Source organism: Anabaena sp. WFMT (genome assembly GCF_051781005.1).
Taxonomy (GTDB): Bacteria; Cyanobacteriota; Cyanobacteriia; order Cyanobacteriales; family Nostocaceae; genus Anabaena.
In genome coordinates, this window is sequence record NZ_JBPWOA010000024.1 from 57,672 (window position 1) to 115,342 (window position 57,671).

Annotated in this window: 31 protein-coding genes and 1 pseudogene (1 of these 32 only partly in view); 26 read left to right on the forward strand and 6 right to left on the reverse strand. The window is 40.7% G+C overall.

What is annotated here, in order from left to right; genetic code table 11:
- The 24 genes from ACSQ6I_RS15970 to ACSQ6I_RS16085 form a co-directional block, all read left to right on the forward strand.
- Window positions 1–449 carry the 3' portion of an AlbA family DNA-binding domain-containing protein gene (locus tag ACSQ6I_RS15970; protein ID WP_438891285.1) on the forward strand. It extends 364 nt beyond the left edge of the window, so only the last 449 of its 813 coding nucleotides appear in the window; the start codon falls outside the window, past its left edge; the stop codon is at window positions 447–449.
- Window positions 450–538: 89 nt separating this feature from the next.
- A complete protein-coding gene (locus ACSQ6I_RS15975) occupies window positions 539–2,008 on the forward strand; it encodes an AAA family ATPase (RefSeq protein ID WP_438891286.1) in 1,470 nt (489 codons plus the stop codon).
- Window positions 1,992–2,882, forward strand: coding sequence for a hypothetical protein (locus tag ACSQ6I_RS15980; protein WP_438891287.1), 891 nt, complete (start codon window positions 1,992–1,994; stop codon window positions 2,880–2,882). Before ACSQ6I_RS15975 ends, ACSQ6I_RS15980 begins: the two co-directional genes overlap by 17 nt.
- Window positions 2,872–3,054 carry a hypothetical protein gene (locus tag ACSQ6I_RS15985; RefSeq protein ID WP_438891288.1) on the forward strand — a complete coding sequence of 61 codons (183 nt, stop codon included), beginning with the start codon at window positions 2,872–2,874 and terminating at the stop codon, window positions 3,052–3,054. Before ACSQ6I_RS15980 ends, ACSQ6I_RS15985 begins: the two co-directional genes overlap by 11 nt.
- A 1,219-nt stretch (window positions 3,055–4,273) precedes the next feature.
- Complete coding sequence (locus ACSQ6I_RS15990; RefSeq protein WP_438891289.1) at window positions 4,274–6,307, forward strand: ShlB/FhaC/HecB family hemolysin secretion/activation protein; 2,034 nt, start codon at window positions 4,274–4,276, stop codon at window positions 6,305–6,307.
- Window positions 6,308–6,555: 248 nt separating this feature from the next.
- A complete protein-coding gene (locus tag ACSQ6I_RS15995; protein ID WP_438891290.1) occupies window positions 6,556–9,081 on the forward strand; it encodes a two-partner secretion domain-containing protein in 2,526 nt (841 codons plus the stop codon).
- 422 nt (window positions 9,082–9,503) lie between these two features.
- Window positions 9,504–10,313 (forward strand): hypothetical protein, encoded by an 810-nt coding sequence (locus ACSQ6I_RS16000; RefSeq protein WP_438891291.1) that lies wholly within the window; start codon window positions 9,504–9,506, stop codon window positions 10,311–10,313.
- A 447-nt stretch (window positions 10,314–10,760) separates the two neighbouring features.
- Window positions 10,761–13,262: a two-partner secretion domain-containing protein gene (locus ACSQ6I_RS16005; RefSeq protein ID WP_438891292.1), complete on the forward strand. Its 2,502-nt coding sequence runs from the start codon at window positions 10,761–10,763 to the stop codon at window positions 13,260–13,262.
- Between the two features lie 66 nt (window positions 13,263–13,328).
- The gene (locus tag ACSQ6I_RS16010; protein ID WP_438891293.1) at window positions 13,329–16,076 is read left to right on the forward strand and encodes a two-partner secretion domain-containing protein; all 2,748 of its coding nucleotides are present in this window, start codon (window positions 13,329–13,331) and stop codon (window positions 16,074–16,076) included.
- Window positions 16,077–16,137: 61 nt separating this feature from the next.
- The gene (locus ACSQ6I_RS16015; RefSeq protein WP_438891294.1) at window positions 16,138–18,681 is read left to right on the forward strand and encodes a filamentous hemagglutinin N-terminal domain-containing protein; all 2,544 of its coding nucleotides are present in this window, start codon (window positions 16,138–16,140) and stop codon (window positions 18,679–18,681) included.
- Between the two features lie 262 nt (window positions 18,682–18,943).
- Complete coding sequence (locus ACSQ6I_RS16020) at window positions 18,944–21,724, forward strand: two-partner secretion domain-containing protein (RefSeq protein WP_438891295.1); 2,781 nt, start codon at window positions 18,944–18,946, stop codon at window positions 21,722–21,724.
- Window positions 21,725–21,790: 66 nt separating this feature from the next.
- Complete coding sequence (locus tag ACSQ6I_RS16025) at window positions 21,791–24,751, forward strand: two-partner secretion domain-containing protein (RefSeq protein ID WP_438891296.1); 2,961 nt, start codon at window positions 21,791–21,793, stop codon at window positions 24,749–24,751.
- A gap of 66 nt (window positions 24,752–24,817) precedes the next feature.
- On the forward strand, window positions 24,818–27,343 hold the full coding sequence (locus tag ACSQ6I_RS16030) for a two-partner secretion domain-containing protein (protein WP_438891297.1): 2,526 nt from the start codon (window positions 24,818–24,820) through the stop codon (window positions 27,341–27,343).
- Window positions 27,344–27,422: 79 nt separating this feature from the next.
- Window positions 27,423–29,909: a two-partner secretion domain-containing protein gene (locus ACSQ6I_RS16035; protein ID WP_438891298.1), complete on the forward strand. Its 2,487-nt coding sequence runs from the start codon at window positions 27,423–27,425 to the stop codon at window positions 29,907–29,909.
- 65 nt (window positions 29,910–29,974) lie between these two features.
- Entirely contained in the window at window positions 29,975–32,497 is a 2,523-nt protein-coding gene (locus ACSQ6I_RS16040) for a two-partner secretion domain-containing protein (protein WP_438891299.1), read from the forward strand.
- Window positions 32,498–32,541: 44 nt separating this feature from the next.
- Window positions 32,542–35,037, forward strand: a complete 2,496-nt coding sequence (locus tag ACSQ6I_RS16045) for a two-partner secretion domain-containing protein (protein ID WP_438891300.1) — start codon at window positions 32,542–32,544, stop codon at window positions 35,035–35,037.
- A gap of 243 nt (window positions 35,038–35,280) precedes the next feature.
- Window positions 35,281–37,827 carry a CHAT domain-containing protein gene (locus ACSQ6I_RS16050; protein ID WP_438891301.1) on the forward strand — a complete coding sequence of 849 codons (2,547 nt, stop codon included), beginning with the start codon at window positions 35,281–35,283 and terminating at the stop codon, window positions 37,825–37,827.
- A 111-nt stretch (window positions 37,828–37,938) separates the two neighbouring features.
- The gene (locus ACSQ6I_RS16055; RefSeq protein ID WP_438891302.1) at window positions 37,939–38,922 is read left to right on the forward strand and encodes a DUF928 domain-containing protein; all 984 of its coding nucleotides are present in this window, start codon (window positions 37,939–37,941) and stop codon (window positions 38,920–38,922) included.
- 248 nt (window positions 38,923–39,170) lie between these two features.
- Entirely contained in the window at window positions 39,171–41,951 is a 2,781-nt protein-coding gene (locus ACSQ6I_RS16060) for a CHASE2 domain-containing protein (protein WP_438891303.1), read from the forward strand.
- A complete protein-coding gene (locus ACSQ6I_RS16065; protein ID WP_438891304.1) occupies window positions 41,948–43,243 on the forward strand; it encodes a hybrid sensor histidine kinase/response regulator in 1,296 nt (431 codons plus the stop codon). Before ACSQ6I_RS16060 ends, ACSQ6I_RS16065 begins: the two co-directional genes overlap by 4 nt.
- 582 nt (window positions 43,244–43,825) lie before the next feature.
- Window positions 43,826–46,843, forward strand: a complete 3,018-nt coding sequence (locus ACSQ6I_RS16070) for a valine--tRNA ligase (RefSeq protein ID WP_438891305.1) — start codon at window positions 43,826–43,828, stop codon at window positions 46,841–46,843.
- Window positions 46,844–47,000: 157 nt separating this feature from the next.
- Window positions 47,001–47,432: a hypothetical protein gene (locus tag ACSQ6I_RS16075; protein ID WP_438891306.1), complete on the forward strand. Its 432-nt coding sequence runs from the start codon at window positions 47,001–47,003 to the stop codon at window positions 47,430–47,432.
- A 198-nt stretch (window positions 47,433–47,630) separates the two neighbouring features.
- A complete protein-coding gene (locus ACSQ6I_RS16080) occupies window positions 47,631–47,918 on the forward strand; it encodes a type II toxin-antitoxin system ParD family antitoxin (protein ID WP_438891307.1) in 288 nt (95 codons plus the stop codon).
- Window positions 47,915–48,211, forward strand: a complete 297-nt coding sequence (locus tag ACSQ6I_RS16085; protein ID WP_438891308.1) for a type II toxin-antitoxin system RelE/ParE family toxin — start codon at window positions 47,915–47,917, stop codon at window positions 48,209–48,211. The genes ACSQ6I_RS16080 and ACSQ6I_RS16085 overlap by 4 nt, the downstream gene beginning before the upstream one ends.
- A gap of 150 nt (window positions 48,212–48,361) precedes the next feature.
- On the opposite strand, the gene ACSQ6I_RS16090 is transcribed toward ACSQ6I_RS16085, so the two are convergent.
- A complete protein-coding gene (locus tag ACSQ6I_RS16090; protein ID WP_438891326.1) occupies window positions 48,362–50,347 on the reverse strand; it encodes an ABC1 kinase family protein in 1,986 nt (661 codons plus the stop codon).
- A 604-nt stretch (window positions 50,348–50,951) separates the two neighbouring features.
- Window positions 50,952–51,386, reverse strand: a complete 435-nt coding sequence (locus ACSQ6I_RS16095; RefSeq protein ID WP_438891309.1) for a BON domain-containing protein — start codon at window positions 51,384–51,386, stop codon at window positions 50,952–50,954.
- Window positions 51,387–51,979: 593 nt separating this feature from the next.
- Between ACSQ6I_RS16095 and ACSQ6I_RS16100 the strand changes: the two genes are divergently transcribed.
- A complete protein-coding gene (locus ACSQ6I_RS16100; RefSeq protein ID WP_438891310.1) occupies window positions 51,980–53,476 on the forward strand; it encodes a sensor histidine kinase in 1,497 nt (498 codons plus the stop codon).
- A gap of 23 nt (window positions 53,477–53,499) precedes the next feature.
- On the opposite strand, the gene ACSQ6I_RS16105 is transcribed toward ACSQ6I_RS16100, so the two are convergent.
- From ACSQ6I_RS16105 to ACSQ6I_RS16115, 3 genes are all read right to left on the reverse strand, one after another.
- The gene (locus ACSQ6I_RS16105; protein WP_438891311.1) at window positions 53,500–53,724 is read right to left on the reverse strand and encodes a DUF167 domain-containing protein; all 225 of its coding nucleotides are present in this window, start codon (window positions 53,722–53,724) and stop codon (window positions 53,500–53,502) included.
- 142 nt (window positions 53,725–53,866) lie between these two features.
- Entirely contained in the window at window positions 53,867–54,844 is a 978-nt protein-coding gene (gene hemB / locus ACSQ6I_RS16110) for a porphobilinogen synthase (protein WP_015212787.1), read from the reverse strand.
- 270 nt (window positions 54,845–55,114) lie between these two features.
- Complete coding sequence (locus tag ACSQ6I_RS16115) at window positions 55,115–55,474, reverse strand: DUF4870 domain-containing protein (RefSeq protein WP_438891312.1); 360 nt, start codon at window positions 55,472–55,474, stop codon at window positions 55,115–55,117.
- A gap of 255 nt (window positions 55,475–55,729) precedes the next feature.
- Between ACSQ6I_RS16115 and ACSQ6I_RS16120 the strand changes: the two are divergent.
- Window positions 55,730–57,005, forward strand: a pseudogene (locus ACSQ6I_RS16120) (IS701 family transposase).
- A gap of 28 nt (window positions 57,006–57,033) precedes the next feature.
- On the opposite strand, the gene ACSQ6I_RS16125 reads toward ACSQ6I_RS16120, so the two are convergent.
- Complete coding sequence (locus tag ACSQ6I_RS16125) at window positions 57,034–57,321, reverse strand: hypothetical protein (RefSeq protein WP_438891313.1); 288 nt, start codon at window positions 57,319–57,321, stop codon at window positions 57,034–57,036.
- Window positions 57,322–57,671: the final 350 nt, after the last annotated feature.

A 57,671-nucleotide genomic window follows, 5' to 3' on the forward strand; every position in this document is an offset into this window, starting at 1 on the left:
TAATAGGTAAATCATTTCGAGTAGTTATTGTTGAATATACACCAGAGTATATTCCTTTCCTGTCTAAAAAAGATGGGGAAGGTATCAAGAAAAATTTGATCTATATTCGTAAAAATTCAAGTTCGGAAACGGCTGACTATAACGATTTGCAAGATATTTTTAATCGTAGGTTAGAAACAAGTTTTTCATCTGCTAGAGAAATATCATTAACAGAGCATTTTAAAGAGCTAAAAGAGATTTATTCTTTATTGAGTAAAAACATTATTACAACAAAGGATATATATTCTTTTATGGATACGATGCGTATACTTAGTATGTCTGGTATAACTGAGTCAAAACCTAATCCTAAATATCCCGAAGAAGATTATGATGATTTTGTGGTGAGAATGTTGACTTTGAAAAAATCAGTAATCGAATCAATAATAAAATCTGATAAATTTTTTAGATAACACACATAGCACCTCATTTTATACAGGAGATACTGTATTAACGGACTTGATGCTAAAATAATATTTTATATTGGGAATATAGGCAAAAAATGAAAATCAAATTTTCAAACTTAGGATGTATTCAAGAAACAGAGTTAGATTTGCGTCCTCTAACAGTAATTATTGGACCTAATAACTCAGGTAAAACTTATATTGCTTATTCTACATATGGTTTGTGGCAGCGTGTGACACGAACTTTGAATATTTATAAAGGTCAATTAGACTTCAAAGAGGAAGATCATGGTGGTTGGTCACTGCAAATAGATAATAATCTACTTGATTTTTTTATCAGAGATGCTGAAGAAATGGCAAAAAGTTTCCAAGGAAGTTCTTTAGAATCATTCTTTCAGGATTCAAGTCATAAACTTTTCTCTAAAACATTATTTTCAATTATAATTTCTCGTCAAGAAGTAGAAGATGCGATAAATATATTAACTCAGCAAGAATCTTTCCACTTGGAAATTTTGTATTTGGAATACGGAATTCCTATAAAACTAAAACTTAGTCGTCAAAATAATAAGTTATTCTTCAGGCTTCAATCTAATAATGGGGAAAATAATATAAATCAAACTAGGATGCTAATAGAGTATTTCCAGGATTATCATCAAACAAATACGCCAGAAATATATTTTATTGATGTTATTAAACAGATAATTTTCTCTGCTAAAATTTTTCCTTTTCCTGCCGAACGGAATGCTTTTATAAATACCTATAAGATATTAGCAAATAGGCGTTATAGACTTCTTAAGGAAACTCAAAGAGAATTATTGATTAATAGTAGTTCAGACAAACAAATTGAACTACTAAAAGAACAAGGTGATATTCGTTATCCAAAACCAGTAGAAGATTTTTTTGATTTTCTAACTGAAATAGAACTTCAAGAAGAAGTGAAAATTAATTCAAACGAACAGAATGAATTTCAAAAGTTAGCCGATGAAATTGAAAAACAGCTACAGAACAAAAATAAAACTAATTTAAAACCTACTAAGCTGCGTGGAAAAGAAATAAAAGTTTTAGTCAAAAAAGGTTTAGAGATTGACTTATATAATGCGTCATCTTCTATAAAACAACTTGCACCATTACTGTTATATTTAAGATATCGTGCAAGTAAAGGTGATTTTCTGGTAATAGATGAACCAGAAATGAACTTACACCCAGAATCACAAGCAAAGCTGCTGGAAGCATTATCTATTCTTGTTAATCTTGGTGTGAGAATTTTACTCACTACCCATAGTCCATATATTATGGCACATCTGAATAATTTAGTTAATGGTAATCATGAACATCCTGAAATATTAAAACGTCAATCTTCATCTCTATATCTTCAAGATGAAAGAGCATTTTTACCTATGGATAAAGTTAGTGCGTATGAAATGAAAGACAATAAACTAGTTTCATTAAATGATCCAGATTATGGTATAAGATGGGATACTTTAAGTGATGTTTCTGTAGATATTCAACAAAAGTTTTTTCAAATTTATGAAGCAGGACAAGAAAAAGCAGATGAAACAGAAGAATAGTCCTGCTCAAATTCTCAAAGACAAAAAAGATAAACTCGACTGGCAAAATTTTAACTTTCTAGAAAATCTCCTAGTGTTCTGTACCGTACCAGGAAGAAGTGTTCCTAAAGAAAGTGGAGTACATTTTCGGATAACATTAGATTCTCAAAATCAAGCTATATGTATTTTATTTGAAATAGATAGAAGAAATGATCCTCTGATTAGAAATCAAACATTAAAGCGTCCAGATTATATGTCTCTTTATATTGATTCTAAATCTTGCATTTGCACGATTATTGAAATGAAAGGTAAGAATCACAACTCTTTAGAAAATGGAATTGAACAAATTTTAAGACTCAAAGAAATTTTACAAACTGAGATATCTAATCATTTACCAACTAAACTCAAAGTTAAATGTCAAGGAATTTTATTAACTCCATATAATTCACAAATTCCCTCTAAAAAAATAGTAGAAGTAGCTTCAAAAGGTTTTATTATTTTACCAATTCAATATGATAATAAAGCCGAGTTATATCCTTATGTTTCAAAGCCAAATAAGATAACAGATAAATATAATCATCAAGAAATTACTGAATCAACAGCTTTGCTTATTGAAGAAATTTTAACGAAAAAAGCATTATCAAAACGTATATCTGATGACTACTATTCTAGCAATTTTCTAGTTGGGAATGATAGAGAAGGGATTTATATCAACTATTTATTACCAAATGACACCGATTATATAACTTTATTAGCGAATACAAAATTCACTGAAATTAATATAGAGGACAATGAAGATCAGGAAAAAATAAAAAATGAATTAGAGGTACTCAATCTGATAAATAGATTAGCAATCAAGTTTTCAAATAACCAAATATCAAATTATGACAACTAATACAGCTAGTAATCAAAACTTTAAAACACTGTTACAAGGTTTAATAAAAACCTCCAAAAGTCAAATTAAATCAGTTCTATCTGAACGTGAAGTAGTACAACCAGAAACAGAATTAACTCCTGAAATTATTACTTCTCTTCAACAGAAAATAGGTAATACTGTTTCTTTGTGAAACCGTGTATATCTTACTTAATATTTATTCTCTTTTTAACTTTTACGAACTTCTAAAATGCTACTAATGTCTTCTGGATACAGAGTTTTGGTGTTTCAAATCTGTCAAATCTGCTACTTAACCTTAACCTTTTGTTCTTGGTAGGCTTTACAAGTATATAGCTCTTATTCTATTACCGCTAGAGACAAAGTGAGCGAATCAGGGAAAAATGTGTTATTGTGCGGCTAATAACTGTGTATATAAAAGCATATTTATCAAAAGAAAATTTAATTTTTATCACACAAGAAATAGTTGCAGAAAATAAAGAAAGAAATTAAATTTATATATTCTCATTTTTGGTTCATTATTTCTAAATATCAAAAGTCTTATATCTGGGGAAATGATAATATAGATGAATTACTCGATCATATCTATTTTGCTTTTGAAACAAAATTATGAGCATGAATATTTTTTGGGTTTTCTTGTTTTGAAAAAACAGACAAGAATAATATTTCATATTGCAAATGCTATTTTAACAATGCAAAAATTCTTTTCAGAGAAAGAATAGAGAATAGAGTGAAATAGAAAATTTTGGAGTTGATTTTAGATTAAGTCGAGCATATATATGTTTAAACGGCAAAACAAATCCATAGGTATTTATAATTGAGTACTTACGTGCTACAACTCGCATTTTAAGTGTAAACACTTACCTGATTTTCCACTCTCCTGCAATCAGATTTCCCACACAGTAGACAAAACTTATACTTCAATGACACCACCAAATTACCACTTTGGTATAAAATCTGTTATTATTGTGGTCATGCTTTATATTTCATGAAATGCTCTCTACATATACAATTTCGCAATTTTCAACTCCTTATTTTTATCTCTTTGTGAGAAATCTAGGTTTGAGAATAGTACGAAAGAGCAGTATACTAGCAAGTTATTGTTCTTTGATATGCTAGTCAAAAAGGCTACTTTATCATCGGACAGCCTCAAAGTATAACTTGGCAAGCGCAAGGACAATTTTCTTTTAGTTACATTAAAGCGATAGGGGTATACTGTTTGATTAAAACATTATGTTAAGTGTAGGTGATAGACATCTGTTGAAAACGTGCTGCGTCAAGGTAAGCTTAGAGCAACCTAATCGTGATGATTGCTCAACCAAAAAAGACTTACCTCAAGAACAAATCTCATGTCTCCACTGTTAAAATTCTAGCCCAAAGAATACAGAAGATTAATGCACCCTGAAAGGGTTAGTTCTGGTGTTTACCACTACCGATTTACCAATATGTTTAGTATTCCCGGATATCAGATCACTGAAAAACTCTACAATGGTTCCAGAACACTGGTTTGTCGAGGGTATCGAGAAACTGATCGAAAACCTGTAGTCATCGAATCTTTTGTGTTACGAAAGCGAGATATTAGCGTAGGTGTAGCCCGTCCTAGGCATCACTTGACTATTCCCGAAAAATTATATGTTCGGGAAAAGGAAGTCAAAGAACGACTAGAAGCATTTGAGAGAGTATCTGGTTTTTTTACAAAAATATTTAATATTAATTTAAGTATTATCCCTGAGAGAAAACTTTTCGCTTGCAGCTTTGTTGTTGCAACTTTGCTGTGTAACTATCAACAAGCGATTGCTCAAACTCCCAATCCCACTTCACTACCATCAGAGATCAATCCCTTACCATCGGATGTGCTACCACAGCCGTCAGAAACTGAACAACTACTTCCTCCCTTGGAACTACCGGATCAATCAATACCGGGACAGGATGACTCTAATGCCAAATTTCAAGTCGATCGCATCGAAGTTGTTGGGAGTACAGTTTTCACACCAGAGCAGTTTGCCGCAATTACAGAGCCTTTCGTGGGCAAGGAATTAACATTTGTAGAGTTGTTACAAATCAAAGATGTCATCACCAAGCTCTACACTGACAAAGGTTATGTCACCACAGGGGCGTTAATTACACCGCAGACACTAGAAGCTGGGACAGTCAAAATTCAAGTAATCGAAGGTAGTCTGCAAGAAATCAAAATCACTGGTAATCGGCGATTACAGACTGGATACATTCGCGATCGCATTCAAATAGGGGCAGGAAAACCCCTGAATGTGCCGCGCTTAATGGAAAAATTACAACTACTCCGCCTCGATCCGCGCATTCAAAACCTCTCAGCTGAGTTACAGATGGGTGTAAGTCCGGGAACCAATATCTTGCAAGTCGAAGTGCAAGAAGCCGACACCTTTTCCCTCACCACAACTATAGATAATGGGCGATCGCCTAGTGTGGGCAGTTTTCGTCGCGGAGTGGATCTCCAAGAAGCCAATTTACTCGGTTTAGGTGATACCCTCAGCGTGGGATACGCCAATAGCGATGGTAGTAATGCCATCAATGTAAATTACAGACTGCCGATTAATGCCCACAATGGCACTCTATCTTTTGGTTTTAACCAGGGTTGGAACCGCGTAATTGAAGAACCATTCAGCGTCCTGGATATTCAATCAAATACCACATCTTACGAATTGGGTTATCGGCAACCACTGATACAAAAGCCAACTCAGGAACTAGCAATGGGGCTATCATTCTCCCGCCAAGAAAGCCAAACTGAATTAGGTCTGGATAATATTGGTGGGTTTCCTTTATCACCCGGTGCAGATGCCGACGGTAAAACTAACATATCTGCCCTACGCTTTTTTCAAGATTATACCCAGCGCAGCACCAGCCAAGTCTTTGCAGCGCGATCGCAATTTAGCCTTGGTGTAGATTGGTTCGGAGCCAACGTCAGTGACAATGCTCCAGATAGCCGCTTTTTCGCCTGGCGAGGACAGGCACAGTGGGTACGAAAGTTGGCATCTGACACCTTGTTTTTAGTCAGAGGCGATTTGCAATTAGCAGCAGATTCCCTAGTACCATTAGAGCAATTTGGTCTTGGTGGACAGATTAGTGTGCGGGGCTATCGCCAAGACACATTACTTACAGATAATGGATTGTTGTTTTCAGCAGAATTTCGGTTGCCGATAGTGCGTGCCGCTAAAATTGGTGGAGTACTGCAACTAACACCTTTTATTGATGTGGGTCAAGGTTGGAACACCAAAGGTGATAATCCATCAACAAGTACCTTGGTGGGTACCGGCTTAGGCCTGCTGTGGAAACAGGGTAATAACTTCTCAGCCCGCCTAGATTGGGGTATTCCACTGGTTTCCGTAGAGGGTGAAAAGAGCAGTCTCCAAGAAAATGGTTTGTACTTTTCAGTGAGCTATTCACCATTTTAAAAGAGGCAATCAACAAGCAATCTGACCACCCCAACCATGAACATTTCAGATAGCAGAAACGGTCTTTGTTTCTAAGAGGATGCAAGGTGATGAGGGAAAGGGGAAGGGGGAAGAAAAACCTTTAACCTTTTCCCAAATTAATAAAATCCAACTCAGGAAATCAGGAGCGATTCTACGATGGACTACATCTGCTCACTGGGTCTGATAGTGATATTTCTACATTAATCAAGTCAAGGAAATTATTATTCATGAGAGTTGTACCCTTTTTATTTATGTTAACAACGGGGTTATTAACTCCAGGGATCATGCTAACAGCGATAAGCGGTGCGATGGCGAAGCCGACCATAAGTATCGCTCAAGTCACATCTGATGGAACAACTCACACCATTGTGAACCCAAATGGCAATAATTTTAATATTCTTAATGGTATTGAAAAAGGTAATAATTTATTTCATAGTTTCAGCAACTTCTCTGTGCCAACAGGTAGTTCTGCTAACTTTGATTTAACCAATACGCCCAACATTACAACTATATTTAGTCGAGTTACAGGTGGAAATATTTCTCATATTGATGGCTTGATTCAAACTCTCAACAGTAATCATCCAGTCAGTTTATTTTTAATGAATCCAGCGGGAATTGTATTTGGTGAAAATGCCTCGTTGAATATTGGCGGCTCCTTTGTGGGGACAACAGCAAATAGTATTAAGTTTAGCGATGGTGTAGATTTTAGTGCTGAGAATGCTTCAGGTAGCCCCTTACTGACTATGAGTATACCTGTGGGTTTGCAGATGGGAAGTAATCCCGGTGCAATTACCGTTCAGAACACCGGACATCGTTTGACATTCCTGATTCACCCTTTGATATCTTCTCCAGATCGCAGCAATAATCCGCTGGGGTTAAGCGTTAACTCTGACAATACCCTAGCATTAGTAGGGGGAGAAATCGCTTTAGATGGTGGCGTGTTAAATGCACCTTCTGGACATATTGAACTTGGTAGCGCCAGTAATGGCACAGTTAATCTCAACACCTCAGTTCCTATTTGGAGTTTTGATTATGGCAATCTCCAGCAATTTGGTAATATTCAGCTTTCCCATCAATCCCTTACTGATGCCAGTGGGACTCCTGCGGGTTCTATTCACTTCCAAGGTCGAAATATTAGCTTGAATGATGCTTCTGCGGCCTTATTAGTTAATCAAGGAAGTGGCAATTCCGGCGATATCAGCATTAATGCGAGTGAGTCGTTAACACTGTGGGGATTTGGCACCAATGGATTTCCGCAAAGTATGTTGCGTGCTGATAACTTCAGCGATGGTGGAGGGGGTAATATCCTGGTTTCTGCCTCACAAGTATTCCTCAAAAATGGGGGCGCACTTCATGGAATCAATTTTGGTCAAGGTGCAGGAAGTAATATCTCTGTCGAAATCGGGGATTTACTTCAGATTGTGGGACTATCACCGATTAGCGGATTTGCCAGTTCACTTAACACAATTACCAGAGGTTCTGGGAAAAGTGGTGATATTCGAGTAGTTACCAACAAATTACAGATTTTAGATGGTGCTGTAATTGGCAATTCTCCCTGGGGAAATGGCGTAGGAGGCAATACCACGATTAATGCTTCTGACTTCATCGAAGTGATCGGAGAAAACCCACAAAACTTGGCTGCAAGTGTAATAGTAGCAGGCACGTTTAGCCAAGCAAATGCGGGTCAATTAACTATTAACACCCCTAGACTGAGGTTACGAGATGGAGGAGGTATAGTTGCCTCTACCGTAAATAGTGGCAATGGCGGAGATTTATCCATCAATGTTTCAGACAGTGTTGAAGTCAGTGGAGTCGGTAGTATTTCTGGTCTTCCTAGTCGAATTGGTGCTAGAGGAGAATTGCTTGCACCACCCATTCGACAACTATTTGGATTACCAGATGTGATCACAGGTAATACGGGCAAACTCATCCTCAATACCTCGCACTTGCAGATTACAGATGGGGCGATTGTAGGGGTTGATCATCAAAGTGTTGGCGATGCCGGAAAACTTGAAGTTAATGCGGGTTCCATCCGACTCGACAATGGTGGTAGTCTTACCGCCGCTACTGCTGAGGGGGAAGGTGGTAACGTTTTTGTTCAAGCAAACGACTTGATCATGCGTCATGGTAGTTCACTGGTTACTAATGCAGGTGGTATTGGCAATGGAGGCAACATCACCATCAACTCCCCCATCATTCTGGGATTAGAAAATAGTGATATCGTCGCCAATGCAGTCCAAGGTAATGGCGGTAATATTAACATCACAACCCAAGGCATATTCGGGTTAAAATACCGCAACAAACTCACTTCGGAAAACGATATTACAGCTAGTTCTCAATTTGGACTTAGTGGTACAGTAGATATTAATAATTTTGGCGTTGACCCCAGTTCTGGTTTAGTGGAATTACCAGAGAATGTGACAGACCCATCACAACAAATAGCTACAGGTTGTGCTGATAATACTGGCAGCAGTTTTGTCGCCACAGGACGGGGTGGGATACCTCAAAATCCCAATCAACAAGCGAGGAGCGATGTCTACAACTGGCTACACCTAGGCTCTTGGAGTGATATCCGTGATATCTCTGCATATCGTGGAAATAGCGCAGTCACGGCACAAATACCAAAATCTTCAGAAACTTTTATCCAAGCCACTTCTTGGCATCGCAACACCCAAGGCAAAATTGAGTTAATTGCAGATTCTCCTGCTCAGGTGCAACAATCATTAAGCTGTGCTGCCGTTCTTAAGCCCTAAGTAGTCAGACAGAAAGAGCGATCGCAATGACTGTAAATATTTTGTCCAATCACTTAATTTTATTGCTATCAACAGAGTCCATTCATGTCCAATTTGTCTACTCACATCTTGCACCTGGCGACTGGAAGTCACGGCTACACAGACAAAACCCGCCTACGCGGGTTTGAAACCACTGGTTTTCCGTGAGTCCGCGCAGGCGGACTTAGTTTGTGTAGCCACGAATTCTATTCGTTAGGGATTGGTGAAAGATATGTGCCAACCCTTCTTTCGTCTCTACAATCTTTGTCGGAAATATTTTTTGGAAAACAGCAAAAATACTGATAAAAAAACCATAATAAATTAAACAAGTAAGTAGTTATACACTAGAAAGGCATTAATAAATGCCATAGTATAAATCATTAAATATCTCAATACAGATTCTGATGTCAAATCAAACTTTAAGGGCTTCTAGTAGCAAATTAGTTAGCACAGTTAAACTAGCTGCATTTATTACTTTAGCAACGCTTTTTTCATCGCCAGTTCGTGCGATTACCCTAGTCCAAGATCGGAACGCTTTACAAAGTAATGACCAAATCGAATGGTCAAGTTTAGGAAAAGTATTAAACCCTTTTGCTCCCAATCCTAGTGACTTTCTTCCATATTCATTTTCAGGTCAATCTTCTCATGGTTTAGGGATAAGCGTAAATATTCCGTCAGCAGGAGGAGATATTACTCCTCCATTTATTTTTCAAAATAACCCACCAATTCAAACTAACTTTGCTCCTGGTGATTTTCTTTTATTTACAGGTTTTAGTCCTACTGTTGTTCCCACTGGAAATCCCAACCCTCTAACGATTTTTTTTGATAAAAATGTTAAAGCTGCTGGAACTCAAATTGCTGCGAGTGGTAGCGAAAATATAGATTATGAAGTTTTTATATCAGCATTTGATGATGGGAACAACTTACTTGGAACATTTTCTATTCCAGGAATTTCTTCTGGCACACGTGATAATTCAGCTGTCTTTTTAGGTGTAACCAGCGATACAGCCAACATCAAAAGCTTAGTTTTTAATACTTCCTCACCACAACGTGGTTTCGGAATTAATAGAGTCAGTATTACAACAGTTAATGAGCCATATACTGGTTTTAGCTTATTAATTTTTGGTGCTTTAGGCTTATGCTTGAAGGGCTATAAATTTGATCAGCGCAAATTAAAATTAGGACTTACACAAATTAAAAAACCTTATTCATGAATGATGCAGGGAATTTATGTGAATAATATCCCATAAAATGACAATACTTTTCGGTTAAGGCTAAAAATAGAAATAGTGGATATTCTTAACCGAACAGTATTCAGCTTGATTCTATACTAGATATCGGATTACTAATAAGTAAGAATTCAGGAGTCAGGAGTCAGGAGTCAGGAGGAAGAAGGAAGAAGGAAGAAGGAAGAAGAATATTTTTCTATTCTGTTAGGAGTTCCCTGCTATATCAAACATTCTGTATCCTTACACTAATAACTCAATTTGCACAAGAGATATTCATATATTTCTCTACAATATTTTCTACTAAAATTCGGCAAAATAACTATCTTTTATGTCTACTGTAAAAACCTATTAAAGAGAATCTAAAACTCGATAGAAATACTATTGTTTCGTAAATTCCAACTTTAAAAATCTAGATAGGGGGATTTTTTAGCAATGAAAAATTTACGTAGATACTCCATCTGGAGTTTAAAGAGAATACTGTCTACATTCACAACTGGATTATTTTTTTCCAGCATGGTTTCACCCGTAATAGCTGAAGTTATATCTGATGGTACAACCAACACCATAGTCAACCTGAATGGTAATAATTTCAATATTCTTAATGGCATTAAAAAAGGAAATGATTTATTTCATAGCTTCACTAATTTTTCAGTGCCAATCGGTGGTTCTGCTAGTTTTGATTTGGTTAATACGCCCGATATTAAAACTATATTTAGTCGAGTAACTGGTGGAAATGTTTCCAATATTGATGGCTTGATTCAGACTCTTAACGGTAATCATCCCGCCAGTTTGTTTTTGATGAATCCTCATGGGATTATTTTTGGTAAAAATGCTCGTTTGGATATTGGTGGGTCATTTGTGGGGACGACGGCGAATAGTATTAAGTTTAGCGATGGGGTAGAATTTAGTGCTGATAATGCTTTCATAATGCCCTTGCTGACTATGAGTGTACCTGTGGGTTTACAGATGGGCAGTAATCCTGGTGCAATTACAATATCAGGAACAGGACATAAATTCACCTCTTTTGGTGCAGCAATTAACGGCACTGCTAGTATGGAGAAATTAAGCGTAGAACAGGGAAAAACATTAGCATTAGTTGGTGGAGATATTACTCTAGATGGGGCAGTTTTAACTGCTGAACAGGGAAGAATTGAATTAGGAAGCTTGAATGGAAGGGAATTTGTAAATCTTCAGCTACTAGAACAAGGTTTTGCATTGGACTATACTCAAGTGTCAAATTTAGGAAATATTCACCTCTCAAAAAAGTCATTGCTGGATACTAGTGGTAGTCCATCTGGTCATATTCAGCTACAAGCAAAAAAAATAAGCATTGCAGAAGGTTCATTAGTTTTAACCCAAAACCAGGGAAGCCAAGGGGGGGGAATACTTAATGTCAATACAACCGAATTGTTAGAAATTTCTGGCTACCTGCCAACAGTGGGAATTCGTACCAGTCTACTGAGTGAAGCATTAGGAACCGGAACTAGCGGAGATATTAGGGTTTCTACTAAACGCTTAGTTATTAAAGATGGTGCTGGAATTGATAACAACACTTATGGTCAAGGTAATAGTGGCAGCATTAATATTAATGCCTCTGAGTCAATTCAAGTTAAAGACTATGACCCAGCTAATGCTTTCTCGACTATCTCATCAACAACATTGTCTACAGGAGTAGGTGGAAATGTGACTGTTTCAACCCCAGATTTATTAGTAGTTAATGGTGCTGTTGTTGGTAGCATTACCACGGGTAATGGTGCTGGTGGTAACTTAGTAATTAATGCTGATCATATTCAAGTGAGCGGAAATAATACTCCTGGTGTTACGGCTTTGTCTACAGCTAGTTTAGTCGCGGGGAATGCGGGTAATTTGACTATCAATACAAACAAATTAATAGTTGATAACAGCGGAGCGGTGACTAGTTCTAGTGTGGGTCAGGGTAATGCTGGTGACATCAAGATTAATGCTTTGGAATCGATTGAGATAACGGGAAATTTACCAAAAGCAGAACATCCCAGTCAAATTAGGTCTATAGTTAAAAGTCCTAGCGCTTTTGCACAAAGTTTTTTTAATATTTCTGCAACTCCTCAAGGTGACGGTGGAAATATATATATTAATACTCCATCTCTCAAGATTAATAATCAAGCATCAGTTACAGTGACAAATCACGGGATTGGAGATTCTGGGACAATAAATATTAATGTGGGATCTGTATTACTAGATCGCAATGCTGGTATTACTGCCAGTACAAATTCTGGTGAAGGAGGCAATATTTCCCTAAAGTTGGAAAATCTCCTATTAATGCGTAATAACAGTTTAATTGACACAGAAGCTAAAGGCTTAGGCAATGGTGGTAATATTACTATTAATTCTCCCATCATTGTCGGTTTAGAAAACAGTGATATCGTCGCCAATGCAGTCCAAGGTAATGGTGGTAACATCAACATCACCACCCAAGGCATATTCGGACTAAAATACCGCAACGAAATCACTCCAGAAAACGACATTACAGCCAGTTCTCAATTTGGTGTTAATGGTACAGTAGACATTAATAATTTTGGAGTTGACCCCAGTTCTGGCTTAGTAGAATTACCAGCAAATGTCACCGACTCTTCGCAACAAATAGCTACAGGTTGTTCTACAAATCAAGGTAGTAGTTTTGTGGCCACAGGAAGAGGGGGAATACCGCACAATCCCAATCAACAAGTGAGAAGCGATATCTACGACGGGCTACGCCTACGCACTTGGTCTGATATCCGTGATATCTCTACATATCGTAGCAATAGGGCAGTCACGGCACAATTACCAAAATCTTCAGAAACTTTTATCCAAGCCACTTCTTGGCATCGCAACACCCAAGGCAAAATTCAGTTAATTGCAGATTCTCCTGCTCAGGTGCAACAATCATTAACCTGTGCTGCCGTTCCTAAAAGTTAGTCATGTTATCAAAAATGCCTTTATAGGGAACAATAAGTTTAAATCAAGTCAAGGAAATTGTTAGCCATGAGAGTTAGACCCTTTCTATTGATGTTAACAACTGGGTTATTAACTCCAGGGATCATGCTAACAGCAATATTTCTATGGAATCGAGGTGCGTTGGCTCAGGTGACATCTGATGGTACTACTCACACCATTGTTAACCCAAGTGGTAATAATTTCAATATCCTTAATGGCATTGAAAAAGGTAATAATTTATTCCACAGTTTCAGTAATTTTTCAGTGCCTACAGGTGGTTCAGCAACCTTTGATTTAACCAATACGCCCAATATTACAAATATATTTAGTCGGGTTACAGGTGGAAATATTTCCCATATTAATGGCTTGATTCAGACTCTTAACGGTAATCATCCTGCCAGTTTATTTTTGATGAATCCCAATGGAATTGTATTTGGTCAAAATGCCAGCTTGAATATTAGTGGCTCGTTTGTGGGGACGACGGCGAATAGTATTAAATTTGCCGATGGAACAGAATTTAGTGCTGTGAATCCAACTGAACCAACGTTGTTGACGATGAGTGTACCTGTCGGTTTGCAGATGGGAAGTCATGCGGGAGCCTTAGCACAGTCCACCGCAGGCATCGAAGTCCAAGGTACACCTGCCAACAATTTCATGCTTCGGACACCGACATTGTCGATCGCACCAAATCAAACCCTGGCATTGATTGGGGGACAAGTGGATATCAACAGTGCCAATATTTCTGCGCCCGATAGTCATGTGGAGTTGTGGGCGATGCAAACTGGTACAGTGAATATACTTACTTCTGGCAACTGGCAACTGGCGAGTTCATCTCCATCGCCAACATGGGGCAATATGACCCTGCAACAATCGTCCTATATCAACACCAGTGGGGCAATGGGAGGTGCGATAAACATCCGGGGGCGGGGTTTAACTCTTCAAGATGGCTCAAATATAGAATCTTCCACTGGTGCCAATGGTCAAGGACAGGGTATCAATATCCAAACTACAGAATTTGTAGATTTACTGGGTCTTTCTCATCCCGATAATGTTCTTTTTCCAGGCTTAACTACCAGTGTACAAGGGAGTGGAGCAACTGCCGGAAATACCACGATTGATACTCAACGATTACGTCTTGCCAATGGAGCATGGATAAACTCCTTTAACCGTGGTGTTAACTTTTCGACTTTCACGCCGATCAACAATGCCAAAACAGGGGACATCACAGTTCATGCCACCGATGTAGAAGTTATTGGTTATGGGCCATTCCGCAGTCCAATTACAGGAAACTCCTTTCCAGGAAGTGTAATTGGAACGCTTATTCTAGGAGGACAACAGAATGAAAGTGGTTCAATTACGGTAAACGCTGAACGGGTACGGCTGCTAGATGGGGGAAGTATCAGCACCGATTTGTTTGGTGTTTTCTCCCCTATAACTGGCAAAGCTGGGGATATTTCCGTGACGGCAACTCAAAGCCTCGATATTCGTGGTACAAACCCTGACAATGGTAACAGTGCGATCATCAGTTCAATTCTAACCGGGGCGGTTGGTCAAGGGGGCAATGTGATAATTAACACGGGTCAACTCGCTCTCACCAACGGTGGAACCATCTCCAGTCAGATTACAGGCAGTCCAAATGCTGCGCTTGCAGGCAGAGGCACAGCAGGGAATATCACGATTCAAGCCACTAATGTGCAGGTTAGCGATCCTGTGGTTGATCTTCTTGGTAACGCTCCCAGTGGTATCACTGTCGCGATAGGGCAGAATTCCACAGGCAAGGGAGGCAATATTAGCTTGACAGCCGATAACTTGCGCGTCTTCAATGGTGGACAAATTACCTCATCCACAGATGGCAATGGTGCGGCAGGTAATGTCAACTTGCAAGTCAATAATATAACGGTAGAGGGTAATTCCCAACCCTTAACTAATGGTCGCATTCTCCCAAGTACCATTACGGCAGCTTCTACTACTACCTCTGATGCGGGTTCAGTTAATCTAGTGGCAGATCAACTCAACGTTCTTGATGATGGGCAAATTTCCGTCAGTAATACAGGTGGTGGTAATGCAGGTAACTTGAGCGTCAATGCCAACCAGATCAGACTCAAACAAAGAGGCAGTCTGCTTTCAAAAGTTTCCGCAGGCGATCGCGGTAATATTACTCTCAATACTGACGTTTTATTGATGCGTTATGGTAGTGAAATTGATACCAATGCCACAGGTATAGCCACAGGCGGCAATATCACCATTAATGCACCGATCATTATTGGTTTAGAAAACAGCGATATTACTGCCAATGCCATTGAAGGGGCTGGTGGGAATATTGATATTCAAACTCAGGGTTTATTGGGACTAGAATTCCGCAACCAACTCACCCCGGAAAGTGATATTACAGCTAGTTCCCAATTTGGCATTAGTGGTACAGTAGATATTAATAATTTTGGCGTTGACCCCAGTTCTGGTTTAGTGGAATTACCAGAGAATGTGACAGACTCATCCCAACAAATAGCTACAGGTTGTTCTGATAATACTGGCAGCAGTTTTGTCGCCACGGGACGAGGTGGTATACCGCAAAATCCCACTCAGGATGTGAGGAACAATCCCACTTGGTCTGATATCCGTGATATCTCTGCATATCGTGGAAATAGTGCATCAGCCCAAATACCCCAATCTCCAAAAACTTTGATTTCAGCTACCTCTTGGCATCGTAATGCGATCGGCAAAATTGAGTTAATTGCCGATCCATCTCCCATTCAGGTGCAACAATCATTAACCTGTGCTGCCGTTCCTAAAAGTTAGTCATGTTATTCAAACTTCAATTTAGAGAACTATTAAAATCAGGTAGAGGAAGTTTTTGCTGATGAGAATTGTACCCTTTCTATTGATCTTCACAACTGGGTTATTAACTCCAGGGATCATGCTCACAGCGATACTCCTTTGGAGTCGCAGTGCGATGGCGAAGCCGACTGTTGGCGAAGCCTCTCGTAGAGAAGGTATCGCTCAGGTGACATCTGATGGGACAACTCACACCATTGTTAACCCAGATGCTAATAATTTTAATATCCTTAATGGCATTGAAAAAGGTAATAATTTATTTCACAGTTTCGGTAATTTTTCAGTGCCTACAGGTGGTTCAGCCAGCTTTGATTTAGTAAATACGCCAAATATTACAACTATATTTAGTCGGGTAACTGGTGGCAATGTTTCCAATATTGATGGCTTGATTCAGACTCTGAATAGCAAGAACCCCGTTAGTTTATTTCTGCTCAATCCCAACGGAATTATATTTGGAGAAAATGCTCGTTTAGATATTGGTGGATCTTTTGTGGGAACAACGGCAAATAGTATTAAGTTTGCCGATGGGACAGAATTTAGTGCTATCAATCCGACTGCACCGACGTTATTGACCATGAGTGTACCAATCGGACTTCAGTTGGGAAAAAGTCCAGCCGACATTCAAGTTAATCAAAATGGGCATACCCTGTTTCAATTTCTTCCCAGAATTTTTCCTTTGTCCACAACTCGCGATCGCAATAATCTTGGGTTAGCAGTTAGTCCAGGCTATACATTGGGTCTAATAGGTGGGAATATTCTCCTGAATGGTGGCATTTTAACCGCAGAATCGGGACGAATTGAATTAGGTAGTGCAGGGCAGGGAAGTATTGGCATCAGGATTGATGCCCAAGGATTTGCCTTTGACTATAGTCAGACCAGTGATTTTGGCAATATCCAATTATCACAACGCGCCCTATTGGATGTGAGTGGTGCGCCTAGTGGTTCTGTACAACTCCAAGGCCACAATATTCGTCTGAGGGATGGTTCTAAAATCTTTGCTCAAAATCAGGGAGTAACAGCAGGTGGAATTTTTCAGATCAGCGCCCAAGACATGATCGAAATTTGGGGATTTTCAACCACTATTCCCAGCACTTCCTCGATCCAAATTGAGACTGTTGGACTCGGTAAAGGCAATGATGTGATTGTTTCAGCCCAACATCTATCAATCCAAACAGGCGGGCAAATTCTTAATTTCAGCTATAGTAGTGCGCCCACTGGCAAAACAACCATTAATACTTCTGAATCCTTGACATTATCAGGCTTTGCTGATCCTTTTCCCACCCAATCCAGTGCCATTGTTTCCCAAAATTTTAGTAGTGGATTCATAAATCCCATCAGCATATCTACAGGACACTTAGAGATTTTAGAGGGTGGAACTTTGAGTTCTGTAGTTTTGGGTTCAGGTAGAGGAGGGGATATAAATGTAACGGCCAAGTTTATTGACATAGCTGGTATTAATCCCTTGGCACAATTACCTAGTACACTTTCAACCACAACTTTTACATCAGGAAATGCGGGATATCTGAGAATTGAGGCTGGAACTATTCTTGTCCATGATGCCGGACTGCTGACCGCCAATACGTTAGCAGCAGGTAACGCTGGTGATATGATACTCAATGCTTCTGAGTCTATCACCATCAGAGGTGAAGATAGTCGTATTGGCTCTACTGCGCTCAAGTTGTCACCATTGTTCCAAGACCTGTTTGGATTACCGGAACTGCCTAGTGGTAATTCAGGAAGTTCAGAAATTAAAACACCTCAGCTACGCATTAGTGACCAAGGAATCATTAGTGTCAGAAACGAAGGTCCAGGAGATGCTGGCAACTTACTTGTTCGAGCCAATAGGATTGACTTAGAAATAAGTGGTACCATATCTGCTGCTACCAATTCTGGACAGGGAGGGAATATTGCGATCGCATCCAATATAATCTTAATGCGCTCTAGCAGTAGTGTTACAGCAACCGCAGGTGGTACGGGCAATGGAGGTAATTTATCCATTGATTCTCCCATCATTGTCGGTTTAGAAAACAGCGACATCATTGCTAATGCAGTTCAAGGTAACGGCGGAAATATTGATATCTCTACCCAAGCCATATTCGGGTTAGAATTTCGCTCACAACTGACCCCAGAAAGTGACATCACTGCCAGCTCTCAATTTGGTGTTAGTGGTACGGTAGACATTAATAATTTTGGTATTGACCCCAATTCCGGTTTAGTGGAATTACCAGAGAATGTCACAGACCCATCGCAACAAATAGCTACAGGATGTGCAGACACCAATGGTAGTAGTTTTGTCGCTACAGGAAGAGGGGGAATACCCCAAAATCCCAATCAACAAGTAGGGAGCGATATCTACGATGGTCTAAGCCAACGCACTTGGTCTGATATCCGCGATATCTCTACATATCGTGGAAATAGCGCAATCATGGCACAAATACCTGAATCTACAGCAACTCTGATCTCGGCTACTTCTTGGTATCGCAACACCCAAGGCAAAATTGAGTTAATTGCAGATTCTCCTGCTCAAGTGCAACAGCCATTAACCTGTGTTGCTGTTCCTAAAAGTTAGTCATGTTATAAAATAAGCCATTTAGGGAACAATAAGTTTAAGAGGCTTCGGGCGAGGCAGAAGGCAGAGGACAGGAGGCAGAAGGGAAAAGTTTTAATTAAGAATAAAGCCTTTTTGCCACGACCATTTGGGTTGAAGTCAAGAGCCACAATCTGGTGATTTGGCGGTCTTCAATTAGAAGTGGGTTTGAATCCCCCTCTAAGAAAGCCTCCTGCCTTTTAACTCCTGCCTCCATTAAATAAAGTCTAGGGAATTATTACTGATGAGAGTTATACCCTTTCTATTGATGTTAACAACTGGGTTATTAACTCCAGGGATCATGCTAACAGCTATACTTCTTTGGAGTTGCGGTGCGTTGGCGAAGCCTACCGTAGGTATGGCTCAAGTCACATCTGATGGCACTACTAACACCACTGTCAACATAGTGAGTAATGATTTTACGATTAAGAATGGTATGGAAAAAGGTCATAACTTATTTCACAGCTTCAGTAATTTTTCAGTGCCTACAGGTGGTGCAGCAAAATTTGATTTAACCAATACGCCCAACATTACAACTATATTTAGTCGGGTTACGGGTGGGAATATTTCTCATATTGATGGCTTGATTCAAACTCTCAACAGTAATCATCCAGTCAGTTTATTTTTAATGAATCCCAATGGAATTGTATTTGGTCAAAATGCCAGCCTAAATATCAGTGGCTCGTTTGTGGGGACGACGGCGAATAGTATTAAATTTGCCGATGGAACAGAATTTAGTGCTGTGAATCCAACTGAACCAACGTTGTTGACGATGAGTGTACCTGTCGGTTTGCAGATGGGAAGTACCGCCGCAGGCATCGAAGTCCAAGGTACACCTGCCAACATTTTCTTCTTTCGGACACCAACATTGTCGATCGCACCAAATCAAACCCTGGCACTGATTGGGGGACAAGTGGATATCAATAGTGCCAACATTTCTGCACCGGATAGCCGTGTGGAGTTGTGGGCGATGCAAAATGGTACCGTGAATATACCCACATCCGGCAACTGGCAATTGGCGAGTTCATCTCCATCGCCAACATGGGGTAACATTACCCTGCGACAGTCCTCCTATATCAGCACCAGTGGGGCAACGGGAGGGGCAATCAACATCCGGGGGCGGGGGTTAACCTTGCAAGATGGCTCACATATAGAATCCTCTACTGGTGCAAACAGCCAAGGGCAGGGTATTACCGTCAAGACCACAGAATTTGTAGATTTATTAGGTATCTCTGATCCCGCGAATTATAACCCTCCTGGCTTGTTGACCAGTGTGACTGGCAGTGGAGCAACTGCCGGAGATATTACAATTGATACTCAACGACTACTCCTTACTAATAGCGCCTGGATCAACTCCCTCAACTATGGTGCTGACTTTTTTACCTTCACACCGATCAATAATGCCAGAACTGGCAACATCACAATTCGGGCTACCGATGTAGAAATCGGTGGTGACACGCCATTTCCCAATCCGTTTACAGGGGTCTATGTCTCAGGGGCAATTACCACGCTAGTTACAGGAGGGCAACAGAATAATAGTGGTGCAATTACGGTGGAGGCTGAACGGATACGGCTACTGGATGGGGGACGCATTAGCACCGATTTGTTGGGCAATTCTTTCTTCTCGCCCACACCTACGACGGGTAAGGCTGGAGATATCTCCGTTACGGCGACTGATAGCCTGGAGATTCGTGGGACAACAACCAACAATTTTACCAGTGCGATCATTAGTTCCATTCAAAACTTTGTTGATGGTCAAGGGGGCAATATTACGATTAACGCTAGGCAACTCGCTTTAGCTGGTGGTGGAACAATCTCCAGTGCGATCGCAGGGAGTCCAACCGCTGCGCTTGCGGGTAAAGGCACAGCTGGGAATATCACGATTCAAGCTACTAATGTAGAAGTCAGCGATTTAGTAGTTGATCCTTTTAACAATGCCCCTAGTGGTATCACTGTAGCAATAGGACAGAATTCCACAGGCAAGGGAGGCAATATTAACCTGTCAGCTGATCGCTTGCGGGTATTCAATGGTGGACAAATTACTTCATCCACAGATGGCAATGGTGCGGCAGGCAATGTCAATTTGCAAGTCAAAAATATAACCATAGAAGGTATTTCTCAACCCTTAACAGATGGTCGCATTCTCCCAAGTACCATTACGGCGGCTTCTACTACCACCTCTGATGCTGGTTCAGTTAATCTAGTGGCGAATCAGCTCAATATTCTTGATCATGGGCAAATTTCCGTCAGTAATACAGGTGGTGGTAACTCAGGGAACTTGCTCATTCATGCCAACCGAATCAAGCTGGAACGAGGAGGAAGTCTGCTTTCAGAAGTTTCCGCAGGCGATCGCGGTAATATGACTCTCAATACGGATGTTCTGCTGATGCGTTATGGCGGTAAAATTAGTACCAATGCCACAGGTACAGCCACAGGCGGCAATATCAGCATTAATGCACCGATTATTATTGGTTTAGAAAACAGCGATATTACTGCCAATGCCATTGAAGGGGCTGGTGGGAATATTGATATTCAAACTCAGGGTTTATTTGGACTAGAATTCCGCAACCAACTCACCCCGGAAAGTGATATTACCGCGAGTTCCCAATTTGGACTTAGTGGTACAGTAGATATTAATAATTTTGGCGTTGACCCCAGTTCTGGTTTAGTGGAATTGCCAGAGAATGTGACAGACCCATCCCAAAAAATAGCTACAGGTTGTGCTGATAATACTGGCAGCAGTTTTGTCGCCACAGGACGGGGTGGGATACCTCAAAATCCCAATCAACAGGCGAGGAGCGATGTCTACAACTGGCTACACCTAGGCTCTTGGAGTGATATCCGTGATATCTCTGCATATCGTGGAAATAGCGCAGTTACAGCCCAAACACCCCCATCGACCAAATCTCCGATCTCAGCTACCTCTTGGCATCGTAATGCGATCGGCAAAATTGAGTTAATTGCCGATCAATCTCCCATTCAAGTGCAACAATCATTAACCTGTGCTGCTGTTCCTAAAAGTTAATCATGTTATCAAAAATGCCTTTATAGGGAACAATAAGTTTAAATCAAGTCAAGGAAATTGTTAGCCATGAGAGTTAGACCCTTTCTATTGATGTTAACAACTGGGTTATTAACTCCAGGGATCATGCTAACAGCAATATTTCTATGGAATCGAGGTGCAATGGCTCAGGTGACATCTGATGGTACTACTAACACCATTGTTAACCCTAGTGGTAATAATTTCAATATCCTTAATGGCATTGAAAAAGGTAATAATTTATTTCACAGTTTCAATAATTTCTCAGTGCCTACAGGTGGTTCAGCAACTTTTGATTTAACCAATACGCCCAATATTACAACTATATTTAGTCGGGTTACAGGTGGAAATATTTCCCATATTGATGGCTTGATTCAGACTCTTAACGGTAATCATCCTGCCAGTTTATTTTTGATGAATCCCAACGGAATTGTATTTGGTCAAAATGCCAGTTTGAATATTGGTGGGTCCTTTGTGGGGACAACAGCAAACAGTATCAAGTTTGCTGATGGAATAGAGTTTAGTGCAGTGAATGGGAATAATTCCCCATTGTTAACAATGAGCGTACCCATTGGTTTGCAATTGGGTGATTCTACCAGTCAGATTCAGGTGCAAGGTCAGGGCAATGATAGCATTGTGCCTACAAGTAACTTGGGAATAGTAGCCTCTCCGGGAAAAACCATCGCCTTAGTTGGAGGAGATGTCACATTTACGGGCGGTGTGATTACTGCCCTTGCAGGTCGAATTGAAGTGGGTGCAGTGGGTAGTGGGACTGTAAATCTGACTCCCACACCCGCAGGATGGCAATTAGGTTATGCACAAATTGAAAATTTTCGAGATATAAAATTTACGGGGCGTTCTTCTCTGTGGAATCCCGATCCTGTAGGCAATCCTTTTGGGGGTATTCAGGTTGTAGGGCGAGATATCACCCTGGATCAATCCCAACTTGCCGCCGCCACAGTAGGAAATGGGCAGGGTGGTAATATTACAGTGAATGCAGAGCGATCGCTATTTTTGGGTGGCGTTAATCCTTCTGCTCAAGCTCCGAGTGCCTGGATTGTCAATCAGGTGACTCCAGGTGCAACTGGAAACGGGGGAGCAATAAAAATTCAAGCTGGTAATTTGACTTTACAAGATGGTGCAGGCATTGAAACCCTCAGTTTAGGTGCAGGAGCCGCAGGTAAGGTGGAAGTGGTAGCAGATACCATTACTGCTAGTGGTGTCGTCGCTCTGCAATCTCCTTTTTTTGGATCTACCAATCTTAATAGCCGAATTGCCAGTCAAGTCTATGGAGCAGGAAATGGGGGAGATATTTCCTTGGTGGCTGGAAAACTTATACTGGAAGATGGTGCTTCAATCGAAACATACGTCTTCCCGGGAGCAACTGGACGCGGTGCAAATATTTCGGTTGATGTCGCAGATGAGATTTATGCCTTGAGAGTTAATTCCATTGGGTTTCAGACCAGTGGTATTATTGCTGCCACATTTGGAATTGGTGATGGTGGAAACATCCAGGTTTCTTCAGATAAATTAAATCTCATTGATGGGGGAACAATTAGCACCATTACTTCTCGCTTGTCAGGAATACCTGGTACGGGAATTGGCAATGCTGGAGATATTACGTTAGTTGTAAGGGAATCTAGCAATTTAGTCGGAGTATCACCCATTTCTCCCTCTCAAAATAGCTTTATTGGCAGTCTCAGCACTGGCTCTGGCAATACTGGCAATGTGTTAATAACGACACCAATACTATCTATTCAAGATGGTGCTACCTTGGGAGTGATTACTGTACCAGTGATTGGTGAACTTGGAGACCCCAACCAGGTAACTGATCTGGGGAGCAATGGCTATGTTACTTTAAATGTAGCCGATCGCTTAATCATTAGCGGTATCAGTCCTATAACTGGCGGCAGTAGTGTTTTAAATAGCGTCAACTATAGCAGTGCCAAACCTGGAGATGTCACAATCACAACCAATCAATTGCTCGTTCTTAATGGTGGGATCATCAGCAACTCGACTGTGGGAACTGGTGATGCTGGGACTTTAACAATCCAAGCCAATGACATTCTGATAGATGGTGAAAATAATTTTGCAGTGATCGTTGCTAATGCCTCTCTTTTGGATGCAATCACTCGCAATTTGTTTAAGCTTCCAGACTCTCCCACAGGTAACACAGGTGTTATCAACATCAATACTCAGCAATTAACCCTCCGCAATCAGGGTTTTATTAGCGTCACTCATCAAGGTATTGGTAATGCAGGAGAGTTAAACATCCAAGCTGACCGATTATTTTTAGATACTGGGGCAATTGCTGCAACTACGGCATCTGGAAAAGGCGGTAACATCAATCTAGCATTAACAAATACACTTTTGAGCCGTAATGGCAGTCAAATTAATGTCGAAGCAGGTAGTAATGGTAATGGTGGCAATATCAACATCAATGCTCCGGTGATTGTTGGGTTAGAAAACAGCGATATCATTGCCAATGCTTTGAATGGTAATGGTGGCAATATCAACATTACTACTCAAGGCATCTTTGGCTTAAAATTCCGTGATCAACTCACCCTGGACAGTGATATTACAGCTAGTTCCGAATTTGGCATTAGTGGTACTGTGCAAATTAATAATTTTGGCGTTGACCCCAGTTCTGGTTTAGTCGAATTACCAGAGAATGTCACCGACTCCTCGCAACAAATAGCTACAGGTTGTTTAGATACTACTAGTAGTAGTTTTGTGGCTACCGGCAGGGGTGGAATACCGCAAAATCCCAATCAACAAGTAGGGAGGGATGCCTATGACTGGCTAGGTCTAGGCTCTTGGAGTGATATCCGTGATATCTCTGCATATCGTGGAAATAGCGCAGTTATAGCCCAAATACCCCCATCGACCAAATCTCTGATCTCAGCTACTTCTTGGCATCGTAATGCGATCGGCAAAATTGAGCTAATTGCCGATCAATCTCCCATTCAGGTGCAACCATCATTAACCTGTGCTGCTGTTCCTAAAAGTTAATCATGTTATCAAAAATGCCTTTATAGGGAACAATAAGTTGAAATCAAGTCCAGGAAATTATTAGCCATGAGAGTTGCACCCTTTCTATTGATCTTCACAACTGGGTTATTAACTCCAGGGATCATGCTCACAGCGATACTTCTTTGGAGTCTCGGTGCGATGGCGAAGCCGACCGTAGGTATCGCTCAGGTGACATCTGATGGTACTACTAACACCACCATCAACTCAATTGGTAATGATTTTAATATTCTTAATGGCATGGAAAAAGGTCATAACTTATTCCACAGTTTCAGTAATTTTTCAGTGCCTACAGGTGGTTCAGCAACTTTTGATTTAACCAATACGCCCAATATTACAAATATATTTAGTCGAGTTACAGGTGGTAATATTTCTAATATTGATGGCTTGATTCAAACGATAAATAATAGTAACCCAGTCAGTTTGTTTTTGATAAATCCAGCAGGAATCGTGTTTGGTCAAAATGCCAGTTTGAATATTGGCGGCTCCTTTGTGGGGACGACAGCCAATAGTATTAAGTTTAGCGATGGTGTAGATTTTAGTGCCACTGACGCGACAATACCCTTATTGACAATGAGTGTGCCGATTGGGCTACAAATGGGTAATAATCCCTCGCCGATACAAGTTCAAGGTACCGGACATTCCTTAGATATTACTAGTATTCTAGCTCCTTTTATTCGCAATCCTAGCCTCACAAAATTGCAAGTACAGCCTGGAAAAACCCTAGCCTTGGTGGGTGGTAATCTGAATCTAAATGGGGCTACCCTCACTAGTGAAACAGGGCAAATAGAATTAGGTAGTCTGGGAGGTACAGGATTAGTTAGTTTAGTGGCAACCACTCAGGGTTATAAGTTGGAGTATGGGAAGGAGCAAAGCTTTGGTGATATTCAACTGGCACAGAAATCACTATTAGATGTCAGCGGAGTAAATGCGGGTTCAGTTCAACTTCAGGGACGCAAGATTAAATTCACTGATGGATCATTAGTGTTAACAACAAATCTTGGCAATCTCCATAGCGGGAACATCCACTTGCAAGCATCAGAAGCGATCGATTTTATTGGTACAACACCAGATGCCAAAATTCGCAGTGGGATTCGCAGTGAAGCTGTCAGTCAAGGAACTGGTGCAAATATTCAAATCATCACCCCTCGGTTTTCACTCCAGCAGGGTTCAGGCTTAAATAATACAGCTTTTGGAGTCGCTGACAGTGGCAAAATTGAGATAGAAGCATCAGCAATAGAGATATCTGGCTTCTCACCCCTCAATCCAGCTGGTGTAACCAGTATGGCTACTAGCGCACGCGGTACTGGAACTGCTGGTGATATCTCCGTTAATTCTGATAGCTTAATAGTGTCTGATGGTGCTGCACTATCTTCAGTTACGTTTGGTAGTGGTTCTAGCGGTGAAGTGAAAATTAATACTGATACTACTATAGTGAGGGGAGACAACCCCGCTGGACTTTACAGTAACATTAGCTCAATTACCTATGGTACTGGCAGTGCCAAAACCTTAATACTAGATACTACGAGGCTACAACTGTTAGATGGAGGAGTGATTGCCGGAACTTCGTTTTTTATGGGTAATGGGGGAGATATTCAGGTAAATGCCACAGAATCTATTCAAATTAGTGGTCGTAGTCAATTAAATCAGAGCAGCATCAACTCATCCATCCTCAAGCCAGAACCACTAATCAGGGAATTATTTGGGTTGCCAGATATACTGAGTGCAAATGCTGGTAATGTCAGCGTTACTACACCCAACCTGATCCTAACAGATGGGGGTACAGTGAGCGTTACCAATCAAGGCTCTGGAAATGGTGGCAGTCTCAACATCACAGCCGATCGCATCCAATTAAAAGATCAAGGCTTTATTCAGGCTCAGACAGAATCTGGGAATGGTGGTGATATTAGCTTGCAAGTGGGGAATTTTTTGCTGATGCGCGATCGCAGCAATATTACTGCAACTGCTGGTGGTGCGGGAGATGGGGGCAATATCAACATCACTGTACCGATTCTTACGGGGTTAGAAAACAGCGACATTATTGCCAATGCAGTCCGAGGACGTGGGGGTAGTATTCAAATCGCCACACAGGGAATTATCGGCTTACAATATCGTCCTCAAATTACTGCTGAAAATGATATTACCGCCAGTTCTCAATTTGGTGTTAGCGGTACGGTTGATATTAATAATTTTGGCGTTGACCCCAATTCCGGTTTAGTGGAATTACCTGAAAATGTTACAGACCCATCCCAACAAATAGCTACAGGATGTGCAGACACGAGTGGTAGTAGTTTTGTTGCCACAGGACGAGGGGGAATACCCCAAAATCCCACTCAGGACGTGAGGAGCAATGTCTACGACTGGCTACGCCTACACACTTGGACTGATATCCGTGATATCTCTGCATTTCACAAAACACAAGCTTTACAAGCCCAAATAACTCAATCACCTGAAGTTCTTGTCCAAGCTACTTCCTGGCATCGTAATGCACAGGGGAAAGTTGAGCTAGTTGCAAATGAATTTCCTACTCAAGTGCAACCATCATTAACCTGTGCGGGTATCCCCAAAACTTAACTACATTTTCTAATAGTATTCAAAAAACTACTGAATTGGGAACAATAGATACGAGTAGAAAATAATTACGAATCGGTTCATGAAAGTAACTTTTGCTGGCTTTGGCTTCATTGGTGCAATCTTAATATCTGCTATTTACAACAGTAGTGTTTACGCGCAAGTAATTCCCGATGGCATTCTCAATACTACTGTGACAGGCAGTAATAATTACACAATCACCAATGGCACTCGTGTCGGCAATAATTTATTTCATAGCTTCAGCCAATTCTCTGTTCCCAGTAACGGCTCGGCAGTCTTCGATCATGCCACAGATATCCAAAACATTTTTAGTCGTGTGACTGGCGGTAGTGTTTCCCATATTGATGGTTTAATTCAAGCCAATGGTAGTGCTAATTTATTTTTGCTCAATCCTGCCGGGATAATTTTTGGACAAAATGCCAGTTTGAATATTGGTGGTTCCTTTGTGGGTACAACTGCGAATAGTATTAAGTTTGCTGATGGCACAGAGTTTAGCGGAGTTAACACCAATGCTACTCCTTTGCTGACTATGAGTGTCCCGATTGGGCTACAGTTTGGTGGTAATCCGAGAACCATTTCTGTTGAGGCCAGAGGCAACAATAACATATCAAATGGCTTATTTCCTATTTCGGGATTAGCCAGTTCCAATGGGTTGCAGTTGCCATCTGGAAAAACACTAGCTCTGGTGGGTGGTAATCTTGTCCTCAATGGTAGCTTTCTTTCTGCACCAGGAGGACGAATTGAACTGGGAAGCGTCAATCAAGGCAATGTAAATATCAATGTAAATTCTCAAGCATTAACCCTGAGCTATCCTGATGACAACTATAGCTTTGGTGATATTCAGATGAGCCAACGTGCTGTAGCATCTGTTCGCGGCACAACTCCAGGGTCAATTCAAATTCAAGGAAAACAGATCAATATTCAGGATGGTTCTTTGGTGGTAGTACAAAATCTAGGTAGCCAGACTGCGGGTGATATTACCATCAATGCCACAGAATCCCTGCAAGTAATTGGGATGACCCCAGACTTTCAAAGTTCCAGTGGTATAGTCAATGAAACTCTGCAAGCGGGAGCAGCCGGAAATATTGTCATTACAACCCCTAAACTCACTATTGATCGAGGTGCGATTGTTCTTGACCGTACCTATAGTTCAGCACCCAGTGGTAATGTTGTAGTCAAAGCAAATGAAGTGTCCGTAGGTGGGATTGAACCTGCTAATCCTTCTTTTGCACCGATATTTGGCGTGCTGCTAGCTGCAACTTATGGAAGTGGTCAAGGTGGAGATTTATTACTTTCTACTGATCGCCTGTCAATTTTTGGTGGTGGCAATGTCGGTACTAGAAGCTTTTCCACTGGTAATGGTGGTAACGTCAAAATCAGTGCTGATACTGTTCAGATATCAAGTTTGAATACCCGTCCTGGGCCTTTATTGATTAGTCTTTTATCAGCTAATACCTTTGCTTCGGGGAATGCTGGCAATCTTCAGCTTGATACCCGCACACTGTCGATTGAAGATGGGGGTTTAGTTTCAGTTTCTACCGTGAATTTTGGCAATGCTGGCAACCTGATGATTAATGCCTCTGAGTCAATCGACGTAAGTGGGATAAAAGACCCACAAAACCCCAGTTATATTGGAGCGATCGCCCGTTTATTCTTTATGAGAACAGCTTCCGGTATTAGTAATAATAGCAACTCTACTGCCAACGCTGGTAGCGTCACCATCAATACTCCAAAATTAACTGTTCGCAATCAGGGAAAAGTATTTACCCAAAACCAACTTATAGGTGATGCTGGCACTTTAACAATTAATGCAGATATCTTACATCTTGATAATGGTGGTAGTCTTTCATCCTCCACAAAAGTAGGCGAAGGTGGTAATATCAACCTGCAACTGAGCGAACTCTTGCTCATGCGTTATGGCAGTTTCATCAATGCTGAAGCTGGTGGTACTGGCAATAGTGGCAATATCATCATTAATTCACCCATCATTGTAGGTTTAGAAAACAGTGATATTATTGCCAATGCCGTCAATGGCAAAGGTGGAAATATTGAAATTACCACTCAGGGTATTTCTGGTCTAGAATATCGTTCCCAACTCACCGCAGAAAACGATATCACAGCCAGTTCTCAATTTGGAGTCAATGGTACAGTTCAAGTCAATACTATCGGTGTTAATCCCAGTTCGGGTTTAGTCGAACTACCAGCAAATGTTACTGATCCATCCCAACAAATAGCTACAGGATGTGCAGACACGAGTGGTAGTAGTTTTATCGCCACAGGACGAGGGGGAATACCCCAAAATCCCAATCAACAGACGAGGGGCGATATCTACGACTGGCTACGCCTAGGCTCTTGGTCTGATATCCGTGATATCTCTGCATATCGTGGAAATAGCGCAGTTACAGCCCAAATACCCCCATCGACCAAATCTCTGATCTCAGCTACTTCTTGGCATCGTAATGCGATCGGCAAAATTGAGTTAATTGCCGATAAATCTCCCATTCAGGTGCAACAATCATTAACTTGTGCTGCCGTTCCTAAAAGTTAACCATGTTATTCAAACTTCAATTTAGGGAACTATAAGTTGAAATCAAGTCAAGGAAATTTTTAGTCATGAGAGTTGTACCATCATTATTGGTCTTCACAACTGGGTTATTAACTCCAGGGATCATGCTCACAGCGATACTTCTTTGGAGTCTCGGTGCGATGGCGAAGCCGACCGCAGGTATCGCTCAAGTGATATCTGATGGTACTACTAACACCAATGTCAACACAGTTGGGAATGATTTTACTATTCTTAACGGCATGGAAAAAGGTAATAACTTATTCCATAGCTTCAGTAATTTCTCTATACCTACAGGTGCTTCTGCCAGCTTTGATTTAACCAATACGCCGAATATTACAACTATATTTAGTCGGGTTACAGGTGGAAATGTTTCCCATATTGATGGCTTGATTCAAACCCTCAACGGTAATCATCCTGCCAGTTTATTTTTGATGAATCCCAACGGAATTGTATTTGGTGAAAATGCCAGCTTAAATATTGGTGGCTCGTTTGTAGGAACAACTGCTGAGAGTATTAAGTTTGCAGATGGGACGGAATTTAGTGCAGTGAATTCGACGGGGACACCGTTGTTGACCATGAGTGTACCTGTGGGATTGCAGATGGGGCAGAATCCAGGAGACATTCAAGGACAGGGAAGTGGACATCAATTGACAGGAGGAGCATTGACCCCTGTAATTCGGGATAATACCCAATCAACCTTAGAGGTGAATTCCGGAAAAGCGATCGCATTAGTTGGACAAAATCTGAATTTGTCAGGTGGTGTTTTAACTGCTGAAAATGGCAGGATTGAGTTAGGTGCAGTCAAAGCAGGTACAGTTAATATTATTAATGACACATCCTCAAACTTGCAGTTAGATTATGCAAATATTGAAAGTTTTGGAGATATCCAACTTGTAAATCAGTCTTTAGTCGATGCCAGTGGCTTAAACAGTCGTGGGATTCAATTGCAAGGGCAAAATATTAGTCTCAAAGATGGTTCTGCTGCCTTGATTCAAACCACGGGAAGCCAAGCACCAAATAGTATTCGCGTTCGGGGAACAGGTTCTTTAGACCTTTCTGGAGATGTGAGGACAGCACCGGATTTAGGAATTGTGACAGGGGTTATTTCTAGTCGCTTGATGACTGAAACTCTGGGGAAAGGGAAAGGTGCTGATATTGATGTTTCTGCTGGAGATTTACTCCTCAATGATGGAGGTATTATCCTAGCAAGAACTTATGGTTTCGACTCTGGAGGTAATATTAATGTAAATATTGCCAGAGATATTCAAATTAATCGTGTATCACCGCTAAATCCGATTGCTACTAGTGGAATTGCTACACCTACCTTTGGCTCTGGGCAATCTGGCAATATGAATATCACTGCGTCGAACCTAACAATTACAGATGGAGGCTTAATTATTTCTAACAATTTTGGAAAAGGGGATACCGGAAATGTAAATGTGAATGTTTCCAGAAATATAGAAGTTAAGGGTATATATCCAATAACTTTAGCTCCTGCTAATATTAGTTCATCTGTATTTGGCCAAGGTAATGGTGGTTATTTAAATATAAATACATCCAGGCTGATTCTAGACAATAATGGATCTGTTTCTGCTGCAACTTTAAATAGTGGTGCTGGTGGCAACCTCACCATTAATGCTTCTGAATCAATAGAATTAAGTAATGGCAGTATTAGCGCAGCAGCTCCAATTTTACCGACAACTTTGCGTCAAGCATTTAGACTTCCAGATATCCCTAGTGGAAATTCTGGCAGTGTAACCATTAATACTCCTAAATTGCAAATAGAGAATGGAGGACAAGTTGCTGTTAATAATCAAGGATTGGGTAATGGAGGTAATTTAACTATAAATACGAACTCTTTACGACTCAATAACCAAGGTAAATTAATTGCCAATACTGCTTCTGGGGAAGGTGGAAATATCAACTTGAATCTACAATCTGACTTGATTCTACGAAATAACAGCCTCATTTCTACAGAAGCTCAAGGAACTGGTAACGGTGGTAACATCACGATCAATTCTCCTATCATCGCCGGTTTAGAAAACAGCGATATCATCGCCAATGCTGTTCAAGGAAATGGTGGCAATATCAACATTACTACCCAAGGTATATTCGGGTTACAATTTCGCAATCAACTCACCCTAGAAAATGACATCACAGCCAGTTCCCAATTTGGAGTCAGTGGTACGGTGGATGTTAATAATATTGGTGTTGACCCCAATTCTGGCTTAATTGAACTACCTGCAAACTTAGTAGATTCATCTCAACAAATTGCCGCAGGTTGTGCAGATACAAGTGGTAGTAGTTTTGTCGCTACAGGAAGAGGAGGAATACCACAAAATCCCACTCAGGATGTGAGGAGCGATCTGACTTGGTCTGATGTTCGCGATATCTCCGCATTCCAACATAAAACTAGCCCAGTCACAGCCAAAATATCAGAAATTCCAGCATCTTTAGTGCAAGCAGCTTCCTGGCGACGTAATGCAAAAGGGAAAATTGAATTAGTTGCAAATAAATTTATTGCACCAATACCACAATTATTGACTTGCGCTGCGGTTACTAAAAACTAATTTTTGGGCATCATAAGGTACAAGTCTAAATGGAGATGGGGTAGATGAAGTTAACTGCTGTGTATTTGGGTTTAATGAGTGGAATCTTGATAGGTGGGATGATTTTCCCTGCAAATGCAAATGCTCAAGTAACATCAGATGGTACTACAAACACCCTTGTCAACCCAAGTGGTAATAATTTCAATATTCTCAATGGTATAGAAAAAGGTAATAATTTATTTCATAGTTTTAGTAATTTCTCTGTACCTACTGGTGGTTCTGCCAGCTTTGATTTAACCAATACGCCGAATATTAAAACTATATTTAGTCGGGTTACAGGTGGAAATGTTTCCCATATTGATGGCTTGATTCAAACCCTCAACGGTAATCATCCTGCCAGTTTATTTTTGATAAATCCCAACGGAATTATATTTGGAGAAAACGCTCAGTTGAATATTGGCGGCTCATTTGTGGGGACGACAGCCAATAGTATTACGTTTAGCGATGGAGTTGAATTTAGTGCTGTTAACGCGAACACAAATTCTTTGCTGACTATGAGTGTACCTGTGGGTTTGCAGATGGGCAGTAATCCTGGTGCAATTACCGTTCGAGGGTCCGGACACGATGCCCAAATAGGCATATCGCTTCCAGTCTCTGAACCGAACCTGGGTACAAAAGGATTGCAGTTGCAACCTGAAAAAACCCTAGCATTGGTGGGTGGAAATATTGCCTTAGAAGGAGGATTGCTCTGGGCACCGGGAGGACGAATAGAACTGGGTAGTATCACTAGCTCAAGCGTCGTCCTCAATTCCATCCCTCAAGGATTCAGCCTAGGTTATCCCCATCCTTCAAGTTTTGGCGATATTCAGATAACTCAACGAGCTTTAGCATCTACACGCGACTCCACTGGGAAAAGTGGAGGAGACATCCAAATTCAGGGGAAACAGGTCAGTATCCGAGATGGTTCGCTGATATTAGTACAAAATCGTAGCAATCAAACTGCTGGTAATATTGCCATCAATGCCACAGAGTCCCTCGATATCATCGGCAAGTCTCCTGATTTTAATAGTTCTAGCAGTTTAGTTAATGAAACTATATCCTCCGGCGCAGCAGGGAATATTATCATTACCACTCCACGATTGAATATTGATCAAGGTGGCTATATCTTAAACCGTACTTTTAGCGCAGCACCAGGTGGCAACATTGCACTTAATACTGATCAAATGCGGGTCAACGGTTTTGCATTTGGCGATCCTTCTCCTTTTCGCGCAGTCAGCCAGATATTCGCTGCTTCCTTTGGGACTGGGGAAGGTGGAAATATTGCCATCTCCACTCAAAATCTGTCTATTTTAGCTGGCGCTAATGTGGCAGCAAGACCCTATGCTTTAGGCAATGGCGGCGATGTTGTAGTGAAGGCAGATACGATTCAGGTGACATCTGAGGGAGCGCCAAACGGTCTTTATTTTAGTCTGTTGTCTACTGCCACATTCGGGTTTGGTAATGCAGGGAATTTGAAAATTGATACCCGTACACTTTCGGTTCAAGCTGGCGGTAGAGTGTCTGCTTCTAGCATAATTTTAGGAGATGCGGGTTCACTGACTATCAACGCGTCTGAGTCGATTGATGTGAGTGGTGTAAAAAATTCTCAAAATCCCAGCTATATTGGTACGGCCGTTATTCCTGTTTTTGGATTTTCTAACGCTAATTCTGGTAGCACCACGATTAACACCCCAGTTCTGAATATCAGTAATGGTGCAACGGTGTTTATCAAAAATACTGGCTCCGGTGAAGCTGGCATCCTGAACATTAATGCGAATACCTTACGACTAGACAATGGGGCAAGTATTTCAGCATCCACAACGGCAGGTGAAGGTGGTAACACTAATTTACAACTGCGGGATCTGCTACTTATGCGTCATGGTAGTTTTATTAATGCAGAAGCTGGTGGCAGCGGTAATAGCGGCAATATTACTATCAATGCCCCGATCATTGTCGGTTTAGAAAACAGTGACATTATTGCCAATGCAGTTAAAGGAAGAGGTGGCAATATTCAAATTGCAACTCAGGGAATTATGGGTCTAGAGTACCGTAATCTCCTCAGTCCTAGAGAAGTTCCTAGCAATGATGTGACTGCTAGCTCGCAATTTAATGTCAGTGGCACGGTTCAAATTAATAACATCGGTGTTGATCCCAATTCTGGTTTAGTGGAATTGCCAGAGAATGTTACTGACTCATCGCAACAAATAGCTACAGGTTGTTCTGATACTAGTAGTAGTAGTTTTGTGGCTACCGGCAGGGGTGGAATACCGCAAAATCCCAATCAACAAGCAGGGCGCGATGTCTACGACGGGATACACCTAAGCACTTGGTCTGATATCCGCGATATCTCTGCATACCGTCAAACAGAGGAAGCACAAGCTCAAATACCCCAATCTTCAGAGGTGCTTGTCCAAGCTATAGGTTGGCGACGTAATGCTAATGGCAAAATTGAGTTAATCGCAGCTAAATCTCCTGCTCATCTGCCATCATACTCAACTTGTGCTGCCGTTTCCAAAAGTTAATTTTCCTAAATTTCCACAATTTAGTGTTAGAAATGATTACTTTTCGGGAATTAAATGAGTCCTGACTTCAATGCCCTAGATTTATTTATGGTGTTACTCGGTATTCAGTACTCCTGAACAAAGCGATCGCTCATCAACCGATAGATTTGATCATAAGTTGGGTACTATAAATAATAGTGATTATTTAAACACTTGTACTGTGACCAATCATCGCACAAATTGCTCAATCATAAGTAATTAACTATGGCTTTCCGAATTAAACAAACTCGTTGGCTGTATGTCGGCTTAAGTATTTTAAGTTTACTGTTAGTATTTATCGGTACAGATGTTAAAGCATCTCCAACAGTAACAACACCGATTATCTCTGTTTCCCAACCTACTAACGGGCTAGAACAGGGACGGAATCTCTATCGTGCAGGACGTTTGACAGAAGCTGTGACGGCTTGGCAAACAGCAGCGCAACAATATCAAACACAAGGCGATCGCTTAAACGAAGCTTTGAGTTTGAGTTATCTTTCCTTGGCACAGCAGGAACTGAACCAGTGGGAACCAGCCCAAAATTCTATTGAGCAAAGTCTCAAAATTTTGCAAAGCGCTAAACCTGCTGCTGATGCAATTATCTGGGCGCAAACACTGAATACCCAAGCAAATTTGCAGTTGCGTACTGGTAAGGCTGAAACTGCCATCGAAAACTGGCAACAAGCGCAAAAATATTATGAGCAGGCTGGCGATACAATAGGCAGTCTAGGTAGTCAAATTAACCAAGCACAAGCTTTACAAAGTTTGGGATTTTACCGTCGTTCGAGACAACAGCTAGAAACAATAACGCAAAAATTGGCAGCAATGCCAGATTCGGAAGTCAAAGTTAGTGGATTGCGATCGCTGGGTTGGGCTTTACAAGCAATCGGTGATGGCAAAAGCCAGCAAGTTTTAGAACAAAGTTTAGATATAGCAAATAAAATTCAAGCGAAAACCCAATTAAGTTCTATCCTTTCGAGTCTAGGAAAAAATGCCTCACATTTGCAAGACCCAGAAACGGCATTAAATTACTTTGAAGATGCCCAAAAAGCTGCTACTAATCCTAATGAAGAGTTGCAAGCACGTTTGGCTCAGTTCAAATTGTTGATCGATTACGACAAACTGGAATATGCAATTCCCCTCGCTCCTCAATTGCGACAACAACTGGCAGAAATACCACCCAGTCACGATTCTCTTTATGCAGCGATTAATTTTGTTGCTACCCTCAATAAATTGGCAAAACCCGACGAAGTTTTACCAAACAAAGACTTAGCACAACTCATGGCAGTTACAGTGAAATCTGCCCAAAAAATTCAGGATGCTCCCGCAGAAGCACACGCGCTATACCAGTGGGGAAAACTTTACAACCGCACACAACAATGGTCTGAGTCCAAGAAATTAGCTGATCAATCCCTCAATATCGCCCGTCAACTCCAAGCTGACGATATCATTGCTCAATCGGCATGGCAGGTAGGACAGTTATATAAGCGACAGGGTAATAAATCGGCAGCAATTACAGCCTATACAGAAGCAGTTAAATCATTAAAGGCACTGCGCGGAGATATGGTTGCCGTTAACCCAGATGTCCAATTTTCTTTCCGCGAAAGTGTAGAGCCTGTATATCGGGAACTGGTGGGGTTACTTCTGGATGAACAACCAACACAGGCGGCATTAATGCAAGCTCGTGAATTAATTGAATCATTGCAAGTCGCTGAACTCGATAACTTTTTCCGGGAAGCTTGTTTAGATAAAGCGCAGCAGATTGACAAAGTTGATCCCACAGCAACGGTTATTTACCCAATTATCTTAAGCGATCGCCTGGCAGTAATTCTTTCCCAAACCGGCAAACCTCTGCGTTACTATGTTACTCACAAATCTCAGGTAGAAATTGAGCAAACTCTGAATAATTTGTTCGTTTCCCTCAACCCGGTTTCCGATTCTAAAGAGCGGCAAAAATTTACCGAACAAATTTATGACTGGCTGATTCGTCCAGCAGAACAGGAACAAGCTTTTCAAGATACTAAAACATTAGTATTTGTTTTGGATGGAAAGTTGCGTAACATTCCCATGGCAGCTTTGTATGATGGCAAGCAATATTTGATTGAAAAATATGCCATTGCCCTGTCGCCAGGATTGCAACTCATGGCGGCTCATCCACTCCAGCAAAACAAAATTAATGCGATCGTTGGCGGTATTAGCAAGTCTCGCGCTGGTTTTGCTGCCTTGCCTGCGGTGGAATCCGAAGTCAAGCAAATATCCCGCTCAATACAGTCTCAGCTTTTACTCAACCAAGAATTTACCAATAAAGCCCTTGGTGATAGCATTAAGTCCGCTAATATTGATGTTGTTCACCTGGCAACCCACGGACAATTTAGCTCCCGTCTTGAAGATACCTACTTACTTACCTGGGATGGACGCATTAATGTCCAGGAATTGTCAGAACTCCTCAAAAATCGTGGTGGAGATTCATCAAAAGCAATTGAATTACTGGTACTAAGCGCCTGTGATACTGCCACCGGAGATGATCGTGCCGTTCTAGGTCTAGCCGGGTTAGCTGTTAAATCTGGGGCCCGTTCTACCATTGCCACCCTTTGGCCAGTCAAAGATAAAGCCGCAGAAATACTGATGACTCGCTTTTATGAACAACTGCGACAACCAAAAATTACTAAAGCCGAAGCATTGCGTCAAGCACAAATAAACTTGATTCGGAAAACAGATTTTCACGATCCATTCTTTTGGTCTACTTTTGTTCTAGTTGGAAATTGGAATTAACTACGTGTTACCAGTAAAAATTGTGATAAAAATATATTTCCTTTATAGTATTTTTCTCCATATTCGTTTATAAAAGCTAATATATACCCTATTTAGGGACGGAGAAACATCATGAAACGTCGATATTTAGTTAGTACATTGAGCGCGATCGCTCTTTTGGCTAGCAGTATATGGACTAGTGCCTATGCTGTAAAATTTACTCCCCCTGCCAGAAATGGCTCTCCTAGCCAAGCAACGGGAGGAGCTTCCAGAGGTAATTTATTTACCCCCCCTGCCAGAAATAGCACCCCTAGTCAAGCAACAGGAGGAGCTTCCAGAGGCAATTTATTTACCCCGAAGCAAGGTAATAGCGCTCCTCGTCAAGCAATGGGAGGAGCTTCCAGAGGCAATTTATTTACCCCTGCTAAAGGTAACGGCGCTCCCCAACAGGCAAGTGGCGGGGCTTCCAGAGGCAATTTGTTTACCCCTGCTAAAGGTAACGGCGCTCCCCAACAGGCAAATGGTGGTGCTTCCCGCGTTGGTATTTACTACTTGAATCCTTCGAGTGTCGCAGCATCTACTCCAGCAGCCTTAATTGCACTTCTACCCCAAAGCTTCTATGGCACAACAGTGTCTGAACGCCCTACGATAATGGTGCATTTACCTGCTTCTAATGCCTTAGAAGCTGTATTCAGCCTGAAGGATGAATCTGGTAATATGTATTACAACACCACTATCCCAGTTGCTAAAAAATCTGGGGTAATTGCCTTCAAATTGCCTGCGGATGCACCCGCTTTAGTTGTTGGTAAGAACTACCAATGGATTCTAGCTCTCAAAGTGAATGGACAACTCAGCCCCAGTACACCTTATGTCGATGGTTGGATTCAACGCATCCAACCAAGTGCTGAATTGACAACGGCAATGCAACAAAAAGATTTTATGAAGCTGGCAACTGCTTTCGGTACAAATGGAGTGTGGTATGACTGTGTAGCAACACTAGCTACCTTACAAGCTGCCCAACCCAATAACCCAAGTATAACCAAACAATGGGAAGAACTTCTTTCTTCGGTGAACTTGAAGGAGATTGTAAAAGCTCCATTAGCATCTGTCAACTAGAAAATTAGATCAAGTTCAATACAGTTCAGTTCAGACCAAAATATTACCGCAATCGTCCTTTACTGAACTGTATTGAAACTAGTTATAGACACGTATTGGTGGGTCAATGCCTGATCAAGGCTATTGAATCTCACATGACTTTGAGTCGTGTGATTCCTGCTTCAACAATCTTCTGATAATTTCTCCACAGGTGTTTAGAGCATTCAGCCCACCCAAATATTATTATTATTTCAGCGTGTAGCGTAATTATGTGGCGCAAATTCCAAGCTTTCATCCAACGCACTCGCAGCGTTTTAATTATTACTCCTAGTATTGCCCTGACGGTGATGATCGGGCAATCTTTGGGACTTTTCAATTTACCTGAGTGGAAACTTCGCGATGAATGGATGCGCCAAGCTCTGCCAGAAAAAATTGCTGATGAGATAGTAATCATCACCATAGATGAACGCGATATTCAATCTGTAGGGAAATGGCCTGTTCCAGATTGGTCTCTAGCAGAATTACTCGAAAAAATCCGGTCACAACAACCCCGTGCCATCGGGTTAGATTTGTATCGAGATTTGCCAGAGGGGACAGGACATGAGCAACTTGTACAAATTTTTCGCACTACTCCCAATTTGATAGGAGTGGAAAAAATTATTGGTGAGCGTGTCAACCCCCCAGCAGAACTAAAAAAAAATGACCAAGTGGGATTAGCTGATTCGGTTCTAGATAGCGATCGCCATGTGCGTCGCGCCCTCCTCACAGCTAAAGATGAAAAAGAAGGTGGCAAAATCAAAGCGGGGCTAGGAACCCTTGTCGCCCTCAAGTATCTGGAATTTGAAAAGATCACCTTAGAATCTATTGACGAAAAGCAGCAGAAGTTTCAATTGGGTAAGGCAATTTACAAACCACTGAGTAATCAAGAAGCAGGCTATAGTGATGCCGATGTTGGGGGTTATCAAATTCTGCTCAACTGGCATGGTTCAGAAGCAGCATTTCGGACAGTTGCCATGCGTGATCTATTAGCCGGAAAAATTCCAGCCAACTTGATGCGCGATCGCATGGTGTTTATTGGATCAACTGCCACTAGTACCAATGATTTCTTTAGCACACCCTTCAGTTCTACCTTGATTTCTGCCCAAAAACCAACTCCTGGTGTCGTTGTTCACGCCAATATTGCTCTCCAACTAGTGCGAGGGGCAAAAACAGGAAAAACCAGCCTCCACGGTGTACCAGGTAATGTTTTCTTGTTATGGATTATTTTGTGGACTGTAATTGGTTCTACAGGTAGTTGGTGGTTAGCTAGTGCGCGTACAGGAAAATGGATTCCAGGGGGTAAAATTCTGTGGGCAACTGTAGTTATCAGTACAACATTGATGGCAAGTGCTTATGGAATGTTTTTGGTTGGCCTGCTGATTCCAGTCACACCTGCCTTAGCTGCATTTATCGGCAGTGTAGTTGCAACAACCAATGCCTATAAACAGCAGAAGTTAGAACAAACAAATCACCAACTAGAAATTGCTAATAGTCAGCTATTAGATTATTCCAAAACCCTAGAAACAAAAGTCGAAGAACGAACTCACGAACTTTTGGAAGCAAAGCAAGCTGCTGATGCTGCTAACCATGCAAAAAGTGAGTTTCTGGCCAATATGAGCCATGAGCTACGCACCCCACTCAATGGTATTTTAGGTTTTGCCCAGCTATTAGCCCAAGCACCCAACTTAACCGAGAAAAACCGCGACGGAATCAGCATTATCCATCAATGTGGTTCCCATCTGTTGATGTTAATTAATGATATTCTCGATTTGTCGAAGATTGAAGCTCGCAAACTCGAATTAGTCACCAATAGCCTAGATTTGCCAAGTTTTCTGCATGGCGTAACAGAAATTTGTGGTGTCCGAGCCGAGCAGAAAGAGATTCGCTTTAATATTTTAATTAGCGATCGCTTACCATCTACCATTGAAACCGATGAAAAGCGATTGCGACAAGTATTAATAAATTTGCTAGGCAATGCCATTAAATTTACAGATAGAGGTAGTGTCACGTTTAAAGTCGAGCTACTAGAAACCAATCTTGAATCTGCTCAATCCCCAACTGCAAAAATTCGCTTCCAAGTAGAAGATACAGGAGTCGGGATGTCACCTGACCAGCTCGAAAAAATCTTTTTGCCTTTTGAGCAAGTAGGTGATCTAGGACAGCGTTCTGAAGGTACTGGTTTGGGATTGACCATCAGCCAAAGAATTGCCGGATTGATTGGCAGCCAAATTAAAGTACAAAGTAGTCCAGGTGAAGGAAGCATTTTTTGGCTAGATATAACAGTTCCAGCATCCCTCAAACAGGATTGGCATTTAAAAGGAAACACATCAAACCAAGAAAAAATTATTGGCATTCAAGGTAATACACCTCAAATTCTCATTATTGATGATGATGCAAACCATCGTTTCATATTAACCAGCTTGCTACAAGAAATTGGCTGTCGCATTCAAGAAGCCAGCGATGGAAAACAAGGTTTGCAATTAGTTAGTGACAGCCCACCTGATATGATTTTGCTTGATATAGCTATGCCCAACATGAATGGCTTTGAGTTCATGGTTCACCTGCAAGAAAATCTGCCAACCCATAATATTCCCATTATTGTTTCCAGCGCTAACGTCTTTGAATCAAATCGCCAGAAAAGTTTACAGGCAGGTGCAGCCGCGTTTATACCGAAACCCCTCCAGAGAGATGAACTGCTTAATGCCTTGCAATCGCTGCTAAAAGTTGATTGGACTTATGCAGAATCTAGCAAACAATCTCTACAGCCACCAAAACAGACTCCTCTCAATGGTGAATTAATGTTGCCATCTCAGGAGGTCTTGCAACAACTGTATCACTTAGCAATGATGGGGGATATATCGGGAATAGAAGAAATATTAAAAACCCAAGTAGAGCAAAATAATCAACTAGTTTCCTTTGCCACTGAGTTAACTAAACTTACTGACAGTTTCCAAACTGCAAAAATACGTAAATTAATTAAATCTTTAGTAGCTGAGGAAACAGTAAAATGAGTGACAATCTTCTCTCCAAACCAATGTATATTCTTTTAGTAGATGATAATCCGAATAATCTCAAAGTGCTATCAGAAGCGATTCAGGGATATGGTTGGAAAGCTCTGATGGCAAATGATGGAGAGTCAGCCATCGAACAAGCAGAATATGCTAACCCAGATTTAATTATTCTTGATGTAATGATGCCTGGGATTGATGGCTTTGAAACTTGTCGGAGGTTAAAAGCTAATTCAATTACCCAGAATATTCCAGTTATTTTTATGACAGCATTGTCTGATGCTACAGATAAAGTCAAAGGATTAGAAATTGGTGCAGTTGATTATGTTACCAAACCATTTCAACAAGCAGAAGTTATTGCCCGATTAAAACTACACCTGAAACTATCCCATCTGACTCGGACTTTAGAACAACAGGTAGAGGAGCGCACCGCAGAATTGACCAAATCTCTACAGCAGCTACAAAATACCCAATTGCAAATGATTCAAAGTGAGAAAATGTCCGCACTGGGTAATTTGGTCGCCGGCATAGCTCACGAAATGAATAATCCCCTAGGGTTTATTTCTGCTACCCTCAAACAAGCGAAATCAAATGTTGGCGATATTATTGAACACTTGAGGCTTTATCAAGAAAGCTTACCAAGTCCCAGCCAAGAAATTATCAACCATGCCGAAGAAATTGATTTGGATTATTGCACAGAAGACATATCCAAAATGATTGACTCGATGATAGTGGCTTGCGATCGCATTGAAAATATTAGCAATAGCTTAAGAACTTTCTCTAGAGCAGATCGAGATTATAAACAACCTTTTAATTTACATGAAGGTATCGATAGCACAATTTTAATTCTCAAGCACCGTCTTAAAGCCAACGAAAAACGTCCGGCAATTGAGGTATTTACGGAGTACGGTAAGATACCTAAGATTGAGTGCTTTCCGGGTCAATTAAATCAAGTATTTATGAATATTCTGGCAAATGCCATTGATGCTTTAGAAGAAGCAAATAACAGGCGAACTTTTGAGGATATTAAGGCAAATCACAACAAAATCATAGTTAAAACATCAGTAGAAGATAACCAAGTAAAAATATCAATTGCTGATAATGCTCAGGGAATGACTGAAGAAGTCAAAGAAAAAATATTTGACCATTTATTTACTACGAAAAGTATCGGTAAAGGCACAGGTTTAGGATTAGCGATCGCCCAGTCTATTGTGGTAGAAAAACACAACGGTTCAGTGGTTGTGAATTCTACACTAGATGAGGGAACTGAATTTATCATTTCCTTGCCAATTTGACTTAGACCCAAAATTGACTTGCTTGAGACTGTGATTTCAGTCAACTACTTGATGAAATGTTGACAATTAACCTACTTATAGAATACCAGTGTCTTTATATGTAAAGTTTTATTACTGCATTCAACATTTTTGTAATACAGCAGATTGCAGATTAATGAGGCTTCGCCGTGAGCGTCAGCGGCTCGAGTGAGCCTTCCCTGCGGGACGCTACGCGAACGCCGAACTCCGATAGCTTGCGTGGCGTAGCCATACGGTACAGAATCAAAATTGAAACCTAGACACCAAGCTAGTTTTACTCCTGACTCCTTGTCCTGAGCGTTCACGTAGTGTGTCGAAGACAAGTCGATAGCGTAGCGTGGCGTTAGCCATAGGGCTGACTCCTGAATTCTGCTGTATGTGGATAAATATTTTTATTTTAACGGTCTCTAGCGATCGCACTCTCCACTATTTCCAGTCAGTAGCCAATTTTAAAATTCTAGAATTACTATTAGGTTGGGCTGAAAATATAGAAGCCAATCCACAATCCTCCTCCAACCCTGTGGCAAAATTGATCAGAGTCCTAAAAAACTGATTATTCCCAGCATGACCGCAACTATTCCCAATCTCCCCAGTCTGTACGAACCCTTCTCCACAGAAGCCAAATGGCAAAAATTCTGGGAAGACAACCAAGTCTATAAAGCTGACCCCAACCACAAGGGGGAACCCTACTGTATCGTCATTCCTCCCCCAAACGTGACTGGCAGTTTGCATATGGGTCACGCCTTTGAAAGTGCGTTGATTGATACCCTCGTGCGCTACCATCGCATGAAAGGACGTAATACCCTCTGGCTACCCGGAACTGACCACGCGAGTATTGCTGTGCAAACCATTCTGGAAAAGCAACTCAAGGCTGAAGGTAAAACTCGCTATGACTTGGGACGCGAAAAATTCCTAGAACGCGCTTGGCAATGGAAAGCGGAATCTGGGGGTACAATTGTGAATCAGCTGCGCCGTTTGGGTGTTTCGGTGGACTGGACACGGGAACGCTTCACTTTAGATGAAGGTTTATCGAAAGCTGTTTTAGAAGCATTTATTCGTCTGTATGATGAAAAGTTAATTTATCGCGGTAATTATTTGGTGAATTGGTGTCCTGCTTCTCAGTCTGCGGTGTCTGATTTGGAAGTGGAACCAAAAGAAGTAAATGGTAATCTTTGGCACTTCCGCTATCCCTTGAGTGATGGTTCTGGTTTTGTAGAAGTGGCGACAACGCGACCAGAAACGATGTTAGGTGATACAGCAGTTGCGGTTAATCCTGAAGATGAAAGGTATAAACATTTAATTGGTAAAACCTTGACTTTACCAATTATGAACCGGGAAATCCCCATTATTGGTGATAAGTTGGTTGACCCTGCGTTCGGTACGGGTTGCGTGAAAGTGACTCCAGCCCATGACCCCAATGATTTTGAAATGGGTAAACGTCATGATTTGCCGTTTATCAATATTATGAATAAAGACGGTACTCTGAACGAAAATGCTGGGGAGTTTCAAGGTCAAGACCGCTTTGTGGCTAGGAAAAATGTGATTTCTCGCCTAGAAGCAGATGGGGTTCTGGTAAAGATAGAAGATTATAAACATACAGTACCTTATAGCGATCGCGGAAAAGTCCCTGTTGAACCTCTCCTTTCTACCCAGTGGTTTGTCAATATTCGCCCCCTTGCAGACAAAACTCTCGAATTTTTAGATAATCAAAATTCTCCAGATTTCGTTCCCCAACGCTGGACAAAAGTTTATCGTGACTGGTTAGTAAATCTGCGCGACTGGTGTATTTCTCGTCAACTATGGTGGGGTCATCAAATCCCCGCTTGGTATGCTGTCAGCGAAACCGGTGGACAAATTACCGACTCCACACCCCATTTTGTAGCACGCAATGAGGCTGAAGCTTGGGAAAAAGCCAAATCACAATTTGGGGAAAATGTCCAATTAGAACAAGACCCCGATGTTTTAGATACCTGGTTTTCTTCTGGACTTTGGCCATTTTCAACTTTAGGCTGGCCAGAACAAACCCCTGATTTAGCGACTTATTATCCCAACGCCACCTTAGTTACAGGTTTTGATATCATCTTTTTCTGGGTTGCGAGAATGACGATGATGGCGGGACATTTCACCGGACAAATGCCGTTTAAAACTGTTTACATTCACGGCTTAGTCAGGGATGAAAATAATAAGAAAATGTCGAAATCGGCAAATAATGGCATTGACCCATTATTGCTAATTGCCAAATATGGTACTGATGCTCTTCGTTATACCCTAATTAAAGAAGTAGCAGGTGCTGGTCAAGATATTCGTCTAGAATATGACCGCAAAAAAGATGAATCAACATCTGTAGAAGCATCTCGTAATTTTGCCAATAAGTTATGGAATGCTGCCAGATTTGTAATGATGAATTTGGATGGGCAAACTCCAGCTCAATTGGGTAAACCTGAACCGACAGAACTCAGTGATAAATGGATTATTTCCCGTTATCATCAAGTAGTTAAACAAACCACTAATTATATCGACAATTACGGTTTAGGGGAAGCAGCAAAAGGACTTTATGAGTTTATTTGGGGTGATTTCTGTGATTGGTATATTGAATTAGTAAAATCCAGATTACAAAAAGATGCAGATCCCATATCTCGCAAAGTTGCCCAGCAAATTCTTGCTTATATACTTGAAGGAATTTTAAAATTACTTCATCCCTTAATGCCTCACATTACTGAAGAGATTTGGCAAACTCTGACTCAGCAACCAGCAGAAAATCCACAAATTATAGCCTTACAGCCCTATCCTGAAGCTGATGAAAAATTAATTGACCAAGCTTTAGAAGAACAGTTTGAATTGTTAATTAATACTATTCGCACAATTCGTAATTTACGAGCAGAAGCTGACATTAAACCTGGAGTAAAAGTCACTGCTAATTTGCAGAGTGAAAATGCCAATGAACGCTTCATTCTCAACGCTGGCCAGTCTTATATTCAAGATTTGGCCAAGGTGGAAACTTTAACTATTACTGACAAAACGACCATTGATGAACAAGAAAGCCAACCTGTTGTCACGAAATCAGTTTTTAAAGGCTTAAAAACTATTGGCTTAATTATTGTCGGACTTGTCTTTTTAAGAGTTGCTATTATTGTCGGGAATGCTTCATTGCGTCTTCCCATTTTTGGCACTTTCTTTGAAACAGTTGGTCTTGGTTATGCCGGTTGGTTTATTGTCTACAATATACTCAATGCTGAAAGTAGACAAAAGTTATTTGCAAATTTGCCCAAAACAAATACCCAAAACCTACCACAGCCAGAATCTACCCAAATCGAAGAATCAGACAATTCTATTTCTGGTGTTGTCGGTACTGTCCAAGTTGTAATTCCCTTAAAAGGTGTGGTAGATATTGAAGCTCTCCGTGCCAAACTAGAGAAAAGTATCAGCAAAGCCGAAGCTGAAGCTACATCCCTACGTGCTAGACTGAGTAATTCTAAGTTTGTGGATAAAGCTCCCGCAGATGTAGTTCAAGGTGTGCGTGATGCTTTAACAGAGGCTGAGAAACAAGCGGAAATTTTGCGCGATCGCTTGCTTACTTTATAACAGAGAGGTAATAGGTAATCGGTGACAGGTGACAGAAAGAAATTTACTAATTACCAATTACCGTTCGGAGTTCGGCGTGAGCGCTCAGTCGAACGCTGACGCTCACGGCGGAAGCCAATTACCAATCACCAAATTTTGAATTGGGAACGCAGCGACAATGCTATACTTAGCGCAAGTACGTAAGAATGATTTTTTAGACCAGTATCAATTACGCCTGTTAGCACGTCAAGAAGCTGAACATTTATGGTCAATTATTTCTGAAGAGGCATTTATTCTCTTGGGAAAAGGAAATACCATGAGTGAAAAAGTGCTGGTGTTAGTTGAGCTTTCCTCTACAGGTGACATAGAAGTTATTGAAGATGCTACTTGTTGGATAGTCTATCTAGTGCAAACTTATCTCAAAACTGGCATTACCCCAGAATTTTTACAAAAAGAAGCAGAACAAGCGGAAAATTGGCGACAGGCATTAACTTTGCAAAACCAAGATTTAGCACGTCGTTCCTTAGAATTAGAAGCCCGTCGGGAACAAATTCAAGCCTTAGAGGAAAGTATTAACCGAGAGAAAACAGATCAGCAAGATAATTCATAATATTTTCTTTTCTGGTATGCCACAGAAACGCTTTTGCCTTGCGTTAGCACTAGCTACGTATAAACAAATCCAGCCAAAAGGTTAGTGTGATTGCCGCTCTTGTAAGGTGCGTTAGCGATCGCATCACTAATACAGCTATATTTAGAATATGGCCCCTTCTTTCAAATCCCAACCAATAGCCTCAAGTACTTAATAGATATGCAAATCACCCTTAGTTCACAGCAGAGCCAAATTCTTGAATCCCTCTCGCAGCAGGGTGGTTATGCTTCTCTAGAAGATGCAATTAACACAGCTCTTGTTCTACTTGCTGACGAGATCACACAGCAAGATTCAGACGAAACCCCAGAATACTTAGCCTGGGTCGAACAAACACGACTAAAGATCGAAGAAGGTGTACGGGCAGCAGAGCGAGGTGATGTTTTAGATGCAGATGTGGTACTAGCTCGATTACGCAGTAAAGTGGAAGCAGCCAGAGCCGCCTCATGAGGTATCTACGAATTACGGCGACCGCCAGCCGAGACTTGGAAGCAATTTCTGAGTATTTTTTGGAGAAAAGCGTCGATGCAGGCGATCGCTTCGTACAAACATTCAACCAAAAGTGCCAACACCTTGCACGTTTTCCATATATCGGTAAGTCCTACGCTCGACTAAGACCTGGTTTACGAGGACTTTTGATGATGGATTACATCGTCTTTTATCAAGTTCTTGAGGATAATGTCGAAATTCTGCGTGTTGTCAGTGGATATCGTAATTTGCAGAGTGTTTTTCCGAATAACTGAGTGTGATCACGTTTGCTCTAGAATATGCGTGTAAAAATGAGAAAAAACTGATTTTTTATTCATAATTTTGAATACTGAATTGGTGTTTTAGGAGATGGGAGAAACTTTGACAAATCCCTAACCCCCAATCTCCATTACCAATCACCTATTTTATTCTGCTGCTAACAATTGCCGAATTAATTTTGTTAAAGCCTTTTGTGTAAAACGACTAGCAATTTGTTGACCTAAATGATGCACTCTAGGATTAACAAGTACCTGTGCTAATTGGGGAGCAATTTGGGCAACATCAAAACCCTTTGTTTCTCGGAGAATACCCAAAATTCGTTTGATATGCTCTAAGTTCTGTTGTTGTTCAACTGTTGCACCAGGAGTTTCATTAACTGCTGTTAATCCTACTCTTTCTCGCAGTAAGTAAGTAAAGTTATGCAAGACATTTTTACTGACAGCATCAATTCCGTTGAGAAACTCATCTACTAACCTGTCACGAATAAATTCACCTCGTTCGGAAGATAGAAATTCTACTCCTTGATTGAGTACTAAGCTCAAGTCATAATCTTGACTGTTCCGTGCATTTGTTAACAAGTTTTCTAAGCGGTTCCAGCGGAATTTACCATCTTTAAATAGCAACTCTTTCAATGATGTTCTTAATTCATCTGCTGGGTCAGTTAATAGGCGTTTAGAAACGTAAGGATAAGCTTCACTGAGAACTTTAAAATTGGGATCTATATAAATAGCAATACCTTCCAATGTCACCAAAGAACGAATAATTAAAGCGTAGTAAGGAGGTACGCGGAAGGGATATTCATACATTAAAGCTGATAAATCATCGGTGATGCTTTTAATGTTAAGTTCGGCAACACTTGCACCTTGGGCGTTAGCAAATACTCTTGAAAATGCGGGAATAATTGGTGTTAAGTCGGTTTCTGGGGTGAGAAATTCTAATTTAACGTAGTCTTTTGCTAATGAGTCAAAGTCACGGTTAACGACGTGAACGATCGCTTCAATTAAACCATAACGCTGTGGTGGCTTAATCTCACTCATCATCCCAAAGTCAAGATAAGCCAATTTACCATCAAAGGTGGCTAACAAATTACCAGGGTGGGGGTCAGCATGGAAAAACCCATGTTCTAGCAATTGACGTAGGGAACACTGTACACCTACTTCAATGAGATAACGAGCGTTGATACCCAGATCCTGAAGTTCTTGTGCTTGGGTTAATTTAATCCCGTTGATCCATTCCATCGTCAATACGCGACGATTGGTGTATTCCCAATAAATTTTTGGTACATATACATCTTGCATATGACCGTATAATTCAAAGAATCGCTCGGCATTTTCGCCTTCGTGGATGTAGTCCATCTCTTCAAAAATGCGATCGCCCAATTCATCCAAAATCCCAACTAAATCACTTCTTACCCGCTTGACTTTTCTTTGCACCCATCCCGCTAAGTAACGCAAAATATACAAGTCAATAGTGATTCGTTCTCGCAAATCTGGACGCTGGACTTTAATCGCCACTTCTTCCCCAGTTTTCAGTTTACCTTTGTAAACTTGTCCCAAAGAAGCTGCCGCAATTGGTTCTGCGGAAATTTCCGCGTAAATCTCCTCTGGTGGGCTTCCTAGCTCTTCTTCAATAAACTGGTAAGCTATTTCATTGGCAAAAGGCGGTAATTGGTCTTGTAGTTTAGTCAATTCTTCTAGGTACACCGGAGGCACTAAATCCGGTCTAGTAGACAAAGCCTGACCAATTTTAATGTAAGCAGGCCCCAATTTTGTGAGCAATTCTCGCAATTGAATCGCTCGACGGCGATCGTTTTTGACAACAATCCCCCGTTGTTTATCAGACCACATTCCCAAAACATAGGACAAAGTTGGTCGTAAAACTGCCAAAATCCGCCGCAAAACTTGCAGAGGTTTGTTTGCGTAATGTGCGCGGATCTCTTCAGGATCGTAACCCAGTGTCTCAGGTTCAGCTTTAGCTGGTGCTGACTGTTCTTGCTCTGTTGAGGGTCTTGGTGAATGTAGAACCAAGGCTGTTGTCCCATTTGCTGGTACTACTTCAATCACGGACAATTCGCCTCCGTAACTGTCCTCCGGAGTTGATTGGAAACTAGGGGGAAATGTCTTAACCATTATGAAGAAAGCCACCGGTTTGATGAACGCTGTTAAGTATTGTAACAATATGTTGCCATTTTCGCATCTGCCCAACAAGTAGAAACTTGAATAGGAGATGAATTTCGATTTGCTAGACTTTGTTTAGCCAATTTGTGCTAACAACAATGCAGGCTGGTAGAAATCATTAACCACTAAAGACCTGTCAAACAAGGGTAATAATGTAATAAGTATTATAGCTTCAGCTACAAAAATCCAATTATTTATATATAGGGTGCGTCAATCTACGTCTTGGGAGAGGTAAGTATTTATGCAATTGTGGATAGTATCTATACTTGGATAATTAAGCTACTAAAAAACAGGACTTACTTTGTGATAAGTCCTGACAGTTTTGATATCTTTTAATATCAATGGGAACTCCAACAAGTAAGGGACTTCCAAATAAAAAAATGTACAAAAATTTCTTGTGGTGCGGGCATCTTGCCCGCAAATTATCAAGGACGGGCAGGATGCCCAGACCACAAGATTGGATAATTTATTTTCTGGTGTTCCCTAAATAATCCTGTAAAGCAGGTATCTTGAGTGCCAGGAACGCAAGACACCCACGCTACAGAAATAGTAAAAGTCCCTATGGTTTGCTTACAGGTGTAACTTTTGCTTCTACTTTGACGCTTTTTACACCTTTGACTTCTTTCGTCAAGGTTTCCGCTTTTTTGAGTTCGTCTTGAGAAGCAGCTGTACCTTTGAGAATAATCTCACCTTCTTTATTCTCTACTTCCAACTTATTGCTGGGTAAACCTTCCTTTAACTTTTTGCTAACTTCGGTTTTGAGGTCGCTTTTAGTAGAAGAAGGAGTAATTTTTGTGGTTGTATTAACTGGTGTAGTGGTAGCTTCTGTAATAGGTTGAGCAGTCTGTGTAGTTTGAGACGCTGGTTTTGCTGGTACTGTAGTAGTTTCATTAGTTGTACCAGGAGTTTCTGAGCCAGTTTTAGGAGCTTCTTGGCAACCAAAAACACCAACTACTAAAATACCGCTAACAAGAAAGGGAATTAGCTTCTTCATGTTTATCTCCAAATCGAATTAAGTGAAGCGATGTACTGAATGTGTGTGATTCTGAGGAGCGAATCTTAAAAAACAAATTAAACAGACGAAAACATAAATGCTTGTTCAAGCACCTAAGTTGCTGAAAATTGATGCTTGGATAACTTCTCTGACTCAAATCTATAAGTCAGTTCTAACAAAAGTACCAATTCAATTTTCATGATGGTTACAGACGTGTAGTCCCTGGTATGTGGTATAAAGACTCTTTACTGAATCTTATCTAGAGTCCTAACAGCTTTTTTAAGGGTAAATGCTGCTGTCCCACATTGATCACTCGATATTATCAGATTTGGAGAAGTTTGACGCAACCTGAATAATAATTTTAATAGGAGAAAGGAAGCATGAGGCATGAGAAAGATAAATATTCCCCCCCAGTTGTCTCCAATTCCCAGTCCCCAATGACCTTTAAAATTCTAATTACAGGGGAAATTGCGCCTCAATTGTTCGGTTCTACGACTGTCGCTAATGCAGGAAAGACTATAACCTCGTAAGTATATGGTGCAATGTCTACCTTAGCTGCTGTTAGACGATCTTGAATCAAGGGGTGAAAACCTGTGTACGAATGGATCTTGCCAAGTTTGAGAGAAGTTTTAGCCCAAAGCCAATCAAGTATGGCTGGGTGTTCATCTGCCAAAGCAGAGCAGCAATGGCGTATTAGCCTGGCAGCAACAGAACATCTACTACTCAATAATTTAGCAACAGCTTCGCCTGAAATCACCCAAGGTTTAGTTTTAACTGCACCAGCACCTTTATTTAGTCAGCCAAAACTAACTCAAAGTTTACAGACGGTAACTTTTACTGCCAAACCCTTTAATCCGTTGGCACTGATGCCATTTCATGTTTCATCAGAGATAAGCGCAGAAAGTGATGAAAACGAAAACGAAGCGATATCTGCTTTCCGAGACGCTGCGCTAATCACAGGCCATGCCCACGCAGACGCAGAAACTATTTTACCTTTATTACCAGCCGATCCTCTAGGTTCAGAGCAGTTTTGCTTGGTGTTCACAGAAAAATTTAGATTAGTTCTAGTTTTATCAGCCGATAGAAGCGGTAAAAAAGAATTTTTATTTTCCTTTGAGCCAGAAGTAGTGCAGCAAGCTTGGCGATCGCTAGGAGCTAGGGTAATTTTGACTAACCCAGAATTATTCGCTGAGTTGGATATGTTAGTCGAAACATACTCCCCTATAGAACCAAGTTACCATACCATAATTCAATTTAGCCAGTTGTTGCTTCAGGAATTAGCAGAGCCAGAAACGGATAAAGCAGCACATACTCCTCCCATTTACCCACATCCCCATATCCCTGTTTCCCCATCACCAAAACCATCTTCCCGTTCTGATGTGGAATTACTACAAGCTTTTGCTCACGAAGTCCGCACCCCACTGACTACTATTCGCACTCTCACTCGTCTACTACTAAAACGGCGAGATTTGCCTACTACTGTAACTAATCGCTTAGAAGTTATTGACCACGAATGTACTGAGCAAATTGACCGTATGGAGTTGCTATTTAAAGCAGCCGAATTAGAAACTTGTACAGCCGCGAAATCTGCAAATACCCAACTAACACCGATGTCTTTGGATCAAGTATTGCAGCAAAGTATACCTCGTTGGCAGCAAGCAGCCCATCGACGGAATTTAACTTTAGATGTAGCTTTACCTCAGCAACTGCCAACGGTGGTCAGTAATCCCGCTATGCTAGATCGAGTACTCACGGGTTTAATGGAGAATTTTACCCGCAGTCTACCCCCTGGTAGTTCTATTCAGGTTCAGGTTATTCCCGCAGGTGATCAACTCAAGTTGCAATTAACACCTCAATTGGATTGTCAAGACACAACCAGAATTGCGACACTACCAATTCGTAAATCTCTAGGCCAATTACTAATGTTCCAACCGGAAACAGGAACAATTAGTTTAAACATTGCGGCTACTAAGCATCTTTTTCAAGCAATTGGTGGTAAGTTGATTGTGCGTCAGAGTCCCCACTATGGAGAAGTATTGACAATTTTCTTACCGTTGGAAGTTAGTAAGTCCAAAGTGGGATTTAAATAAGTTTGCTTTGCTCAGAAAACATTCTATAAATCATCAATCTCCACAAGTTTTTGCCGAGATGTTAAACCGGATTTGATTCTAATAGAGGATTTAGGAACATCAAATTTTTCTGCCAAAAGCTTAATTAACTCTTCATTGGCTTTACCATCTACTGGTGGTGATTTTAAGTGTACAGTTAAACTACCATCTTCCTGTTCGGCAATTTTTTGTTGTTTAGAATTCGGTTTAACTTTGACTTTTTTTTGCATAACGCCAAATTAGAGGATGTTTAAGCCAGTTATGCCAGACATAACAATTATCATGTGCTTTATCCACAATAAAATCATCTCACGCCCAAACACAAAGACACTCAAAATCCTCTCTGCACCTCTGCGTGAGATAATATCTTAACTACAACCACCTAGCAGCATCTTTAGCGTGGTAAGTTAAAATCAAATCAGCACCAGCCCGTTTAAAACCAGTCAAAGTTTCCATCACCACGCGCTGTTCATCAATCCAACCATTTAAAGCCGCAGCTTTCACCATCGCATACTCACCAGAAACATTGTAAGCCGCCACAGGCAAATTACTCGCTTCCTTAACGCGCCAGATAATATCCATATATGCCAAAGCTGGCTTCACCATCAGCATATCAGCGCCTTCAGCAATATCCAACTCTATTTCTTTTATCGCTTCACGGGCGTTACCGGGGTCCATTTGGTAAGTGCGTCTATCCCCAAACTGTGGTGTAGAGTCTGCTGCATCTCTAAACGGACCATAATAAGCAGAAGCATATTTAGCAGCATAAGACATAATCGGGATATCTTCAAATCCCGCTTCATCCAAACCTGCACGAATTGCTTGCACAAAACCATCCATCATTCCCGAAGGTGCGATAATATCAGCGCCGGCTTTTGCTTGAGAAACTGCTGTTTTCTTCAATAATTCCAAAGTTGGATCATTTAAAACTCGTCCTGTCAAATCACCAACTTGTAAATAACCACAATGTCCATGATTTGTATATTCACACAAACAAGTATCAGCCATCACAATTAAATCAGGAACTGCTTCTTTAACTGCGGTTGCTGCTTTTTGAACAATACCACAATCATGCCAAGCACCTGTAGCATCTACATCTTTATCTGCCGGAATTCCAAATAAGATAATAGCAGGAATACCTAAATCATAAACTTCCTTTGCCTCTTCCACAATTTTATCTACCGAAAGTTGGTAAACACCAGGCATAGATTTTACTTCTTTAGCAACACTTTCGCCTGGAACAGCAAACAGTGGATAAATCAAATCATTGGTTGTTAAAACGGTTTCACGCACCATTCGACGCAATTGTGGATGAGTACGTAAACGGCGGGGGCGATGTGTAGGAAACATAATTTTTTATCAACAAAAAAACTCAATGGACATAAAAGAAAGCGTCACAAAAGTCAAGTTTTATCTTGTGACCTTCAGACAAACTAGAAACAGTGCTTAACTGTCTTTGCCCTACTGTTGATGAAGCTGTGGGGCAATTTTGTATTTTACAACTTAGTTGACATTTGCTTAGAACAAATTTACAAAAAACAATCTTAAAAAAATCATTCAATTAATTTGGGTAAATTGTTAAATCAAATGTTTGTGATTAATGAAACCACCGATTTTATCCTAAAGAACTCGGAAGATAAACGGATAACGGCAAGGTTGATCAGGATTGGTAAAAACACCAATTAGCGCCCAGATTGTTAGTCCCCAGTGGATGATATATCCTAAACCTGCGAGTGGTAACAAAATGATTAGTGGTAAAACTAACCAACCAGTTAGAAAAAATAAAGCTCCCAGAATTGCACCGTAGAACCAAACGTTAAAGTGGAAATTGATCGATTCCTTTGCATTGTCTTTAACGACAGGATCATCGGATACAAATAATATAGCTATAGGTAAACCAACAGATACAACCGCAGTGCTGAAAAAAATTGCCCCGTGACACAAAGCTGATAATAGTTTACGTTTATCGCTGTCGTACATTATTACCTCCTATTCAGTTCTGGTTATTTATTATATCAAGAAAGAAGGCACAATTTTCAGACTAAAAAATACACAACTTCTTTAATAAGTCAGGGAACTGAGAAAATCAGATAGAATTGCTATTAATGATATAATTTTTACAAGATATTAAATAAATCTCAGCAATATCTACTATCCAACGGGACTTAGGCAAAAAAAGAGATCAAAAGAGGTTGTAATGCAGAGATAGCATAGCTTTCACATCAAACTAACCTCATGAAAGAGACAACACCCACAGCCATGCCCCCAAGATGAGGAAAAATGGTGTCAAAGGTTTGATGATTTATTTAATCATAAAAGTTTAGACAATATTTAGGGGTGTTATTAGGAGAAAGCGAGCGAAAAAACCTGTTTCAGATGGCAGAAAACGCTGTAGGTGTAACTTACCACCTCCCTTCACCACTTTTTGACAGAAGCACCTTGGTCGGCAACAAAGGTGAATGAAAGACGCTTGGAGGTAATGAACAAGTGTAGTCAGACCAGAATCAGTAGGGGTTTCAGCTTGATAATTGATAATTCAGGGCATAGGAAAAGTGGTAACTTTACCGAAGGTGTGGGAAGACAATATATTGGAGAAATCGGTAAGACTGATAATGGAATAGTGGTGGTAACAACTCATTTATATGATGGGAGAAAAAGCCTACCATTAGATATAGAGTTATATCAACACGCTGATTCTTTGCTCGGAGGGAAACAAGACCCTCTATTTGAGAAAAAAACAGAGATAGCAATCAAGTTAATAGACAAGACTCTGGAGCAAAGATACCAACCAGGAATAGTGATTGTAGATGCAGGATATGGCAACAATACATCATTCCTATTAGAACTAGAAAAGCGAAAATTAAAGTATTTAGGAGGAGTAGCCAAAAATCGGAAAGTCACAATTAGTGAAACAGAGAATAATCAACAAACAATAAGACTAGATGAATTGGCAAAGACTTTACCTCAAGAGGCTTTTAGCGAAATTCAAATCAAGTTAGATAAACCGAGAACAGTATGGGTAGCAACTAAAGAAGTAGAAATATCACGTTTAGAAGGTAAGCGAAGTATAGCTATCGTCATGTAGGTGGAACACCGTGCCAAAGGCTATGCTGTTACTTTTGCTGATGCCACCGATATCGACTACTTTATTAGCAATGTTTCTACATCTGTTGTCACTCCAGAATGGATAGTCAACACCTATTCTCAACGTAATTGGGTAGAGGTTTTTTATCGAGAAGCCAAAGGATTTTTAGGATTGAAAGAATATCAATTCCGAGATAAAACCAGTCTCATGCGACATTTTATCTTGGTATTTTGTGCTTATACTTTTATTTTTTGGCATCAATTGACTGGCGGTTTGAGACGTAGGTGGGCAACTAAACCTTTGAACACTTTTACTGAAGCTTTAGAAGCCTTTAGAACTGCTATTTCTTTTCGATTTTTTGAGTGGTTGACCCTCAATCGTGACATATTTACCTCTCATAAAGCCAGTTTCGGCATTTGGGCTTAATTTTTGTCTAAGTTCCGTTAAAATCAAATTACCCACTCAAAGCATGAAAATAACGCCCCAACTGGGTTGTTTTTTCAACTTTCTTGAGAGAAATACCAATATCTTTAGCTTCTATATGCCCAACTTCTAAAGCATTTTGAATTACCACAAAATCTGGCGCACCGCAAGCAATTCGTTTAGGTTCATTAATAGCTTGAATACCAGACTCTAAAGATTCTATTAATTTTTTTAAGGCTGGACGATAACTATGCTCAGTAGCATTTTGACCTTGATAAATCTGATTAACTTCTTGAAAATATGCTTGCAGATGATTCATAATTTAATCACAACTAGTAAAAAATTCTACTTATATTGCTTTGTTCCTGGAGCGCCTCAGGGTGAGATACAAAAGTTGAGTCAATTTCCTGTATCCCACAGGTAGATGAAAAAAAATCAAAAGTCTTCATGCCTTATAGATCAGGCTTACCTATAATAATTTAAGAAGTGCAACAAAATAAAACATCAAGTACAAGTCCGACCCTGCTATCCTCTCTCCAACATAACCCTGTAGGGACAACACATAAATTATCTCTACAAGCTGAATTTTGTTTGGTAGATACTACAAATCTTGTCTGGTTAGCATCTTGGCGGTTTAATTCACGTCCATAACGGGAGAACAGCAAATCT

What these genes read in the sequence shown, in the direction of transcription:
- ACSQ6I_RS15975 (WP_438891286.1), top strand. Translation starts at nt 539, where the DNA reads ATGAAAATCAAATTTTCAAACTTAGGATGTATTCAAGAAACAGAGTTA.
- ACSQ6I_RS15980 (WP_438891287.1), top strand. Translation starts at nt 1,992, where the DNA reads ATGAAACAGAAGAATAGTCCTGCTCAAATTCTCAAAGACAAAAAAGAT.
- ACSQ6I_RS15985 (WP_438891288.1), top strand. Translation starts at nt 2,872, where the DNA reads ATGACAACTAATACAGCTAGTAATCAAAACTTTAAAACACTGTTACAA.
- ACSQ6I_RS15990 (WP_438891289.1), top strand. Translation starts at nt 4,274, where the DNA reads ATGCACCCTGAAAGGGTTAGTTCTGGTGTTTACCACTACCGATTTACC.
- ACSQ6I_RS15995 (WP_438891290.1), top strand. Translation starts at nt 6,556, where the DNA reads ATGAGAGTTGTACCCTTTTTATTTATGTTAACAACGGGGTTATTAACT.
- ACSQ6I_RS16000 (WP_438891291.1), top strand. Translation starts at nt 9,504, where the DNA reads ATGTCAAATCAAACTTTAAGGGCTTCTAGTAGCAAATTAGTTAGCACA.
- ACSQ6I_RS16005 (WP_438891292.1), top strand. Translation starts at nt 10,761, where the DNA reads ATGAAAAATTTACGTAGATACTCCATCTGGAGTTTAAAGAGAATACTG.
- ACSQ6I_RS16010 (WP_438891293.1), top strand. Translation starts at nt 13,329, where the DNA reads ATGAGAGTTAGACCCTTTCTATTGATGTTAACAACTGGGTTATTAACT.
- ACSQ6I_RS16015 (WP_438891294.1), top strand. Translation starts at nt 16,138, where the DNA reads ATGAGAATTGTACCCTTTCTATTGATCTTCACAACTGGGTTATTAACT.
- ACSQ6I_RS16020 (WP_438891295.1), top strand. Translation starts at nt 18,944, where the DNA reads ATGAGAGTTATACCCTTTCTATTGATGTTAACAACTGGGTTATTAACT.
- ACSQ6I_RS16025 (WP_438891296.1), top strand. Translation starts at nt 21,791, where the DNA reads ATGAGAGTTAGACCCTTTCTATTGATGTTAACAACTGGGTTATTAACT.
- ACSQ6I_RS16030 (WP_438891297.1), top strand. Translation starts at nt 24,818, where the DNA reads ATGAGAGTTGCACCCTTTCTATTGATCTTCACAACTGGGTTATTAACT.
- ACSQ6I_RS16035 (WP_438891298.1), top strand. Translation starts at nt 27,423, where the DNA reads ATGAAAGTAACTTTTGCTGGCTTTGGCTTCATTGGTGCAATCTTAATA.
- ACSQ6I_RS16040 (WP_438891299.1), top strand. Translation starts at nt 29,975, where the DNA reads ATGAGAGTTGTACCATCATTATTGGTCTTCACAACTGGGTTATTAACT.
- ACSQ6I_RS16045 (WP_438891300.1), top strand. Translation starts at nt 32,542, where the DNA reads ATGAAGTTAACTGCTGTGTATTTGGGTTTAATGAGTGGAATCTTGATA.
- ACSQ6I_RS16050 (WP_438891301.1), top strand. Translation starts at nt 35,281, where the DNA reads ATGGCTTTCCGAATTAAACAAACTCGTTGGCTGTATGTCGGCTTAAGT.
- ACSQ6I_RS16055 (WP_438891302.1), top strand. Translation starts at nt 37,939, where the DNA reads ATGAAACGTCGATATTTAGTTAGTACATTGAGCGCGATCGCTCTTTTG.
- ACSQ6I_RS16060 (WP_438891303.1), top strand. Translation starts at nt 39,171, where the DNA reads ATGTGGCGCAAATTCCAAGCTTTCATCCAACGCACTCGCAGCGTTTTA.
- ACSQ6I_RS16065 (WP_438891304.1), top strand. Translation starts at nt 41,948, where the DNA reads ATGAGTGACAATCTTCTCTCCAAACCAATGTATATTCTTTTAGTAGAT.
- ACSQ6I_RS16070 (WP_438891305.1), top strand. Translation starts at nt 43,826, where the DNA reads ATGACCGCAACTATTCCCAATCTCCCCAGTCTGTACGAACCCTTCTCC.
- ACSQ6I_RS16075 (WP_438891306.1), top strand. Translation starts at nt 47,001, where the DNA reads ATGCTATACTTAGCGCAAGTACGTAAGAATGATTTTTTAGACCAGTAT.
- ACSQ6I_RS16080 (WP_438891307.1), top strand. Translation starts at nt 47,631, where the DNA reads ATGCAAATCACCCTTAGTTCACAGCAGAGCCAAATTCTTGAATCCCTC.
- ACSQ6I_RS16085 (WP_438891308.1), top strand. Translation starts at nt 47,915, where the DNA reads ATGAGGTATCTACGAATTACGGCGACCGCCAGCCGAGACTTGGAAGCA.
- ACSQ6I_RS16095 (WP_438891309.1), bottom strand. Translation starts at nt 51,386, where the DNA reads ATGAAGAAGCTAATTCCCTTTCTTGTTAGCGGTATTTTAGTAGTTGGT.
- ACSQ6I_RS16105 (WP_438891311.1), bottom strand. Translation starts at nt 53,724, where the DNA reads ATGCAAAAAAAAGTCAAAGTTAAACCGAATTCTAAACAACAAAAAATT.
- hemB (WP_015212787.1), bottom strand. Translation starts at nt 54,844, where the DNA reads ATGTTTCCTACACATCGCCCCCGCCGTTTACGTACTCATCCACAATTG.
- ACSQ6I_RS16115 (WP_438891312.1), bottom strand. Translation starts at nt 55,474, where the DNA reads ATGTACGACAGCGATAAACGTAAACTATTATCAGCTTTGTGTCACGGG.
- ACSQ6I_RS16125 (WP_438891313.1), bottom strand. Translation starts at nt 57,321, where the DNA reads ATGAATCATCTGCAAGCATATTTTCAAGAAGTTAATCAGATTTATCAA.